The sequence below is a fragment of the Fodinibius sp. GM108 genome (genome assembly GCF_058386985.1).
Window position 1 is genome coordinate 173,015 of the sequence record NZ_JBYEIR010000007.1, and the last position, 57,671, is coordinate 230,685.

A 57,671-nucleotide genomic window follows, 5' to 3' on the forward strand; every position below is an offset into this window, starting at 1 on the left:
GTATTTTTATATCGCAGCTGTGTTGGAAGAACCTCACTTGTGGGCTACGCTGAAAGAACGGGATGCCATTATTTTCCATGAAAATAACTTTGAGGTATTTATTGATCCCAACGGAGATACCCACAACTACTATGAGCTGGAGGTAAATGCGTTGGGGACATACTGGGATCTGATGCTTACAAAGCCCTATCGTGATGACGGTAGAGCAATTGATGCCTGGGATATCAGAGGTCTTAAGGTGGGGATTGATCTCAAGGGTACCTTGAACAATCCATCTGACAGAGACACGGGCTGGTCTGTGGAGCTGGCCATCCCCTGGGATGTCCTGGAGGAAGCGGCACCAGAAGGACGTCCGCCGAAAGATGGAGAAATATGGAGAGTCAACTTCTCCAGGGTACAGTGGCAGATAGAATCCGAAAATGGAGAATATGTAAAACAGAGTGATACTGAAGACAACTGGTCGTGGTCGCCACAGGGGCTTATAAATATGCACTATCCTGAAATGTGGGGCTATGTACTATTTTCAGATGATAGAAAGCAGATCGAAAAGTCCCCGTCAATGCAGCCTGATGAGCAGATAAAATGGTATTTGAGGGAATTATACTATCGGCAGCATGAGCACCGGGATAAGAATGGACAGTATGCATCTGAGATTACAACGCTGGATGGAGTAAAAATTCGGGAAGAATTGAGATCACTGATCAATTTTGAGAAGTGGATGGGACCAGAAATATGTGCTACCGACCATACCTTTGAAATTAGTATTGAGCATTCTGAGACGGGATCCAAGTGGTATATACGAGAGGATGGAAGAGTTTGGCAGGAATAACTCGTCCTATCATGATCTGAATTCTCTTTTTAGAAATTTTTGCAAAGGCCTGTTTTATGCAACTTGAAACAATACGCTTCTAATTAATCATAAAACTGATGAATAGCAGCTATGGACAGAAAAAGCTTTCTTCAAAAAACGGGATTGGGAATGGCGGGTTTTCTGGGAGGAATAACACTAGCGAATCCATTTCAATCTGGTGAGGTAACAGGTCACTGGGAGTCCAAAAATTGGGCCTGGATAACGGAACCGGAGGGGTCGGTCGACGAATGGAAAAGTCGCCTTGAGCAATTAAAAAAAGCAGGTTTCGATGCGATACTGCCGCAAGAAAATTTTGATAATATTATTCCCGCAGCCGAAGCCTTCGATATCGAAGTACATGCCTGGCTGGTAAGCTTGCAGCGCGGCAGCGATACGAAAGCCCAGGAAGAACATCCGGAATGGTTTGTGATTAATCGCAATGGAGAATCATCACTCGAAAAGCCTGCTTACGTTGACTATTACAAATGGCTATGTCCTTCTCGTGAGCCGGTTCACAAGTATTTAAAACAGCAGGCCCGGCAGATTCTTCAATATTCCGAAATTCAAAGTGTGCATCTGGATTATATTCGGTATCCCGATGTGATCCTGCCTATCGACCTGCAGCCCAAGTATGGTATTGTACAGGATAAGGAGTATCCGGAATATGATTACTGCTACTGTTCGGTATGCCGCGAGAAGTTTAAAGAAAAGCATGGCATAGATCCGCTGGAGCTGGAAGACCCTGCCCATACTGAGGAGTGGCTACAATTCCGGTATGATAGGGTTACTACGCTTGTAAATAAATTGGCTCTGTTGGTTCATGAAGAGAACCGGGAGTTAACAGCTGCCGTATTCCCAACTCCTGATATAGCCCGCACTCTGGTCCGCCAAAACTGGCCGGATTGGGATCTGGATGCTGTGTTGCCGATGATGTATCACAATTTTTATGATAAAGAGGTTAGATGGATTGCCGAGGCGGTTAAGCAATGCCGACGTGAACTACCGAAAACAACGCCTCTTTATAGTGGCTTGTTTGTACAGGAGTTGAATGAGGAGGAAATTGCTCAGGCGTTTGAATACGCCATGGAGGCAGGTGCAGAGGGTATTTGTCTGTTTACCGATACGGCTATGAGCGAAGAGCACTGGAAGAACCTCCGGAGAATTATACGGAAAGGTTGAGTTGGTAGTGAGATATAACTCACTCTCTACTGCATTTGTCGTTAGCTATTTTGCAGGACTCTGATAAAGATAGGGGATGGGAGCATTGTCGTTTCGAGCCAGCATGATAATGTAACCCAGGGGCGAAGAAATTACTTCCATACTTCTGACTTCACCAGTGGCTTTAAAACCCGTTTCATGTGCAGGTTTGGCCTTGTAATCTTCTCCTTGGCCATTGCCGATAAGCAGGGCACCCATGGCAGCGATGGGCCCAGTTTTGGGTGTGGTACCGAAATTGTTACCGGCAACGAGGATGTCCATATTTTGATCACTGTTAAAGTCAGCGACGATAATATCATGAATTGGGAATGTTTGGGCTTGAGGGGGAAGCTGGACAGTCCGGAAGTTACCGTCGCCCTCGTTCATAAAGATTGTGTTGGCAAATGTGTGAGCTTCAAATCGGGAGGCTTGCTTCTGCTGTTTTGCTGAGAGAATATCATCGATCGTAGCGGATGCATATAAAGCATAATCGGTAAATTTTTCTTTAAGTTCAGGAAGTTGTTCCAGTAGTTTATCCCGGCCGGAAACGGGGTATCGTTTGCCATTGATCACTTTCGTCATAACCGGATCGATTGTTCCGTTGTTATCGAAATCACTGGCATACAGGATGACGGGATCATCCGGTGAGGTCTCCAGGTCGGTATTAAGCCCACGGTTTCCGGCAACCAGATCAATATTTCCGTCGCCATCCAGATCTGTCGCCTTTAAAGCATTCCACCAGCCCGCCTTTCCATCCATTCCGGCCTCATTGGTTATTTCCGTAAGTGTTTTATCCCGGTTATTCGTGAAAATACGGATAGGCATCCACTCACCGGCCAGAACCAGATCCGGATAACGGTCATTGTTAATGTCTGTCCATTCGGCATCTGTAACCATACCGGGGCTGGAAAGAGCAGGGGCGACTTCCGTGGTGATATCGGTGAAGGTCCCATTTTCATTTTCCAGTAGATAGCTACGTGGTGCATAGGGATATTTGCCTGTCAGAACCCTTCCGCCAACAAAAAGATCGGAATCTCCATCACGGTCAAAGTCGGCTGTCGCAACTGTCCCTCCGCTAATATTCATCGCAGGCAGAGCGTCAGGCATATGGGCAAACCGTCCAAAACCGTCGTTGATATAAAGTCGGTCTTGGTAAGTGGGGCCATTGGATGGATCAAAGTTTCCCCCGCTTACAACATACAGGTCCGGACTACCATCACCGTTAGCATCAAAAAACAGAGCATCGATATCTTCATATTCTCTATGCTGATCAAAAAACGGAGCTTCACCCCGTTTAAAAGTACCGTCTTTTTGCTGGAGCAGTAATCGGCCCGGTTGATCATTGCCACCTCCCAGGTACAGGTCAGAAAGCCCATCACCGTTAACATCTGCCTGTGCAAGAGCGGGACCAAGGTTCGACAGGGAATGAGGGAGAAGGGGAGAGCGATTTAGGTTCTGGATATCACCGCCCGAATGGGTGATATCCAGTCCCATCTTCTGTTTATCCAGCGGTAGAAACATTTTATTGCCGCGACGTGTATCGTTTGTGGAATTGTTGTTCTGTGAATTTGTCTTGTGAACAGTAATCGTCTGGTTAACTTCCACATCGTGGATGGTTTGCTGGGTTTGATCGTTCCACGTAACCTGCAGATCAACTTTATTTTGATTCCCCAAGCCGAATAAAAGAATAGGTTCTACTGAAGATTGATATCCTCTGACAGGATAGGCTTCCTGGAAATAGCGTCCTTCTTTGTTATCGGTCACTGTTATTTTTGTACCTATGCCAAATGTATTGTTTTCTGGTCCTTTCAGTCGGACTTTCAGATAGTTATTGGAATTTAGTTCTCGTGCCCTGTTTTTGTACGCGAAAACATGCTCATTGAGATTGTTGACAACCAAGTCCAGATCGCCGTCATTATCCAGATCGGCGTAAGCGGCGCCGGTCGAAACAGCATATTGATCTAATCCCCAAGATGATCCGGAATTGCTAAAAGATAAATTGCCCTTGTTTTTAAATGAATGATTGCGAAGCCGAACCTCGGGCATTTTTTGAACAAGATTAAATAACACGTCGGGATCATCCCCCAGCTTCCCGTCCGGAAACTTGTTCCATAATATGTTATTAAGGTAATCGCGGTTGGTATAGTCGCGGGGGAATCCGTTGGTTACGTACAGATCTTTGAGTCCGTCATTGTCGTAATCAGCCAGTAAGGCGGCCCAACTCCAGTCGGTTTTATCGACACCTGCCATTTGTCCTATTTCGGTAAAAGATCCATCACCATTGTTCATTTGCAGCATATTCCTCATGTTCTGCCTGTGATAGCCGTTGGCTGCCAGGTGATGGTATTTGTCGTAATCGGGCTCTTTAAAATTACGTCTTCGTTCATAATCGACGGGCAGCATGTCCGCGGTGAATATATCCGGGAACGTATCGTTATTAATATCTGCGATATCCGTGCCCATGGAAAAGTAGGGTATATGAGTAGTGTGGGTGGTAACTTCTTCCCGGAAAGTACCATCCTGCTGGTTTATATATAGGTAATCTTTTTCCATGAAATCGTTGGCTACATACAGATCCGGCCATCCATCCATATTAATATCTGAGGCTGTCGCACTTAACCCGAAGCCGATCGGATTTTGGATGATACCGGCATCCTTGCTGACATCTGTAAATTGCCCATTATCATTTCGAAGTAATTTGTCACCGGCATACTGATCCGTTTGTTGCCGAATATTGATGATGTCAAAACTGGTGTAGCGTTTAACAGAATAGTTTACCAGGTAAACATCGAGGTCACCGTCCCGATCATAATCAAAGAAAACGGCCTGTGTTGTATATCCCGGGTCATCGAGGCCATATTCTGAAGCCCGCTCGGTAAAGGTGAGGTCTCCGTTATTGATATATAATTTATTTCTGCGGTCATTCTCCTTGCCCTTGCCCGATTTGCAAACATAAATATCCAGTAGTCCGTCGCCGTTGATATCGACCATAGTAACTCCTGATGACCATCCCTTGCTGTCTGTTACTCCGGCTTGAGAAGTGATATCCCGGAATTTGAAATTACCTTCATTTATATAGAGTGCGTTACTGCCCTCATTGGCCGTCAGGTAGATATCCGGGAGTCCATCATTGTTTATATCACCAATGGCTACACCACCTCCGTTAAAGAAAAACTCTGACTCGAGCACATTGTGGCCGGGTCGTTCGACAACGGTATTTGAAAATGTAAGGCCTGTTTTGTCAGGATCAGTTAATTCGAAAAGGGTAGTCTGAGTTTGGTTATCATCTTTTGGTCCAAAATAGAAGATAGTTACTACAGTAAGGGCAAATAATACAATAGAAATTGCTGAAAAACGGATCATACATCAGAAATAGATTAAATATCAGATCAACCAATATATCATATGAAGATTTTTGTACAAATCAACGTTTGGCTTTCGGAAAAGTCTGAGACTTGTGGGATTGAATAAGGTGATCACTGATCTATCTTTCTTAATTATATTTGATTAGATGGTTTCGTTGGTGATGGATCAATTAAGCAAAAAGATCTAAGCAATGGATTTTTACCCACAGGTTTTGGGAAGAAAATAGATTCCTGATGATAGTTTAATCTCCTGTAAACCCGCCTAAATTGGAATAAGTCCGGAGAATAATCCCTTTTTAAAAACAGTGGAAGCGGTTCCAAAGTCATGGTGTTTCCTTGCTATAGGAGGAAACCCTAGTTTACTTAGAAAAGAAGTTGGTAGAGTAGAATCTTATAAAGAATAATACTCCACATTAATAAAGATTCAGTACACCGGAATATTATAGTAAACTGAAAAAAGTGGAATAATAATGGGAAAGGATGAGATATAATAGGATTGACATACTAAGTCCTGTTGCAACTTTATAATTTAATTAATCTAACTCAAAAGTGGACAGAAATTATGGATGATCGATTCAACATTTGGGCTGCATTTCTCTCGGAAAAAAGCAAGTCGCTTAGATTTATATTAACGGGGATTTGTTTCGCACTAATTTTAGGAGCAGGTATAGTTCCTGCACAGGCACAAGATTTTACGGTTTCCGGAACTGTATTATCTGCCGATGATAATGAACCGCTGCCGGGAGTCAATATCCTTGAGGTCGGTACTCAACGAGGAGCTACAACTAATTCAGACGGGGAGTTTACCTTAGAGGTTACAAGTTCTGAGGCCAGTCTTCGTTTTACATTTGTGGGTTTTACAGCACGGACAATTGAGCTTAATGGTCGTTCAGAGCTTACCGTTGAGTTATCTCCACGGACTGAAGCACTGGATGATGTGGTTGTTACAGCATTAGGACTTGAACGGCAGTCAAAGTCACTTGGATATTCTGTAAGCAATGTTAGTTCAGAAGAGTTGGTTTCGGCAACGGAAACGAATACTGCTAACTTACTGCAAGGTAAAGTAGCTGGTGTCAACGTGAGTCCGACATCAGGTGGTCCGGGTTCTTCAAGTCGTGTAACTATTCGAGGAAACTCTTCATTGGCCGGTAACAATCAGCCGCTCTATGTAGTTGACGGAGTACCTATTGACAATACAAATATTGGCTCAGCCGGTATGTGGGGCGGCTTTGACGGAGGTGACGGTATCTCCCAGATTAATTCCGAAGACATTGAAAGCATCAGCGTATTAAAAGGTGCCAGTGCGGCCGCCCTGTATGGTACCCGCGCCCGTGACGGCGTTGTGCAAATCACTACGAAGTCTGGTCAGGCGGGCCAGGCGCCGACCGTGAATTTTAGCAGTACAGTCACTATGGAAGATGCACTGGTTAATTTTAGAGATTATCAAACGGAGTATGGTCAGGGTGAATTGGGTCAAGCCCCTCAGAATCAACAGGATGCTTTAGCAACAGGGCTTAACGCATGGGGCGCACCTCTTGATGGATCATCCGTGGTGCAGTTTGACGGACAGGAACGTCCGTACGAATATCAAGGGAATCAGCTTGAAAATTTCTATCGCACAGGCATTTCCAGCAAGAATACGCTTAGCCTGTCCGGAGGGAACGAGAGTTCTACCTATTATTTTTCCGCGACGCGACAGGATGAAGAAAGCATCGTTCCCAGTTCAGGTCTGGATCGTACTTCACTTACACTTCGTGGCTCGCACTCCTTTGGAGATTTATCGGCCGATGTAAAAGCAAACTATGTCAATGAAAATGCGCAAAATCGCCCGAGGGTCTCCGATAGTCCCGGGAACCCCAATTTTGTAGTAGCCGTGTTGCCACCCAATCTTAATTTGAGTACGATCGAGGATAATCATGTGGCACCGGATGGTACCGAAGGTGTATATCAGAATGCTAATTCTTTTGTAACTAATCCGTATTGGGCTGTCAATCAGTTTAGTACTGATGACACAAAGGACAGAATAATCGGGCACGTAAATCTGAATTACCAAATAGCTGATTGGATTGACGTCACTGCCCGTACAGGAAGAGATCAATATACCCTTCGCCGCACTGATGTCAGCGTTCCTTGGGGGACGGCCTACAATCCAAGTGGTGCAATGAGTGAGAACGAGTATCGTGTAATGGAAAATACCACTGACGTTCTCCTGAATATCAACCAACAGTTTACGCCCTCATTTACTGTGGATGCTACTCTGGGTGGAAGCAGAAGTTATTCAAAGAATGAAACAGTGGGTATAACAGGTAGTACGTTCAAGGTACCCAAGCTTAGAACGATATCTAACATGGCTAATTCTTCACCTAGCTATGACTTTTCTGAGAGACAGATTAATTCTCTCTTCGGATCTGCCGATTTTGCCTACGAAGACTTATGGTTTATTACAGTTACTGCACGAAATGACTGGTCGTCGACTCTTCCTGAAGATGAAAACGCATTTTTCTATCCCTCGATCAGTTCAAGTTTTGTATTTACTGAGGCGTTTTCTTTGCCTTCATGGATGAGTTTTGGAAAAGTCCGGGCTTCCTGGGCTGAGGTAGGAAATGACACAGATCCCTATCAACTAAATCTGACGTATAATATTCTGAACTTTAGTCATCAGGGCCAGTCATTGTCCGCAGTTGCTCAGGATGCTATACCACTTGCTGATCTGAAACCTACATCGACTGTAGAAGTTGAGCTGGGATTTGATCTGCGCTTCTTTGATGATCGTCTTTCAGCCGATTTTACCTGGTATGACAGACAGACGACCAATCAAATTCTGTCAACTACTGTTTCACACACTACAGGATATGGCAGCCGGGTTATCAACGCCGGCCGTCTCGATAATTCAGGGATAGAGCTTTTGCTGAAAGGGATACCATTCAGCACAAACGATATGTTCTGGGAGACCAGCATCAATTATGGCCGAAATGCGAGCGAAGTTGTAGAACTGGCCGGAGACCAACAGACACTCCTTCTGGAAGAAAGCCGAACACAGAACGCCTTTATTACGGCTACAGTAGGTGAAGAGTATGGTACTATTGAAGGATTCAAGTATGAACGCGATGAAAATGGAAATATCGTTCATGAAAATGGACTACCGGTACAATCAGAACGTACCCAGCTTGGAAAGGGAACACCCGACTGGACGGCAGGATGGAGTAATACCTTCTCCTATAAAAATCTAAGTTTAAATGTCCTGATCGACGCACAGTGGGGTGCTCAAATCTTTTCTGGTACCAATGCTTATGCATATCAATTCGGATTCCACAAAAATACGCTGGAAGGTCGGGCTGAATGTGATCAGGGAGGAACACCCTATCCTACTTCTGGATGCTTTGTAGCCGAGGGAGTTGATGTTGACGGTGGAGCTAATAACACACCTGTCACACCAAATGGATATTACAGTGAGATAGGGACTGACATTACGGAAGAGTTTGTTTACGATGCCAATTTTATCAAGCTTCGCCAGCTCCAGTTGAACTACCAGTTACCACAATCTTTGGTGACAAACATTCCAATTCGATCTGCGTCTGTTTCGTTGGTAGGACGAAATCTGTTTTATCTGCATGATCCGGTTCCGAATATTGATCCGGAAGCAGCCATTAACAGAGGCAATGGACAGGGACTGGAGCTGGCCGGCGTGCCCGGAGCACGTAGCTTTGGACTCAGTATTGACCTTGCGTTTTAAGGATCAAAACAACTGAATATCCGAGCTTTTAACTCTTAAATGTCAAACTGGGTCTATTATGAATTCAGAAAAAACAAATTTTAAAAGAAGCCTTAAGACAATGAATACACAATATATGATCTGCATAAAACGAGTAGTGATTATACTACTTGCTGTGGGACTATTCGCTGCCTGTGATTCATTAAGTGATTTCGGCGATATGAATGAAAATCCGACGCAAGTTACCGAGAGTGAACCTAACATGCAGTTTTCTACCATTCAGCTTTCAGCTGCCGGCACCCGTTACGAAATGTGGCGGACCCAGTTGTTGTATGGTTCAAATGTGACGCAGCATTTGGTTAATGCCTTCTTTGGAGGAGGTAACAATTACACCGAAAATGTTGACTGGATGACTGCTTTCTGGACCACAAATTATTCCGGAAACGGACTTCCGAACCGGGCATCGGTAAAAAATGTGGAAGATCTGATTGCCAGCCTCGAAGCAAGCAAGGAAGAAGGTGAAGCAGTTGACAATATGCTGGGGGCTGCACGTATTATGCGTGCATTTATTTATCATCGAATTACTGATCTGTATGGTGATGCTCCTTACTCTGAAGCCGGAAGAGGTGCCCTCGAACAGGAGTTTACCCCGGCTTATGACACGCAGCAGGATATCTATAACAGTCTTTTTATTGAGCTGGAGGAGGCAGTGAACCAGTTTGATTCTTCTCAACCTACGTTTGGCGGTAGTGATCTTATGTATGGTGGTGACATAACTCAATGGCAAAAATTTGCTAATTCTCTGAGGTTAAGATTGGCTCTTCGATTGGTTAAGGTGGATGCGAACAAAGCTGAAACTGAGGCGCTGGCCGCCATTAATGCTCCCGGGGGAGTGATGGAAAGCAACGAAGATATTGCTATGGTTCAACATCAAGAGGGACCGAGTGTAGGGCCGGCAGGGCTCAATACAAATGCTATCAGTGAAGCTATGAATGATGGTGGTGATCATGAGTATGTTGCTCAAACACTCGTAGACTGGTTAGATAACCGCGATGATCCTCGTCTTGAGGTTTATGCACAAACTGATAGCTCAGCTTACGCTGGATTTCCCAGTGGGTATACGGGTGCTTCTGTTTCGGAGCATTCCAGTTATACCGGTAATTTGGATAATTATGCAAGGGTCAATGAGATGCTCATAGATCTGAATGATCCTACATTCTTCCAAACGTATGCCGAAGTTGAATTCATGTTGGCTGAACTTGCTGTTCGCGGTTGGATACCTGATGCTGCTTCAGCGCACTATGAAGAAGGAGTTCGTGCGGCAATGGAATATCTCTCGTTATATGATGAAGATGGTGGGGCGGATATAGCTGAAGCAGATATTAATGACTATCTGGCTGATAATCCGCTGAGTGGATCAGCTGAAGAGCAACTCGAACAGGTCAATGAACAATATTGGGCGGCTGTGTTCCTGAATGGAATTGAGGCGTGGAGCAACTGGCGCAGAAGCGGTTATCCAGACCTGGAGCCGGCACTTGTTGACAGCAATGATCCACCTGCAGGTAATCATACAAATGGTGAAATCCCACGTCGTTTAACTTATCCGGAAGGAACAGAAGGTGTTCTTAATGCGGATAATTATGATGATGTTATTGATCGCCAGGGAGAAAATAACCTGGTCACACGCGTCTGGTGGGATGTAGAAGAATAAACAATTTTGTAAAGCAACCACCAGGTCTTCTTAGTTCCCCGAGGAGCCCTGGTGGATTTTTACTTTAGGTCTATCACTAATCTGATAAAGTAGCACAGTATTTTGGTTTATCAAGTATCTCTTAACATGTTGATCTGCGATAGATTTTAGGCCGAGAACAAATAACTTATTATGCACCTGAAATCGATTGCTATAACGGTTATTCTATGTTTTTCCATTTTTTGTAATGGATTCTCACAGGAGAGTTCCTCTGCAGAGTCAAAGGTAATCATCCCGCAAAAAATGGGAATTACCTGGGGAGTACAAACAAATTATTTGGATGACGGCTCTCGTTATCGATCAATACTTACATTGATTAATAAGGATAATATCCCCCTGCGCGGAAATGAGTGGACTCTCTATTTCAATTTTATGGGAGCGGTTGATCCGGAAAGCGTACCATCCCAGGTTAAACTGACCCATATTAATGGTGATTTTTATAAGATTGAGCCCACAGAACAGTTTGAGTCGATTAAACCGGGCCAGCAGCTGGATATAATTTTAGAAGCACCCGGCTCATCTATAAAAGAAGTGGACGCCCCGTCAGGAATCTATTTTGTTCATGACGAAAAGGAATTAACTGAACTTATATCCGATGTTCAGGTAAAACCTTTCACAGAAGAGCGACAAAAAAATCGGGGGCCAAATGACAGATTTCCACATCCAGTTCCCGAGTTGAAATATGAGGAAAATTCTTTGCTTCACAGTTTACCTGCTGATAGTATTGGACCCATTATTCCAACTCCAAAGTCGATAACACAAAAACAGGGAATGTTTGAACTAAGTAGTTCTGTAACAATTGGATATCAGGAGGGACTGGAAAGTGAGGCACAATTTCTGGCAGCTTCGCTAACAGAACTATTGGATGGGGAGATAACTGTTGAAGAAGGCCAAACAGGAAGCGATATTTTATTAGCGCTGAATTCCTCGGATGAGGATAAATCCGAGACTTATGAGCTGAAGATAGATCCTCAACAGATTGAAATTTCCGGAGCAGGAGCAGCAGGGGTGTTTTATGGAATTCAAAGTTTGCAATCGCTGATTTCTCCTGAAGCATACAAAAAGCCTCAGTCTTCAGTGAAGATTGCTGCTCAGGAAATTAAAGATGCACCACGGTTTGGTTATCGTGGCCTCCACCTGGATGTTGCCAGAAACTTTCACTCTGCTTCGGCTGTCAAAAAGTTGATTGATGTGATGGCTTTTTATAAGCTGAATAAATTTCATTTTCATTTGACGGATGATGAGGGCTGGCGCCTGGCGGTAGAGGAGCTGCCGGAACTGACAGAGGTGGGCGGTCGCCGCGGACATACGCGCACAGAAAGGGAATATCTAATTCCTTCTTATGGATCGGGACCGGACCCTGATACTGCACCGGGAAGTGGATGGTATGATCGGAATACATTTATTGAGATTCTTAGATATGCCAAGGAACGTCATATTGATATTATTCCCGAAATTGATGTGCCCGGGCATGCACGTGCGGCTATTGTTGCGATGAAATCACGATACGATAAGCTAAAAACCGAGGGAGATATTGAAGCGGCCAATCAATTCCGACTGCATGAGCCTGAAGACGAGTCGCAGTATCGCTCAGTTCAGAATTGGGATGACAATGTCATCAACGTCTGCCAATCCTCCACATACCGATTTATGGAGGCGATTGTTGATGAGATTTCAGAAATGTATGATGAGGCTGGTGCTTCGTTGAAAACTATTCATATGGGCGGTGACGAGGTGCCACATGGGGCCTGGGAAAAATCACCGGCCTGTCAGGATTTGATCCGAAATACTAAGGGATTGGACAGCGTGGATGATCTACCGGATTATTTTTTCAAACGGATGGAAAAGATGCTGGCCGAACGTAATTTGGAGATGGCTGGGTGGGAAGAAATTGCGTTGGATGAAGAAGAAGAGGGATCAAAGCCGGATCCCGATTTTGCAGGTTCCGTCACCCCTTACGTATGGGCTAGTGTGTGGGGAAGCGGTTCCGAAGATCATGCTTACAAACTGGCCAACGCTGGTTTTGAAGTAGTTATGTCCCATGCTTCAAATTTCTATTTTGATTTGTCCTATAACAAAGATCCGGAGGAGCCGGGACTTTACTGGGCCGGTTTCGTTGATACGCAGGATCCGTACGCTTTCATTCCCTTTGATCTGTTCAAAAATGCAGAGAAAAATTTATTGGGAAACCCTATTGCAGGAAATGCTTTTGAGAATGCCACACGTCTCTCTGAAAACGGGAAGGAAAATATTTTAGGTTTACAAGGACAACTCTGGAGTGAAAAGCTGATCAGCCAGGAGCGTCTGGAATATATGATGATTCCCCGGATATTTGGACTTGCCGAGCGGGCGTGGGCACAGCAACCAGGCTGGGCAACGATTGAAGATCGGGATGAGCGAAAGAAGCGAATGCACAAGGATTGGAATGAATTTGTCAACCGTTTGGGACAGCGTGAATTGCCGCGGATGGATTACTTCCACGGCGGTGTTGGTTATCGGATTCCACCGCCGGGTGCTACCATTGAAGATGGTGTTTTCAAGACCAATATAGAACATCCGGGGCTGACCATTCGCTACACGTTGGATGGGGGTGAGCCATCTGCAAATTCAAAAGAATATACCGAACCGGTGGTTATGGAAGGCAATCGCGTTATTAAACTGCGTGCATTTAGCTCTGATGGACGGGCCAGCCGAACAGTGACAATCGGTGGTGGTAAAGAATAACTTATTATTTATTCTGGTTCCGAAGCTTCAGCTTCGGAACGGTCCTAGAAGCTGTGAATGAGTTGGGAGGGAGTTGTACTCCCGACCTGCAAAGTATAAAGGAAACAGTTACAGTGATTAAATAAAAAATGATGCACTTATAGGGCAGAAGGGAATAATAACACACCCCTAATTCCCTCTCGAGAGGGGGCTTTTTCTCCTTGTTCCGAAACTCAATCATCGGGACAGTCTGTAAGAAACTTCGCTTCCCCCAGGCAGGAGCCTGGGAATAAGAAATAACAATCTCCCTTCGAAGGGAGTACAGCTTTAGTCGGGAGGAATGTAAAAGATCCTACCTAGATAACTTGAGGTTATATCAATCTCCTTTTATTACGCTAAATTTTGCGTGCGATTGGAGGAAGACAGGAGGATTACCAAACATATCTTTTAGCATCATCTGTCATTCCCAAACAGGAGCCCTACTTCGCTAAAACTACTCAAGCTACGGATGGGTTGGGAGGGAGTTGTACTCCCGACCTGCAAATGTATCATCGTTCGAACGTTCGCTCGGACGATAGCACAAGCGGACGCTTGCGCTATTGTTTATACGTCTTCTTGCCCTTAGTGACTGGTGGTGAGATTAATTATTATTCAACTGGTGCACCAAACTTCGCCATCAGATAGATCGCGCCCGCCGTACCGTCCATCGTAGGCTCATTTGTCGAATAGTCTCCGATATCATCATGATAAACCACATATGGCGTTTGAAAGGGAGCAAACTCATCAGGTTCATTCAGGGTTAGTCCTTTCAGGCTGTTGTAGATTGTGGCATAAACGGGTCCATCTACTAGTCCGCCTGGTACTTCACGCCCGGTCAGTGCCCAGACGCTGGTGTGTGCATCCTCGGGATATTCGCCGTCTCTGGGAATGCCGGTAAACATTGAGGTGCCCCATGGATTGCGTCCGAATAGCCAATCACGCTGGGCAATAATAAAATCGTGATACTTTGTATCACCAGTCATCTTTTCGTAGAGTAATCCCTGGGTAATGAGGGCGCTTAACAGGTTGTTCGAGCACCAGATGAAAGGCACACCAATTTGGTAGGGATTGGCGTTACCGCGTTCCATGGCAGCATCCAGTCCATCCCGATAATAAGAAGCCAGTGTATCCTGGAAAGCGTCATCCACATGAGGGTAGAGCGCAAAATGTCCCACATTAACGAATGGGTAATACTCGTAATGTTCAGTGGTGTCGCGGGGCATCCAGGAAGTGGAACCTATTTTTCGGGCGTATTTTTTAGCGTCGGCAAGATAGTCTTTATTCCCCGTTGCTTTGTAGAGTTCGGCGGCGCCCCATTCCATATCGTCGGCCCAGGTGCGTTCGTTATAGCGATAGGGAGCTCCGTAGGAGTTACCCTGTTGATAACCCTCATTTTGCCTGCCCATTTCATACACTTCTTTGGCAGCTTTCAGATTTTTGGCAGCAAAAACAGTGTCGCCTTTTTCTTTCCAGATGCGATAGCCCATCGCCATTGCTGCCGCATATCGTCCTGCTAAGTTGCCAATGCCGGTGGCTTCACTCTTGTATTCCTGCAATCCCTGTGGATTGCCGTCGGCAAAATATACCGGGCGGTAGCTGTTTTCGCCCCAACCGTAATCCGAGCTGTCCTGATTGGGCCACTTCCAGCCGATATGGTCGCGGTCGTCGGCAACCTGGTGGAAGAGCTGATCAGATTTCGGATGAAGCTTGTGCAGCCATTTGAGACCCCATTTTGCCTCATCAAGCACGTCAGCCAAGCCATTCGGCCTAGGCTGACCCCAGTGGTCGACCTGATCTCCGAATTTGTCAGATTCCAGCTCATACGCCAGCAGCATGCGAGCTGTCGCGTTGCTGGAAGTGATCAGGTACTTTAGCTGGTCACCGGCATCGTGCCAGCCACCACTGGCATCGATAAATGTAGAGTCGGGCATGGGACCATAAAACGAGCGCCCATCCTGCTGGTGGCACACCACATCCAAAAAAGGATTATAGCCACAACGCTGTTGTTGCATAAAGATCAGCAGATCTTCTACGTAGTTTTTGTAAGCCGAGGGATTTATGTCAAAGTTCGTCGACCTGTTATTCGTTTCAGATATCTGAAGATAATATCGCCCGGTTTGGGAGACAGGGCTAAAATCCAGTTCATAATAATAGGAAAACCTGCCCCAGCCTTCTGTCTCTGAAGGCTCAAGATTTCCCTCATAAACGGCACGATTTGTTTCGGCATCAATAAGTTCGAAACTCTTTTCGGCCGGCCTGTGAGAAAAGGCGATGGCTATTTTCGGATCATCAGGCTGATAACCTATCTGATTTATACGAATATGTACTTCCGTAGAATCAACAGGTGGAACTTCCGGTTGTTCTGGTTCATCGGTACATCCATATGTGATGATTAATAAGAATAGAATCAGACAAAGTCTACGACAGGGAGACAGAAATGACATTATGGAAAAACTATGGTTGAAAATAAGAATTAAGAACATTCAAGAGTTTTCGGTCCGGATCCTGGCTGTGCTCCCAATACATCAGCCCACCAAGATTTTTCTCCCTGACATAATCAACTTTAAACTTAAGCGACTGCTCATCTTCGTAGGTGATGAAAATTGAGGAATCAGGGTGCCACAAGTAGGGCGTTTTTGTAATATCATCCCAGTGTCGAGAATATCCATTTTGATCAACGAGATGATTGGCAAGTGAATCATAGGAAAAGCCTTCAAGAGGTTTGGAATAGGCTTGATACAAGCCGTTGTCATTTTCATCCACACCGCTCCACCCTCGTCCATAGAAGGGAACGCCCAGCACAATTTTATGAGACGGCAGCCCAGCATTCATAAAGCGTTTTACACTGGCATCGGCTGATGATTCATTCTGCATTTCACTGGGCGTGTAAAGGTTTGCGTGATGACCAGTGTGATCGGTCCAGCTCCCATGGAAATCGTATGTCATAAGATTTACGAAATCGAGGTACTGCTGCGCCTTTTCCATATCTATGTGGCTCAGATATTCATCATCGGAACCCGCTGCAATCGTGAGTAGATAATGATCTTTGGAGGGATTCTGAGCACTTTGTTTGTCAAGATGTTCACGCACGGTTTTAAGTAAAAGTGTGAAATTTTCCTTGTCTTCGGGACGATAAACATTATCCTGGCCTGGCTGTCCGGGATATTCCCAGTCGATATCCAGTCCGTCGAGCTGGTATTTTGTCATTAATTCTACGGCAGTACGGGCAAATTTCTCGCGGGATTCTTCGGTAAGAGCAGCGTCAGAGAAGTAATCAGACCACGCCCAGCCACCGATGGAAAGTAGGATTTTAAGATCCGGATTGTTTTCTTTTAAGGATGTCAACCGAGCCAGATTTGTTGAGTCATGCTCTTGTTCGAGAATCACGTTTCCATCGGCTGAAAGATTAGCGAATGCATAGTTGATATGGGTCAGTATTTGAGCATCTGTGGATTCTACAGTCACTTTTTTATTTCCATGAACATATCCGATCAGCCGGTTTGGGGAGTTGTCTGAATTTTCAGTTGTTTTGGAGGTATCACAGTAGGTAATCGTGGTTGCTGTTGCCGCGACGAAGATAAAAGTTAACCAAAAGCACAAGCCGATGAAATTTCGATCGCCATCCATTTTTATCCGATTTGTTTTAATTGACACACCATTAATGATGTATCTCAATTTACTTTTTCTGTTTTGTTAACCTATTAGAAAATTAATCTAATCAGGGTTGTTTATTAGCACAAATCCATTATCAATTATGAAACCGCTTCCATAATCAACTTTCCCCCTCAGGCTTGGATAACAAGCAGAATATATGTACAATTATTTTACCAGTCTGTTTTCTATTGAGGATGTAGGATAAATTGAAATATCGTAGCTGCGTTAATGGAAGGGGGAATAGGTTATGGGAAAATTAAGTATCGATGAGGTTGCCAAACTTGCTTATGTATCAAGGTCGGTGGTTTCTCGTGTTTTAAATGACCATAAGAACGTTAGTGATGAAGCCAGGGAAAGGGTACTCGAGGTTGTAGAAAAATATAATTATAAACCGAGTTCTGTAGCACGGGGATTGGCAACTAACCGAAGTTATGAGATTGGAATTTTAGCTCCCCGCCGTTGCGATGAGGCACTGGCCAATGGCTTCTGGTCGCTGTTACACCTAGGTATCTTCGAAGAATGTATTCAGCAGGGATATTTCGTTTCAATGTCCCCGATTTCTCCTGATCTTGGTGCTGATGTTAAAGAGCATATATTGGATAACAAACGACTTGATGGATTTATCCTTCTTACCCAGGAAGTGACTGATGCAGTTGCAAATGAGCTTGTCGAGCGCGATACTCCTTTGGTCCTTGTAGGACACGGTCCGGATAACAACAACCTTAATTCGGTTGATGTTGACAATTTTGCCGGTGCTTATATGGCTACAAATCATCTGATTGAATTGGGGCATGAGTGTATTGGAATTATGCTGGGCAAGTTTAGTATGCAAGAGTCAGTTGATCGTCTTGCCGGATATAAAAAAGCAATCAAGGATGCAGGTCTTTCAATCCACGACGATTTGATAGCGGTCGGCGATTATTCTCAAAAACATGGTTCTGACAGTATTAAGCAGTTGATGAATGATAATCCGGATATGACAGCAGCCTTTTGTACCAGTGATACGCTGGCGATGGGAGCATTATCAGCACTGCATAAAGAAGGTATTTCAGTACCGGATGATATGGCACTGGTAGGATTCGATGATCTTCCATTCGCTCAATATACTATTCCAGCCCTCACCACTATCAGACAGCCTATTTGTGAAAAAGGAAAACGGGCAGCTAACCTGCTGATAGATAAGATCGAGAATAAAGAAAGTGATGTCGTTCATGAAAATCTGGAGCCAGAGCTCATCGTTCGCGGAAGCTGTGGTGGAAATTAAGGGGAATTACCACTAAGACACTTAGATCACGTAGTTATTTTTTGTGTTCTTAGTGCCTTAGTGATAAGAATATATTCTTACAGATCTAGCGATTCGTAGCGTACAAAAGCTTCAATAGCCTCATATTCTGCAAACCCAAGCTTATCGTAAAGCTGTGCCGTTCCCCGATTTCGTTGCTCGGACCGCTGCCAGAACTCCCGCTCGTCGGGACCCGGAAACAGCGGTCGGTCTTTTTGCGACTGGTGTTTAAAGATGGCTCTTCGCTTTTTTTCCAACTCTTGCGGACTCAGAGGTACAGCCATCTCAATTTGATTGATATCCCATTCCTGCCATGCACCACGGTATAACCAAACATAACAGTCATCCATCCAGTCATCATTTTTACATTCTTTCAAAGCTTCAAGAATCGCTTTCAAACATACACGGTGGGTGCCATGTGGATCAGAGAGATCGCCGGCTGCGTATACCTGGTGTGGCTTAACATCACGAAGAAGATCTACAATAATATCTATATCCTCCTGTGAAAGCGGCTTTTTCTTTACACGTCCGGTCTCATAAAAGGGCATGTCCAGAAAGTGCATGTTTTTTTCCGGTACACCGCAGTAGCGGGCTGCCGCTTTTGCTTCACCGCGGCGAATCAGTCCTTTGATGTGTTTGATTTCATCCGTGTCAACCTCGGCAGGTTCCTTCTTATTCAGAAACTGCTTGATATCATCAAGCATCGTTTCCGCTTCTTCATGGTCCAGATTGAACATTTGATTATATTCCGAAACGAAATCAACAAAACGAATTACGTCATCGTCAAAAACCGCAATATTGCCGGATGTCTGGTAAGCGACATGTACTTCATGGTCATGTTCTACCAGTCGGCTTAAGGTACCTCCCATTGAAATGACGTCATCATCTGGGTGGGGACTGAAGACAATGGCACGTTTTGGAAAAGGTTCAGCGCGTTCAGGACGATTGATATCTTCGGCATTGGGTTTGCCGCCGGGCCATCCTGTAATAGTATGCTGCAGTTCGTTAAATACTTTCAGGTTTATATCATAAGCCGGACCCTTTTGGGTAAGCAGATCGCCCATACCATGCTCGTTGTAATCTTCATCTGTTAACTTTAGAACGGGCTTGTCAACAGTTTGGCAAAGCCAGACAACTCCTTTTCGAATCAGGTCGTCATCCCAATCGCAGGTACTTAATAGCCATGGTGTTTTTTTTCGCGTGAGATTTTCGGCCGAGGTTTCATCCAGAATCACTTTTGCATTATCGTGTTCCTGCAGATAAGTTGCCGGAATCCGCTCCCGAACAGGACCTTCAACAGCTTCTTTGATAACAGGAGCTTTACCTTCTCCCCATGCCATCATGATGATACGATCGGCATCAAGAATAGTACCAACACCCATTGTTATAGCGCGGCGGGGAACATGTTCTTCACCAAAAAAGTCACTGGCGGCATCTTTGCGGGTGATGCGGTCGAGGGTAATAAGTCGTGTTCGGGAATCGGGCCGCGAACCCGGCTCGTTAAAGCCGATATGCCCCGTGCGTCCGATACCTAGCAGTTGAATGTCTATTCCACCGACATCTTTAATTTTTTGTTCATAATTACGGCAGTACTCTCCTACCTCATCTTCCTCAATTGTTCCGTCTGGAATATGGACCTGGTCTTCGGGGATATCGATATGGTTGAAGAGATGTTCATCCATAAACCGCACATAACTTTGCAGTGAATGCGGCTGCATGGGATAATATTCATCCAGGTTGAATGTAATGACATTTTTGAATGAAAGACCCTCTTCTTTATGCAGACGTATTAGTTCATCATAAACCTGTGTAGGCGTGGAGCCTGTTGCAAGTCCCAACACAGTGCTTTCATTATTTTCATTGCGGCTTCGAATAAGAGCAGCAATTTCTTCAGCTACACTTTTTGATGCATCTGATGCATGATCAAATACTTCGGTGGGAATATTTTCGTAATATGTAAGGCGGTGCTCCGAATCAAAATAATCCATTAATTTCTAATACTTTAGCTTGGTTGAAATATTTTTAACTCTTCTACCCTGTAAAGTTCCGGTAACGATGTTGTCTAATCAGTGAGAGGCAATATACAGTATTACGAATAACCATAAACTTTGGAAGGGGTTCCAAAAACAAATAAATGCTGTTACAGTAGGTTTTGTCTGGTTCTTTCAAGTGTTCACGCTTAAAATGCAGGCATAACTGTTAAATTAGAGATAAGCGTGGACGCTTATCTCAGCCAAGTAGTTTAGTCGGGGAAAGATATTTTGCCAAAATTAATTGTATTTTTACCGGCAGCAACTTCATCCATAAAAAAACCGTCGCCCGATAACACTTCGTTAGCCAGCACCGCAAATAGTACGGCCTCTTTTGCATCGGGATTGAACCCAATCGATTCAAAACTTCGGATCGGGCAATCCGGCAGGAGTTCTTGCAGCCACTCCATCAGAACTGGGTTATGAAATCCTCCTCCACTTGCATAAATCACAGGACGGTGATCATCAGAAAGAATACTTTTGATCGAATCGGCTATTGTTTCAGCCGAAAGCCGGGTAAGGGTTGCTATCATATTTTTCGGTGGCAAGTCATCGATATTTGACGCCGAAAGCTGATTATTTACCCACTCCAGGTTAAATACTTCGGGACCGGTTGTTTTGGGCAGTGGTTTTTGGAAGTAAGAATCCGATTTTAGTGCTTGCAATGCCTTCTGGTGAATATTTCCCTGTCGTGCAGTTTTTCCATCCTTATCAAATTCTTTTGAGTAATATGCTTGCATAGCAGCATCGATCAGGGTATTGCCGGGACCGGTATCCGTCGTGACTGATTCTTCAGGATTACCTGCCGGTAAAAAAGTAAAATTGGCAATTCCGCCGATATTCAACAGTATGCGCTCTTCGCTGTCGTCGGTATAGACATTACGGTCTACAAATGAAACCATCGGTGCACCCTCTCCGCCGGCAGCTGTATGTTTTTGGCGAAAATCGCTGATCGTAAGAATGCCCGTTTTTCGCGCAATGTGGTCTCCATCCCCAATCTGCAGGGTGGCATTTGGCATGGAATCTTGCTGATGTTGAATTTTCGGCGCGTGGTAAATTGTCTGCCCGTGACTGGCAATACAGTCAACTTCAGCGGGATTAATATTCCATTTTTCAAGGACATTCAGGATACATTCTCCGTGATAATCGCCCAGCCATGAATGCATCAGGCAAACCTCTTCAAGCACGACTTCCCGAACAGAGCTAATTGCTTTCAGACGTTTTTTTAAGTCTGAACTATAGGGATAAGTTTCAAACTTTTTTAGTTCTGCCTTGGTTTTTGCGCCGGAGCCGGAAATTTTGCTCAATGCAATATCGAGCCCGTCCAGCGAAGTACCCGACATTAATCCAATAATAAGTTTGGTGTTTTTGGAAGCGGTATCAGCTAGCTTTTTAATAGAAGGATTCATATTTGGTTTTCTTGGATCACGGGATTTACAGAAACAGTCAATCAACAATTTATGACGGACTTGAGCAAATAAATAGATGTCGTTAATCTCAGCTTTGTTGCTTTTGCTCTGTAATCCTAAAAATAATTCACTATAATAGGCTTCGTTGGATTCAGAAAAGAAATAAGATTAATTACAAAACGGGATTTTTTTGGGATTTTCAACGTTAGATTATGTTGTCATAGTCGTCTATCTTATCGGTGTGGCAGGATTGGGAATTTATGCTGCCGGACGTCAGTCATCAACTTCTGACTACTTTATGGGCGGTGACGGTCTGCCGTGGTGGGCAGTCATGTTTTCCGTGGTGGCAACTGAAACCAGTACGCTTACCTTTATAAGTATCCCAGCCGTGGCATACGGTGGAAATCTGACCTTTTTACAAATTACCTTCGGCTACATTATCGGACGCATTTTGGTAGCTAAATTGTTGTTGCCAGCATATTTCAAAGGAAAGATGACGACAGCTTATCAGTTTTTGGAACAGCGTTTTGGAGATTCCATGCGTAATGCCACCAGCAGTACGTTTATGATTACCCGTTTACTGGCTGATGGTGTGCGTCTTTTTGCAACGGCGATCCCGCTGGCAATTATTCTGCGTCTCGGTGGAGCGTTTTCCGGTTGGGCCGATTTCGAGATTTATCTGCTTGCCATCGCGGCTATTTCGGTTATTACACTTATCTATACACTTATCGGCGGTATAAAAGCGGTAGTTTGGATGGACGTGATGCAGATGGCTGTCTATGTTGGCGGAGCAGTGTTGGCGATTGGTATCATGTTGTTTGATATGCCAAATGGGTTAACTGGAGCAATGTCGGTTGCTGCTGACGGCGGAAAGTTGCAGATTATAGATTTTGGTTTCAATCAGCCGTTTTCGGATTTCATAGCCCAGCCTTACACCTTTTTTACGGCTCTCATTGGTGGTGCGATTTTCTCGATTGCTTCTCACGGCACCGATCAGCTGATTGTCCAGCGCCTGCTCACCACCCGTAACGTGGACAATAGTCAGCGTGCACTCGTTTGGAGCGGGGTTGTAGTAGCTCTGCAGTTCGGATTGTTTTTGTTTATCGGATTATTACTTTACGCCTTTTATGACGCCCAGTCGGCGCAAGAGCTGGGGCTTGCCACCACTGATGAAATCTTTGCCAAATTTATTGTCGAGCAGCTGCCGGTAGGCCTGTCCGGATTGATCATCGCTTCGCTTTTTGCGGCGGCCATGAGTAGTCTCAGCTCATCGCTCAATTCACTGGCCTCGGCAACAACACTGGATTTATACAAGCCTTATTTTGGCAAGAATAATACGCAGGCCGAGGATCTGAAAGTATCTCGGATCATCACAATGGTTTGGGCGGCTATTCTGACGGGATCTGCATTCTTTTTCGCTTTCTTGCAGCTCCAGGAGGGTGAACGTCCGGCTGTGGTTGAGCTGGGACTCGGTATTGCTTCGTACACCTATGGGGGACTTTTGGGAGCCTTCTTGCTCGGGCGATTTTTCTCATTGCCGGATAAAACGGATGCTATGATCGGCTTTTTTGTGGGATTGATCTCGCTGCTGTTTATGGTAGAAGGACCGATTCACAACATGCTGCCTGGTGAACCGCTGGCCATTGCCTGGCCGCTTTATACCGTGGTTGGAAGTGCGATTGTTATGATTGTTGGTAAAATTTCTCAACTTATCAGGAGCAGTGAGTAAATTTAGAACAAACACAGAGCGTTTTACTCCTGTCCCAACGCAGAGCATTGGGACGAGATATATTTTATCTTGTTCAGTTGCTTCTGCGGCTGAACAAATAACCTGACGCTCCGCGTCCCTTGTTAATTAAGAAAGCTTCACATGGGTAAAATTATAGGATACGTTGTTAGCCTGTTGCTGATATTCTTCATCAGCTGTTCTGGTGAAACAGATAAGCAGAAAGTCGGAAATATTTCCTCCATCGACAGTCTCATCAAGAAAGAAATTGATGCAGGCAATATTCCCGGGGCGGTGATCCAGGTCAAGCAAGGTGATTCAATTCTGCACCGTGCAGCTTATGGATATGCCCAGAAGTATAACTACAATCTTGAGCTACTCGACGATCCTGAACCAATGACCACCGACCATCTTTTTGATCTGGCTTCTCTGACCAAAGTATGTGCTACCACCTTTGGGATTATGAAACTTGTGGATAAAGGGGCCGTGGCACTGGATGATCCTATCTATGAGTATTTACCGGAATTCAAGGATGGAGAAAAATCACGAATTACAATTCGACATCTTCTTACACACTCATCGGGACTGGCACAGTGGGTGCCGACCTATTACCACGCCTCAAACCCCCAGGAGCGTTACCAGTATATCGCAGATCTGCCGCTGAAATGGGAGGTAGGGGAAAGCCGCCATTACAGTGATTTGGGTTTTATGCTGCTGGGAGATATTATCGAGCACGTTTCGGGGCAGCCCCTAGATGAATTTTTGCAGCATAACCTCTACCAACCTCTGAACCTTCAGCGTACGGTATTTAATCCTCTGGATAAGGAAATTGAGCCTATTGCCGCGACCTCGCATGGAAATCCCTTTGAAAAAAAGATGGTCTATGACGATGACTTTGGTTACCAGATAGATGTGGACCCTGAGTCGTGGGATGGCTGGCGGGAATACACGTTGGTAGGAGAAGTTAACGACGGCAACGCGTGGTATGCCAACGGCGGCGTGGCGGGGCATGCCGGGCTTTTTTCCACAATTGATGAGCTGCAGGTTTTGGTGGATCTATTAATAACCGGGGGGCGTTTCAAAGACGAACAGGTTATTTCCAATTCGATAATCGATACCTTTCTCACAAGAGACGAGTATGGCAACGCCTTAGGTTGGGCGATGGATAAAAAGGTAATTTCTGCCGAAGGAAGTCCTGATGGTACATTCGGGCACACCGGTTTTACCGGAACGAATATAGTAATTGTACCGCAGGATTCCCTCTCTGTTATTCTATTGACCAACCGACAGAATGTTGGTCAGCAGAAGGATGGCTACTATTTTAATCTTGATTCACTAAGACAGTCGATATTTGATGAGGTGACGGAACGGTAATAAAAATTTATTGGGGGGACAGTGGTTTCCGATTGTCTTAAAAGGTAAAAGCGCACTAAAAAGCTAACTTTTCTGCTTTAGTTATTAAAATTGACTATCCTTTCGACTGGGGCAGAAAGATCCTGCGGTATGAAATTGACCAGATGTTAGAAACTATAAAAAATAATAATTTAAACTTCTCCAATTGATAAATTGGGGAAAAATAAGAGGATAATTTATGGAAAAGTGGATACTACCGTTTGCTTGTCTGTTATTGCTTCCGCTTGTGCTACAGGCACAGGAAGTAGAGTACACCATTTCGGGTACTCTTATAGATCAGCGAACAGAAGAACCGTTACCGGGTGCGAATATAAGCATTGAAAACACTACTATTGGGACCTCCGCCGGTGCCGATGGGAATTTTAAGCTTACGGCAGAGCTCGAGCCGGGAGAGTATAATCTGCGAATTACTTTTATAGGATATCGGACGGTAGAACGTCAGCTTGAACTCGGAAACGAGCAAGATATTGGTTTGGGCACTGTTACACTTGCTCAGGATATTATTGGAGCGGATGAAATTGTTGTTACAGGTGCTTCTGCATTAACAGAAAAGCGTCAGTTGGGGAATTCTATTTCCACTGTGAATGCTGATGAGCTTCAAGGAACGGGAGTTACACAAATTGATGCCGGACTTTCGGGAAAGATTGCTGGAGCCCTTGTCCAACAAAATTCGGGTGATCCTGCTGGCGGTGTCAGTGTGCGTTTAAGAGGAACAGGTACCTTTCTTGGTGATGCTAGTCCATTGTATATAGTGGATGGTGTTATTGTGAATAACGATTCTCCCGAGCTGATTGACACAGGAGGGAATTCTACCAATCGTTTAGCAGATCTTAATCCAGAAGATATTGAACGAATTGAGGTTGTTAAAGGAGCAGCAGCGGCCGCACTTTACGGATCACGAGCAAACAATGGAGTTGTTCAGATTTTTACAAAGCAAGGTCAATCGGGTGAACCTTCTGTAACAATTAAATCCAGCGTTAATATCGATCAAATACGCAAAAAGCTGGATGTTAATATGGCTACCAATGACCAGGGAGAATTTCTGGATAACAGTGGCAATGTGATGTCAGGCCAAAGGTATGATTTCCAAGACTTTATTTTCCGAACAGCGGTAGGTACTAATCAGTTTCTTTCCATTTCGGGAGGATCCGGAGAAACCCGGTATTATATTTCAGGTTCTCATCGCAGTAATGAAGGTATTGTAAAAGGAGCTAACCATGACCGATCAACGGCCCGGCTTAATTTGGATCAAGTGTTGACAGACTGGGCAAATATTTCGACAAACTTAAGTTATACCCATAGTCAGAGTCAGGAGATACCAAATGGAGGATTAAATGCTTCCTATGGAGCACTTACAGGTTTTATCTTCGGACCAAATACCTTCGATCCCCGACCAGATCCCGAAAGTGGAGAATATCCCCAAGAGGGTTTTTTGGCTAATCCAATAGAAGTTATTAACAAATATGATTTTCAAAATGAGGTAAATCGTGTTATAGGAAGTGCTAAACTATCTTTAACTCCAACTGAAGAATTATCAATTGATCATAGTTTAGGAATTGATACCTATTCGCAAATTGGAACAGCCTTTATCCCGACTGGTACGTCTGCTCCTGGTCTTTCAACAGGATTTGGCCGTCGTTCCGAACGGGAGTTTCTACAACTTAACAATGATCTACGCATCCGTTATCAAACGGATATTAGTTCTAATATTAACTCCAGTACATTAGCAGGCGGTACTCTTCAATATGAAAATGCTGAGACTATTGGCATGCAAGCAGAGAGGTTCAGCCTTGGATCAGAAGTTGTTTCTGGTGGTGCTGAATTTGACCAGCCTGGTGAGTTCCGAAGTGAAACAGTGATCTATGGAATTTTTGGCCAGCAAACTTTTGGATTTGATGATCGGATTTTTCTAACAGGTGCCGGACGATTTGATGCTTCTTCGGTGTTTGGCCAGGAAGAACGTTGGCAGTTTTTTCCAAAAGTGAGTGGGTCTTACTTAATTTCTGAGGAAGATTTTTGGACCAGTGCTGGTTTAGCAGATCTGATAACAAGTTTTAAATTAAGAGCTTCATTGGGTGTTTCCGGTGGTCAAACCGCAATTGGAGCATATGACAGATTCAATCTATTTAATCCGCTATCTGTGAATGGTCGAAGTGCACTGCTGCCTTCAACTCAGCGTGGAGCTACTGATGTAAAACCGGAGCGACAGCAAGAACTCGAACTTGGTGTTGATGCAAATTTTTTCTCAGATCAGCTAACAGTAGAGTTCACATGGTATCAACAGAAGACAAAAGATCTGCTATTATTCCGTACTACTGCACCATCAACGGGTTTTCAATCAAAGTTGGGTAATTTTGGAGAGTTGGATAATAAGGGCATTGAGTTAATGGTAAAAGGTGTTCCTGTCAACAATCAAAACGTGCAATGGACCTCTTCTTTGACTTTTTCTGCCAATGAAAACGAGATCCGTGGTGTCGAAGGAGGTACTCTGATTATCCCGGAATCATTTGGTCAGGTAGCGGCTATTAACGGTGAGCCGCTGGGTGTGTTTTACAGTGATGCTTTTAAAAGGGATGAAGAAGGAAATATTGTAACCGACAGTAATGGTCTTCCTGAAGAAGCAGAAGGCAACCACATTATTGGCAATCCAAATCCCGATTGGCTTGCTTCATTAATCAATGATTTTAGTATAGGATCGAACTGGAATATTCACACCCAGTTTGATGCCTCTTATGGTAATGATGTGTTCAATTTTACCCGTCGATTAGGAGCTTTAGGTACTTTTGGAACTATGGATATTTATGAGCAAGAATTGGAAGGAGAACTCCCCTCCGGTTACAATGGGCGGGTTTTCGGCATATTTGAAAAATGGGTGGAGGATGGATCCTATCTGAAGCTCCGTGAGCTGTCGGTTTCTCATACTTCAACTCCCAATATCTTAGGACTACAGAGTCTAGAGTTGAGTCTTACCGGCCGTAATCTTTTCTCTATTGATAATTATACAGGGTATGATCCTGAAACAAATGTAGCTGGTCAGCGGACAGCAGTAAGAGGATTTGACTTTGTACAGGTGCCGATACCCAGAAGTATCATTTTTGGTATAACTGCAAAATTTTAATTTGAGGGAAAATGGAACTAACCATGAATATTTATAAGAGTAAATGTATTGTGATAAAAATTTCTCTGCTCGCACTTATGTTAACCATGGTCGGATGTGAGCTGGATATCTCCAATCCGAACTCGGCAACTGAAGAAGACGTACTGTCATCAGCTGATGGTGTCCGCTCTTATGCTATAGGTGTGCAGGGAAATTATGCTGAAAATGTTTATCCGGATGTAGTATTGAATACGGGTGTAACAACTCGTGAGCTGGCGATTAATACAACATTTGCCAGCCTCATTGAATTAGAGAATGGAGGAACTGCATTACCACCTGCAAACAGCCGTGTGACTAATATATGGACGGGGTTAACCCGGACGGTAAGTATGACGGGACAAATTATTGATAATGCTCCTGATTTAATTACTGATGAAGCTGAACTTAGTGGAATTATGGCATTGGCTGAGGTATATAGAGCTATGTCTCTGGGGTATCTTATTCAGTGTTTCGAACAAGCACCTATTGAGTCGGGTGAAGATGTGGAATTCCACTCCCGACAAGATGTATTAGCTGAAGCATTACGGTTACTAGATAGTGCCCGTCAGCGGATTAACCAGACTCCACCGTCAGCCGATTTCTATGATAATATTCTTCTTTCCGGTTTTGACTTGGAAAATACTATTTATGCAATGCGGGCTCGATATAATCTACTTGCAGGTAATTATCAAGATGCCATTGACGCATCGAACGAAGTAGATATGTCAGCAACCTCCGTATTCAATTACGATGGCTCTACTACTCGCAATCCAATTTTTGATGGTGTGGCGCAGGGAGATGAAGGCCAGGAATATGCACCCCGGGATAATTTTGGTATGCCACTTACAGAATCCGGCGATCAGCGGCTGAATTTTTATTTAAATTCAGCAGATCGCCAAAGTGAGCCCAATGGGCTTCCTATTGAAAGGCTGAGCGGTTTCTTTACCAGTGCGAGCGCATCTATTCCAGTTTACTTACCTGGAGAGATGAACTTAATTCGGGCCGAAGCATATGTAATGCAGGGGGCTAGTCAGTTTGATAATGCAATTGAGGAAATAGATGCTGTGAGAACAAAAGAAGCTGATGAGGATCCTTTTGGTGTAGGAGCTGATCTCCCGGCCTATTCCGGCTCGGTTGACGAGTCTTCATTACTGGAAGAGATCTACTATCAGCGCAGTGCAGAGCTCTATTTGACCGGTATGCGTTTCGAGGATGCCCGTCGTTTGGGACGACCAGTTCCACCTAACGATCCGCCATTGACAGCTGAGAGAAACCGGGTGTATTACCCTTATCCTTCTCAGGAAAGTGAAAACAACCCAAACACGCCTGATAATCCTGACATTTAAGGATTTCAGCTCAATCTCATTGTCTCAAGAGCCCGCAGGTGAAAAGTTTGCGGGCTTTTTTATTGATGATAGGATATGTTTTTCCAATAACATGATTATGTGAATGTTTAGTTCTGTTGGGATCTTAAATTGAAGTATTGATGTAATAAGTGATAAGAGTAAAAAATCATAAAACAGAAAAGACTATGAAAAAGCTTACTGCAGTTGTGTTGATATTATTTTTGATTTCATGTCAGGGAGAGCGCGGTCCGGCCGGACCAGAAGGGCCGCAGGGACCTCCGGGACCAGTGGGGCAGGCATACGAAGTACAGGCCAGTTTTGATGAATCCAACGGCTACAGTATTATCTCTGAATTTCCCAGTAATATTGAAGTTTTGGAGAGCGATATCGTGGTTGTTTACCTGTTGTGGGAAGTCGATGATGAGACCGGAAACGACGTGTGGCAGCAGCTACCTGTATCTGTATTTTTTGATAGCGGTGAAATGATCTATGGATTTGATCACACCGTGGCTGATGTACAGCTGTTTTTGTACGGTGATGTTGATTTTAATGATGTCGGAAATGAGTATACACAGGATCAGATTTTTCGGGTTGCCATTCTGCCAGTAGATTATGTGGAGTCGAATAAAATGAACCTGAGTAACATGGATGAGGTGATGAGGGTTGTGGAAATGGAATCAAAGATCAGGTAAGTGATAGAACTCTTGAAATTACTCTACTCACACTTGTACTCTACCTGTAGAAGCAGTAGCCTTCTTCTAATTAAACGTTAAAAAGGGAAAAGAAACCTGCTCACCAAATTTCGCTTGGAACCTAGATTTGGTAACGCTGTTAACATTATCTGTACAACCTTTCTCGTCAGCTTTTCAGTTCAATATTCATTAAGAGATGGAGTTATACAAAGAACTCAATATTCTGGGGCAATATGATCTGTGGTTAGTTGTCATCGGCTTGGCAATTTTGGGGGACAGCAGTACTGCCGCGTATCCTCTCTGAATACCCGCTTTCATCACCTATTGCATTATTTGTATTGGGATATGCTGCCATTGCTTTGCCGTTCGGCCTTAAGCCCCCGACCCGCATTATCCGCGTTCTTCACTCAGGCTCATAATTCAGATTCGGCCCCAGCCACTTTTCAACCTCTTTCACGCTCATATCTTTTCGACAGGCGTAATCTTCTATTTGATCTTTACCGATATTCCCCACGTTAAAATAGTCAGATTCTGGATGTGCAAAATACAAACCACTTACAGAGGCCGCCGGATGCATTGCAAACGATTCAGTTAGTGTAATACCGGCATTTTTTTCTACATTCAACAAGTCAAACAAGATGCGTTTTTCAGTGTGATCGGGCTGTGCCGGATAACCGGCAGCAGGGCGAATACCATCGTATTTTTCTTTGATGAGCTCCTCATTCGACAGATCTTCATCCGGAGCATAACCCCAGAGTTCTTTTCGTACCTTTTCGTGGAGCAGCTCAGTAAACGCCTCCGCCAGACGATCAGCCAGTGCTTTAGTAAGAATAGCATTGTAATCATCGTGATCGTCTTCAAATTGCTTGACGAGCTCTGGTGCCCCAATGCCACATGTAGTTGCAAAGCCACCCATATAGTCCTTAATCCCCGATGATTTCGGTGCCACAAAATCAGAAAGTGCTTTATTTGGCTGGCCTCGCCGTTTTTTTGCCTGTTGACGAAGCATATGAAAGCTTGTCAATACTTCGTTGCGACTGTCATTAGTATAAAGCTCTACATCATCGCCTACGGCATTGGCGGGATATAATCCGAGCACAGCGCGAGCCTTCAGCAGTTTCTGATCCACAATCTTGTCAAGCAGGCGGTTAGCATCATCGTATAACTTCTGGGCCTCTTCGCCATATTTCTCATCTTCCAGCACCTCTGGGAATCGCCCCTTCATCTGCCAGGCTATGAAAAAAGGTCCCCAATCGATATAGTTTCGGATATCTTCCAGTGGATAATTGTCGAAAACCTGCGTGCCCAGTTCATTGGGTTTCACGATATCTGAAGATTCCCAGTCGATCTGCTTAGCATTTTCGCGTGCCTCTTCAATCGGCAGATATGTTTTTCGGTTCGATCGTCCCTCGTGACGCTCTCGAACTTTTACGTATTCATTTTTAATCTTTTTAACGAATTCATCGCGCAGGGTTTTGGATACGAGATTGCTGGTCACGGAAACGCTGCGGGATGCATCCAGCACATGAATCACCGGTCGATCATAGTTAGGCTCAATTTTTACGGCTGTATGCGTGCGCGATGTTGTAGCTCCGCCAATAAGCAGCGGTTGATCAAAGTCTTCGCGTTTAAGTTCCTTAGCAACGTGCACCATCTCATCCAGAGAGGGTGTAATAAGTCCGCTAAGGCCAATAATATCCACTTTGTTCTTTCGGGCTTCCTCCAGGATTTTATCCGCGGGAACCATCACCCCGAGATCGATCACATCAAAATTGTTGCAGCGTAGTACCACCGACACGATATTTTTGCCAATATCGTGAACATCTCCTTTCACCGTAGCCAGCAGTACTTTTGCCTTGGGCTCGCTGTTTTTATTTTTCTTTTTTTCTTCTTCAATATATGGAATAAGATGCGCCACCCCCTTCTTCATTACGCGAGCACTTTTCACAACCTGGGGCAAAAACATCTTGCCCGAGCCAAACAGATCACCTACCACATCCATACCGTCCATCATGGGACCTTCAATGACATCGATCGGATGATCGTACTTTTGTCGCGCTTCCTCGACATCGTCTACAATATGATCCACAATGCCTTTAACCAGTGCGTGTTCAATGCGTTTTTCTACGGATTTGGTTCGCCATTCCTGTGTTTTCTGCTCTGTTTCGGTCTCGTCATCCTTAATCTCTTCGGCATAATCAACAAGACGTTCGGTAGCATCATCGCGGCGGTTGAAAAGTACGTCCTCAACCAGCTCACGCAGCTTTTCGGGAATCTGTTCATAAACCTCAAGCTGTCCCGCATTAACGATCGCCATATCGAGTCCCGCCTGGATGGCATGATACAGAAAAGCCGAATGCATCGCTTCGCGCACTTTGTTATTACCGCGGAATGAGAACGAGATGTTACTAACTCCACCGCTTACTTTGGCCAGCGGCAGGTTTTCTTTAATCCATTCGGTAGCTTTAAGGAAATCCACCGCATAATTTCTGTGCTCTTCAATGCCGGTAGCTACAGTAAGAATATTCGGATCGAGAATGATATCCTGCGGAGCAAAACCAATCTCTTCAGTAAGAATATTGTAAGCCCGTTCAGCTATTTCAATACGGCGTTCGTAGCTGTCGGCTTGTCCTTTTTCATCGAAGCCCATCACGACTACGGCTGCTCCATAATTCAGAATTTCGCGTGCCTGTTTTTTAAAGGCATCTTCGCCATCTTTAAGGCTGATAGAGTTGACAACCGATTTGCCCTGTGTAGCCTTAAGTCCGGCCTCAAGAACCGACCATTTTGACGAATCGATCATAATTGGCACACGCGAAATATCCGGTTCTGCTGCTACCAGCTGCAGGAAATCAACCATCACTTCTTGGGATTCGAGCATACCCTCATCCATATTGATATCAATGATCTGAGCTCCGTTTTCTACCTGCTGACGTGCAACGGAAAGCGCCTCTTCATACTCTTCGTTTTTGATGAGGCGTTTAAATTTCCGTGATCCCATCACATTGGTGCGTTCGCCGATGTTGACAAAGTTGGTATCAGGACGGACAACCAGTGGTTCAAGTCCGCTGAGTTGCAGATATGGCTTTTGCTCCGGAATTTTTCTTGGCTCACATTCTTCAGCGGCTTCGGCAATAGCCTCGATATGTTCTGGTGTAGTCCCGCAACAGCCGCCTACCATGTTTACAAAATCAGCTTCTGCATATTCCCGAAGCTGATCGGCCATGAATTCCGGCGTTTCGTTATAGTCGCCCATCTCGTCAGGCAAACCGGCATTGGGATAGAGACTAGTGTGACAATCAGCAATATTAGCCAGTTCTTCGATGTAAGGACGCATCTGTTTTGATCCCAAGGAACAGTTTAGCCCCACACTTAACAAATTTTTGGTATGGGAGACTGAAATCCAGAATGCTTCTGTGGTTTGTCCCGAGAGGGTGCGCCCGCTCTGATCTACAATCGTACCTGAGATCATGACCGGAAGTTCTTGGCCGGTGTCTTGGGCATGCGTATGAATCGCATGAATGGCGGCTTTGGCATTCAGCGTATCAAAAATGGTCTCGACCAGCAGTATGTCGACCCCGCCATCAACCAAACCGCGGATCTGCTCGGAATAAGCATTGTGCAATTGATCGAATGTAATTTCGCGATAGCCGGGATCTTCTACATCCGGTGAAAGGGAAAGGGTTTTATTGGTGGGACCAATGGCACCCGCTACCAGGCGGGGCTTGTCGGGATTTTTATCCGTAAACTCATCGGCCACGTCACGGGCGTTTTCAGCGGCTGCTACATTCAGCTCATAGGCCAGATCCTGCATGTGATAGTCGGCCTGTGAAATGGAAGTGCTGTTAAATGTGTTAGTTTCAATGATATCTGAGCCCGCAGCGAGGAACTGTCGATGAATTTTTTTGATAATATCGGGCTGTGTAAGGCTGAGAAGATCGTTGTTTCCTTGCAGTTCAGCTTTATCAAAGTCTTTAAATCGTTCGCTGCGATAATCGTTTTCGGTGAGCTTATGTTCCTGGATCATGGTGCCCATGGCGCCATCCAGGATTAAAATTCGATCTTTCAGCAGATCTTGAATCTCTTTAAATGTCATGTAGTATACGTTCAGGTAATAAGGTTATAAGGTACTTGTGGTTGCACAAAAACTTTTTAACTAAGCTACGAAGTGATTACCTTTGACACTATTAGATTTTTTCTGGAAAAATCCTGTAACTTATAAAAGTTTTTGGATTCTAAAGGTACAAAGAATACTCGACTAAATGAAAGTAATAGAGCATTACGCTAGAGCAAAAGAACCATTAATATCTTTTGAGATTATTCCGCCCAAGAGAGGGGGGTCGGTTGATAAGGTGTTTGAATCACTGGACCAGGTTATGGAATATAATCCGCCGTTTATTGATGTGACGTACCATGCAGCGGAATCACATTACGAAGAGTTATCTGACGGAACGATCAAACGCCACATTAAACGGAAGCGGCCCGGCACGATTGGTTTATGTGCAGCCATCATGCATAAATATGGCGTGGATCCGGTTCCGCACCTGATTTGTGAAGGATTTACAAAGGAGGAGACCGAAGATGCGCTTATCGAGCTAAACTATCTGGGGATTGATAACGTGCTGGCTATTCGCGGTGATTCACCGGATGATTCCATCCCGCGATACAAAAACGGCACGTTCAATAAATATGCTTTGGATCTGGTCAAACAGATCAAAGATATGAATCGGGGCAAATATTTGGAGGATATTGTCAATGCCCATGAAACCGATTTTTGTGTAGGCGTAGCAGGCTATCCCGAGAAACACTTTGAGGCTCCCAACCTTGATTTTGACATCAAGCAGTTGAAAAAGAAAGTGGATGCCGGCGGTGACTATATCGTTACGCAGATGTTTTTTGATAACGAAGCCTATTTTGAGTTTGTGGATAAGTGTCGTGCTGAAGGTATAGAATGTCCTATTGTACCGGGACTAAAAGTACTTACCCGTGAGCGTCATCTTAATTTTCTGCCCAAATACTTTCACTTGAATATTCCCGAATCACTTTCACATGAAGTAGAAGCTGATCCGGAGAACGCAGAGCAAATTGGCATTGAATGGGCAGCACAGCAGTGCACCGAACTGCTTGAAGGAGGGGCGCCCGGAATCCATTTCTATATTATGGGTGATCCCAGTCCGGCCCTGAGAGCCATCGATAAGCTTCCAATGGGGCACAGTATAGGAAAAAAAGTAGTGGAAGCACGTCCGGAGGAATAACCAGAAAAGCACACGATTGTGAGTTCCGAGTTAGGAAAATGGTTGATTGGCATAGGGCTTATAATCGTGTTTGGTGGAGTAATTCTTTACCTGTTTGGCGATAAGATGGGATGGCTGGGCAATCTGCCTGGTGATATCCGCGTCGAGAAAGAGAATTTCAGTTTTTACTTCCCCATTACCACGATGATTATTATCAGCATTGTGCTGAGTATTCTGCTTACGCTTTTTGCTCGTTTTTTTCGTGGTTGAAAGCTGAATATGAGATTTCGCTTATCACTAGCGCGGGATTTAAATCCCGCGCTGTATGGATGCATTCTCGTTGAACGACTGCTTTGTCGTTGACGAGTAGTGAGATCTAGCTGTCGACTGATAACAAGCAAGACTTCGTTCCAAGGACCTTTTCTCTCACTCACTTGAGATTCCTCATCATTCAGAAAACCACTGAATTCTTCGGAATGACTTGACAGGGGCTGGAGAGCGGGATAAAGATTATGCTTTTGATTAAAGGTAATTTCTTTCCTTACCACTTCAATGTCATTCCGATCACGAAGACTTTCGGGAGAGATCTCAAGCCTGGCCACCGGCTGTATTACTGTTACAAATGTGAGCTCTCCTGCTCATTTGCAAGCCAGCACTGTTTAGTATACACCGGATTTTTGTTACAGAGTAAATAACCGTTTTTACTTCGGGAGCAGAACTCCCTGCAACCAGAGAGGAGGTTTCTGGATTAGTCGTCGTCGAACGACTGCTTTAGCCGTCCGATGAGTGGTTTGAGCTAAAGCCGATCTCCTACCGAACAAAAACCGGTTCTGTTTCCTTTTCAGTATGCTCTTCGCTGTAGCTGTAATCATTTCCGTTAAAGCCCAGCAATCCCTCATAGCTGTTGACCTCATTTTCTATGAGATAACGTGCCATCGTCCCGCGGTTCTTTTTAGCGTAGAACCCAACAGTTCTCAAATTACCGTTCTTAAAATCTTTGAATTTTGGTTCGATGACATCAACCTTTAGCTTGTTTGGATTCAGAGCTTTAAAATACTCTTTGCTGGCAAGATTGACGAAAAGCTCGTCATCTTCCAGTTCATCATTCAGAGCTTCGGTTAGACTGTCGCCCCAAAAATCATACAATCGGTCATGTCCGTCAATTGACAGTTTGGTACCCATTTCCAGGCGATAGGGTTGCATCAAGTCTAATGGACGCAGAATGCCATACATTCCGGACAATATGCGCAGGCTGTTTTGGAGCGTATCGATGTGGGATTCATCAATAGAATAAGCATCCAGTTCCCGGTAAGCCGATCCGTCAAAAGCATAAATACAGGGACGAGCATTTTCTTTATTAAACGGAGTTGAGAACTTTTGATAACGCTCGTAATTGAGATCAGCTAAATCCTGACTGATGTCCATAAGCTCTTTCAGTTCATCTTTGGACATTTCAGCCAGTCTGTTGTTTAGCTTTTCAGCTTCTTCTAAAAAATGGGGCTGTGTAGCTTTATCAGTTGGCAGTTCGCTTTCGTAATCCAATGATTTTGCCGGTGAAAGTACAATTTTCATAATAAATACTGTGAGTTTAATATTTTTATGCTGAATATCAGGATGTAGTAACTCGTATTTGCTGGTTCATCATTCCATCTGAATTAGTTTGTCACTTTCCCATCGGTTTGATATCGCCGCGCAGTTCTCCTTTTCTGTTTTCTGAAGAAGTAATATTGATATACAGTTCCCCTTCCTTCAGCAGTTTTAGTTCGGCGGGAGAAAGAGCAAATTTATTTTTGCTGGGATTAAAAATGCCACCGGTCCTTTCTTCATTCAAATCGGTCTTCAAACGATATAATTGATTTCCAGGCTGTCCTCTAAGCTTCACCATTAGATACGCCCCTGAGAAAGAGCTCGTGAGATTATCAAAATCACCTTTCACAGTAAGGGTATCTTCTTTAAGCGTTATAGTTGCCATACCAGATCCAGGAGTAGAAACTGGTGGCGAATGATTATAACCTGCCAAAACAATCGTTTGCGCCTGCTGTGCCTGGAGCTCTGGTGAATGAAATATTAAGCCTGCGAAGAGTAGTGGTAGAATGATGAGTACTTTTTTCATAATGAACTCCTCAATTGTCATTAATCATCAATAAAATAACAAAAATTATTATCTGATTATTATCAGGGAGCTTTGAAAAACCGAGTGTCATCCTGAATTTATTTCAGGATCTATATGAAACTTGATTTAAAGGCTTTAAACAAAACTTAGCAACAGATGCTGAAACAAGTTCAGTATGACATAGTCGTTATCAGCTATTCATTATCCAACTGTACCTCTTCGTCGGATAAATAAACAGTACCGTTACGACTTTCGATCGAATCAGGAAGCGACGAATGAGATATGCGATTCCAGTTTTCTACATTATATGTTGTGTAACGGATACGCTGTTGTTTGGGATAAATTTCCAGCATTGTAAAAGCTATTATAGCCGGTTTATCGCTTTGCAGCAATTCTCGCGGTCCCGAACCGATAGCGCCCGAATGTAAAAATTGAATCCCATCCTTATACGCGGGGTAAAAAGCGTGATGATGTCCGCTTACATATAGATCGACATCTAATTCTTTCATCAGCGAATGTATTTGCTTTGGATTCTCGAGCACATTGCCTTTGGTATCGCGTTCGTGAGCTACGCCATACAGCGGCAGGTGTCCTACAAGTATTCCAAAATCAGAGGGTTTTTGATTAAACTCCTTTTTCAGCCAGGACAAGTTGGAATCAGGAATACTGGCCGTGGACGCATCCCAGATGGCAATATGTGCATCATTCAGGTTAAAACTGTAGTAAAACGGGAAACCTGCTTTGTCACTCCAGTTCAGATTCGGTTGATGAGCAGGGGATTTCCAATACTCCTCGGCAAGATCACGATCCCGTTGGTGCGGAGGATGTCCCGAACCATCATGATTGCCAATGGTAAAAGCGAAGGGAATTTCGGCTTTTTGAAACCGGCTGGCAATATGTTTATCAAAAGCCTGCCACATGGCACGTACCCGTTCATTTGAAAGAGCGGGCTTTTGACCGGCAATCATATCTCCGCCGGAAAGTACGAGGTCTGGCTTTACTTCAGTGATGATATAATCGATTGTGGCATGTACTGTAGAATCATATTTGGTAGACCCATATGCACTATTCATGTCACTGATCACAGCAATACGAATCGGCTCACTGTTATGCTCTGTCGGTTGAGTCCACCCACATACAGTGAAAGTGAATGCTAACCATAAAAACCCGCAAAAAGCTGCTACAGTATTTTTTGGCATTTCAAGATTAATTCTTGATTAAAAAGAGTGCATTTGAAACGGGCCGTGGGCCTGTTGGATCAGAGGGGCTGTTCACAATTTTGCCGTCGACCACCATGGTTGTGGATCCGCCTCCGTCCAAATTCAGAGCTTCCGTGATTCCATAGGTCGACATAAATTCAGCCAGCTCGTAGAGCGACATGCCTGCGCTTGCTTCCTGGCGTCCGTCAACGACAAGCATGTATAAATATCCATCAGCTATTCCTATGGCCGTGCGCGGATGGCGATCGGAAGCGAATGAAGCACTTACTCCTTCAATATCCAGCTGTCGGTCCACGACTTGTTTACCATTTTCGATAAGCTGGACAGCCCCGCCCACAAGTTCCTCTATAGAACTTTCATGGGAATTTGATTGGAATTGGAATTTGGTATTCAAGGTATCTCCGGTTTGTTGGAGGATTTGCAGTGAGTCTTTCATATTCCCTGAAGCAACGAGCAGAGGCGGGTTAAGTTTAGGGATGTGGGAAAAAGTGTATTGGGACAAGTTTGCTGAATCATCTTCGGCCAGAAACTGTAAAGGTGCAACAAGCATGGAATCAGTGGGTAAAATGTCCAGCGGTTTCTTAATGAGTGTCAGTCCATCTTCAGGAGGTAAAATATTAACCCCTTGAATTGTTGTTTGGTGACTATTTACCGAAACGGCTCCATCGAAATCCAAGATATCAATAAAAGGAGCCCCATCGACCGATACGCCAAACTGCGAGCGATTGGGTACGTTATGCGGTATAAAAACAGGCTGGTGATTTGAAATCTGTATGTTAATAGGTTGGCCCGTTTCGAGATTGAAAAAATCCGCATTAATCCCTGCGATGGGATTGAGTCCGTCGGATTCCAGCTGTTTCCACATTTCAGTAAGAGTCTGACGTGTGGGGGTTTCGGGATCACCATCCGGTAATGCTTTATGGCTGTGCAGCTCCGCGGATGCCTGCTGTAAATCAATTTGCAACAGGTGTATGCGCCAGGGTTCCGTGGAATCAACAAGCGAAACATAGGTAATACTGTCTGCAGGCCGCTCAACTTTCAGGGTGTCGACTTGACCTTGTACTGAAAGGGTGAGGCAGAAAATAAATCCGCAAAAAAAGAATAATTTTATTTTAATAGCGTAGGTCACAGTGATAGATTATTACAAAATAGGTGTTTGGAGTTTGGTTTCTGCTATTCTGATTTGGTTGTTGAATCCACCCTGTCCCCTCCCGGGAAGGGGAACTCTATATTTTAAATAAGAGGGTTGAACAAGAAGTCTCTCCCGAAAGCTTTCGGGAGGGATTTAGGAGTTTGTGAATACACTTTTCTCTTTATTTAACTGCTAAACGTGATAAATTATAACTATAATGATTCCGTATAAGGTTGCTTTTTTGCTGTATCAAGTCCCGTAGAAGCAGCCAGCATTCAGCTATTATCAGAAATGATCCGATATTAAGCTGATGGCTGATTGCGGACGGCTTCTAATAAAGTATTCTTTATCCTTAGTTTGTCAAATTGGAACCGGTATCATGTGAATATTTGTAATTAATATCTGGTATATCGATTGGTTTGTCAGATTTTACTCTTATTTTGGATCAGATTTTAACGTTGTATAAAGCCAAATTTATTTAAAGACGATGCCTGAAAAAGCAACCATATATGAAGTGGCCAAACAAGTAGGAGTAAGTACGGCAACGGTATCTCGGGTGCTTAATGATTCCCCTCGTGTTTCCGAGGAGACCAAACGCCGCGTTTTAGAAGTTATCGAAGAACTGAATTTTACTCCACAATTAACTGCACGAAAATTAGCTACCGGTGAACCGCAGATGATGGCTGTGGTGGTACCTTCTTTTACTACGCCTTATTACAATGAGGTTTTAAAGGGTATTAAGGATGAAATAGCCCACATCGATCTTGACATGATGATGTACAATACGGGCTCAAAAAACCCGGAAGAGCGGATGAAGCTCTTTTTTGACCGGGGCATGGCCGATGCGGTTATCATACTTTCAATTGATCTGCCTGATGAAATTCACAAACAGCTAAAGGCAAATGCCATACCTACGGTATTGGTCAACACTAAGCATGAGGATTACAATTATTATCATGTGGATGATTATAAGGGAAGCTACCTGGCCGGCAGTTATTTGGCCGAACAGGGCTTTAAAAATATCGGGTTAATCTCTTCAGCTTCTGAAACAAAGTCTTCGGCCGAGCGAAATCGCGGATTTATGGATGCGCTTAAAGAGCATGACATTTCCATTTCAGAACAGCATATTGCTAAAGGTGAAAGTGAAAAACATGCAGGTTTTTCGGAGGAGGCAGGTTACGAGGCTATCGAAGAAATGAAAAAGCACGGCAGCTTTCCGGAAGCCATTTTTTGCCTGAATGATACGTTGGCTATTGGTGCTATGTATGCATTATCCCGGTTGAATATACAGGTGCCGGAGGATATAGCCATTATGGGTTACGATAACATAAAGTTGAGTAAATACTATGATCTGACTACAATCGATCAACAGATGTATACAACAGGCACGAAAGCTATACGGCAGTTAGCCCGGATCGTCCGGGGAGATCAAAAGCTCCACCAAGAAGATATTAAACCTAAACTTGTGGAACGCGGCTCCACGCAACGATAGCGATAAATTTCTTCTGCTCCGAGAAGCTCTGTGGCTTCTCTGCGCCCTCTGCGGTAAAATAACTCAACGGTCTCCGACTCAGGAAATAAAAATATCCTTGACTTTGGTTTTCATAGAAGAAATGGAGGTTAGAGGCAACAACCACAGAGTTACGCAGAGGGATTCACAGAGGTAATTCAGAAACAGTGACTGCTCAATTCAGAATTTTAACTGAACCAATCAGCCAGCTCGTTGGCACTTTTGGTATTCAGGATGCGTTCTTTGCCAAACTTCGCCTTGCGAGCGATACGTACACCATAAGCAATGTTGTCGATACCTTTTTTACTGTGTGCATCCGGGTTGACTGATGACATCAGCCCCATCTCTTTGGCCTTATTGCCATGACGCCAATCCATATCCAGCCGGTTCGGATTGGCATTAATCTCAATAGCCGTATTATGTTCAGCGGCCAACTCAATAAGCTCATTCATGTTGACATCGCTGCCATCACGCTGCAGAAGCAGACGTCCGCTGGGATGCCCGATAATATCCGTATGGGGATTGGTGATCGCATTACGGAATCGGGTCATCATCTTATCGCGATCCATATATAAGCCACTGTGGACGCTGGCAATTACAAAATCAAAGCCTTCCAGAATATCATCTTCGTAGTCAAGATCACCGTTGCTGAGGATATCTGATTCAATGCCTTTGAAGACCCGAAATTTGATATTATTATCCGCAAAATCTTTGTTCAGTTTATCGATCTCTTCCCACTGCTGCTTGATATCCTCCACCGTTAATCCGCCGGCATAGGCTGCTGTTTGAGAGTGATCGGTAATACCGAGATACGCATAGCCGCGTTCGATGCAGGCATCAGCCATCTCTTTAATCGAAAACTTTCCGTCGCTGTATGTGCTGTGAGCATGCAGCACGCCGCGGATATCGTTGATTTCGACGAGGTCCATCGTTTCATGTTCCTCGAAATACTCGATCTCTCCATGATCTTCCCGTAGCTCCGGGGGAATGAAATTCAGATCCAGCTTCCGGTAAATATCGGTTTCTGAGGAATAATCGATCGGTTTGTTAAAGTTGGTATTGCCTTCTTCATCCAGCTTAAAGAGTCCGTACTCATTGAGTGAAAGTCCGCGTTCGCGGGCTCGCTGACGCAGGACAACATTGTGTTCTTTACTGCCGGTGAAGTACATGAGCGCAGCGGGAAACTGTTCCGGTTTTACGATGCGGAGGTCAACCTGCCGCCCGTTATGGGTTCGGATCGAACTTTTAGTTTCTCCACGTCCCAAGACATCTACCACCAGCTTGTGATTGACAAATGCATCAAAAAGGTCGGTGATATACTGCTCTTTTGCACCGATCAGGATATCGACATCCCCAATGGTCTCTTTGGAACGGCGGAGCGATCCGGCTACATCAATAGCTTCAACACCTTCCTGTTCTTTCAGAAAATTGTAGAATGGTTCTGCTACTTCGGTTGCCTGATCCAGACGGCATCGTTCGTCAAATTGCTCCATCCACTCAATAGAATCCAGCATCTTCTGGGCCGACTTTTCACCCAGTCCGTCTAACTCAGCTACGCGTCCATCTTCGCAAGCGGCTTTTAATTCTTCTAATTCTGATATGCCGAGCTGTTTGTGAATTTTGGCAATACTTTTGGGACCAAGTCCCGAAATATCCAGCCACTTGATTAAACCTTTTGGAATGCGACTACGGAGATCTTCAAGTACTTCAATTTCGCCGGATTCGGCATAGGATTTTATATCCTCTGCAATAGAACTGCCAATTCCATCTATTTCTGTAAGCGTATCATTTTCAATATAGGCATTGATATCCTCGTTAAGTGCTTCGATCGTCTGGGCGGCGCGATCGAAAGCGATAGCGCGAAATCTGTTTTCTCCGGCTAGCTGCATTAGCTGATAAATTTCACGCAGCCGTTCGGCTATTTCTTGATTGGTTACAGGCATAAAAGGGCAGTGATAATTGTTGATATTTTGTGATGCGTAAAGGTAAGAAATACAGCTTTTTTAAACAGCAGAAGTTTGGTTTAGTATTCGAATGCAAGAGTGGATTTGTCTTTGCTGTTATGCCAGAAACTCTGTTACTTCGTGAATGAAATTTCTACAAAATTCAGGATTAAATATGAAGGTTCATATCTCAAGTTTATTAATGCCACTACTGATATTATTTGTTATTAGCTGTTCTGCTGATGAATATTCTGTAGAGATAAATAAGAAAGCGGTTAATGCTATATTAGATGATTGGCATCTGGCTGCTTCGGAGGCTAATTTTGACCGGTATTTTAGTCACTTTGCCGGCGACAGCGCCATCTTTATGGGTACTGATGCAACCGAACGATGGACGATATCAGAGTTTAAAGAATATGCAAAGCCACATTTTGATGAAGGGGATGCCTGGAATTTCACGCCCACAGAGCGGCATGTTTATATAGCTGATGATGGGCAAACTGCCTGGTTTGATGAGACTTTGGATACGCCAAACTTAGGTCCCACCCGGGGTACCGGAGTGTTAACTTTTGAAAAAGGGGATTGGAAAATTGCGCATTATAATTTATCTATTCCCATTCCTAATGCTATTGTGGATAGCGTGGTTAAGCAAGTGGATCGGGAACTGAATAATTCCACTGCTGAAAAATAATTTCGGAACTAACTATAAAGATGCGTGATCCGTGATGCGTAATGCGTGACGACTTATCACGCATCACGAATTACGTATCAGGGATATGAAGAAAAATCTTTATCAGACACTGGTTACAGTTCTGCTTTTAATAGCAGTAAGCTTTAATGCGCAAGCTCAGAAATCGCCCTCGGAGTTTTTGGGATACGAGCTGGGATCACAATGGACACCCCATCACAAAGTGATGGATTATTTTTGGCATGTGGCCGAAGAGTCGCCTTTGGTGGACGCCCGGCAGTACGGAACTACTAACGAAGGGCGTGAGCTTATTCTGGCCTATGTAAGTAGTAAATCTAATATGGGGCGCCTGGATGAGATACGTACCAATAATTTAAAGCGAACTGGGTTACAGGAAGGCGAGCCGACTGATGACAGCACTGCTATTGTCTGGCTCAGTTATAACGTACATGGTAATGAAACATCCAGCAGCGAAGCCGCCATGAAAACGATCTATGAGCTCGTTCGCCCCGATAATCCGGATACCAAAGAGTGGCTGCAGAATACGGTTGTTGTGATGGATCCGATGCTCAATCCCGACGGACGCGATCGTTATGTAAACTGGTATAAGCAGATGGTGGGCGAGGAGTTCAATGCCTACGGTGATGCCCGCGAGCATCACGAGCCGTGGCCCGGTGGACGTACGAATCACTATTATTTTGATCTGAATCGCGACTGGGCGTGGCTTACGCAGAAAGAAAGTCGTCACCGTATTGAACAATACCAGCAGTGGATGCCACATATCCATGTCGATTTTCACGAACAGAGTTATACGTCGCCCTATTATTTTGCTCCGGCGGCCGAGCCTTTTCATAAGGCGATTACTGACTGGCAGCGGAATTTCCAATACACGATCGGAAAAAATCACGCACGGTATTTTAACAAAAATAACTGGCTCTACTTTACCCGCGAAGTATTTGATCTTTTTTATCCCAGCTACGGTGATACGTATCCCATTTTTAACGGGGCTATCGGGATGACGTATGAACAGGCCGGTGGCGGCTATTCGGGGCTGGGAATCAAAAAACCGGAAGGAGATACGCTTACACTTACCGATCGTCTTACCCATCACCATACAACCGGACTTTCAACGGTGGAGATAAGCTCAGAAAATGCAAGCAGATTGGTGAGCGAGTTTGCGGATTACTATCAAACCGCCCGGAATAATCCTGAGGGTGAATATGAGACATTTGTGATTAAGAGCGATAATAATCCCGATAAGGTAAACGCTTTGCTGGATCTTCTGGATAAGCATCAGGTGGAATACGGGCAGGCAACCGAATCACAAAGTATAAAAGGATATGATTATCGCACCGGCGAAAATGGACGCGTGCAGGTTGATGAGGGCGATTATTTAGTGAGCGCATATCAGCCGAAGGGTGTTTTGGCGCGCGTGCTGTTTGAACCACGTCCGGAACTTGCTGATTCAGTTACGTATGACATAACCTCATGGGAACAGCATTATGCCTTTGGGGTTGATGGATATGCGATCCCGGAGCGATTGGAGATGGAATCTGTCTCGGCGCCGGAAAAAGAAGTTGATAATTCATCCGATGAAAGTCCCTATGCTTATCTTGCGGAGTGGAATGATTGGACAGACGTTCAGTTGTTGTCGTCTCTGCTCAAAGAGGATATCAACGTGCGATTTGCGGAAACTGCTTTTGAAATTGAGGGGCGGGATTATGACTCCGGCACGCTTATCATTACACGAAGTGATAATGAGCGACTGGGAGATAAATTTGACGCCAAAGTTCAGAAAATTGCTACAGAATACAATCAGCAAGTAGATCCGGTAGGCACAGGATTTGTGGATTCGGGAAGTGATTTTGGCTCTTCGTCGGTGCGATACCTGGAAAAGCCGCGGGTAGCCCTGCTGTCTGGCGAAGGAACCAGCTCGTATCGGGTCGGCGAAATTTGGCACTATTTTGATAAGCAGATTGACTATCCGGTGACGATGATTAACGTTGACTATTTTGATGATATTGATTTGCATGATTACGATGTGCTGGTTTTGCCGTCAAATTTTTATGGCAGCGATATCAGCAGCGATAAGCTTCGCGATTGGGTTTCGGACGGCGGAAAATTAATTGCAGTACAGGGAGGAAATAGTTTTTTAGCCGGGAAAGAGGGGTTTGACCTGCGCTCAAAAAATGAAGATGAAGAAGGTAAGGAAGAGGTTGAGGCAGGAACAGCTTCAAACGAGCAGTTGGAAGTTTATGGCGAGCGTCAGCGCGAAAGTATTTCGGATTTTAACTCCGGGTCCATTTTTAAGATCACCATGGATAATACTCATCCGTTAGCGTTCGGCTATGATCAGGATTATTTTTCCCTGAAGCTGAACTCCGACGCTTATGCCTATCTCAACAACGGCTGGAATGTGGGTGTTGCAGAAGAAGATGCCCATATGAGCGGTTTTGTTGGATATAAAGCCAAGGAACAGCTGGAAAATACACTTACTTTTGGCGTGCAGAATATTGGCAGTGGATCGGTGGTATACATGGTCGATAATCCGTTGTTTCGGGCGTTCTGGCATAATGGAAAATTGCTGTTTGGCAATGCGGTATTTATGGTAGGACAGTAGGCATGAAACGCGGATGAGGCGAGGATTTAGCGAATTTCCACAGGGTGTTATTTATCTGTTAATGGTTATTGGATTGATCGAGGCTCACTAGTGGTCAAGTTTCATCTCGTTCCGTACCTCTGGTGCGGAACGTATATATATTTTGTTTCAAATGACTCGAGTGTCTGTGTAGAGCATTTAATTTTTTTATTGATCACCTTTGGATAAACAGTAAATAAAGATTGTACTATTCCTTCGAGCCAATAAATGATCCGTTTAATTCTATTTATTACGTGCTGCAAATTCTTAGTTCTGTTCATTTTTTGTCAGCAAAAAATGAACCAAAAAACTGTCGGTGGGAATCGTAGATTTTGTTCTGACTATTCGTTTCATCTGTGTTCTATTTATGCAATCTTTTTTGAAGCTCACTTTTCTTCCCTTATCTTAAGGCGAACAAAAATCACCCAAAGGTTGGGGGTGCTTGCAATAGCAGGCTGAGATCATACCCTGAGAACCTGAACCGGATAACACTGGCGTAGGGAAACCAAGGCAGTATTATTAGAAAGTTATATCATGCTGCCGGATTGATCAGCATTTCTTGCAAGTTCATCTCCCGCTCTTATGAACCTAATAAGACGGAGGAACTTATGTTTTATAACCTATTACGAAGTACATCACTTCTGTGCTTTCTACTTGCGATGAGTACTACACTTATTGCTCAAACACAAACAGTTACCGGTACTGTCTATAATGCAGAAACCGAAGAACCGCTGGCTAATGCCAATGTTTATGCTTCTGATACAAAGGGAGCGGTAACCAGTTCTGACGGTACTTTTACACTGGAAATACCGTCAGATATTGAAACATTGACGATCAGCTATGTGGGCTTTGAGACAAAAGAAGTTGAGCCTGCGGAAAGTCTAACGGTGTATTTAAATCCCACATTGAACCTAGAGGGGATAATTATACAAGGTGTGCGCGCAGAAGAAGACGACCCTGTGGCACAAAGCAATGTTAGCAGAGCCAAACTGGAGCAGGTTTATAATGGAGAGCAACCCACCTTCTATTTGGAAGATCTGACACCGGCGATTTTTTCCTACTCAGAATCAGGAACTAAGCTGGCCAATTACGGTAGCATGCGTTTACGTGGAATCACGCAAGAACGGATTAACATGACATTGAATGGAGTGCCGCTCAATGATATGATCGATCATGGTGTATTCTTCTCAAACTTTACGGATATCAGTAATAGTTTCGAGTCCGTACAGGTGCAGCGTGGAGTTGGCACCAGCAGTAACGGTGTGGCATCCTATGCCGGGTCGATTAATTTTGAGTCAGTTAACATTGAAGATCGAGAACAGGGCGGACAGGTTGAGCTTGGCCTTGGCTCGTTTAACACTTATCGAATGAATACGAGCTTGTCATCTGGAATGATTAATGACAAATGGTCTTTCTACGGAAGCTACAGTCGTATTTTTTCGGATGGCTATCGCTATAACACACATACGAATGCCCGTTCGTTTTTCTTTTCCGGCGGATACTTTGGAGAAAATGATCTGATCAAGATTAATGCTTTTGATGCGGGATCAAAGAATGGTCTGGGATACGAGGCCGTTGCGGAGAGTGATATTGAAGATGATCCACGGACAAATTACCTGAATGAAAACGATAAGGATGATTTTGGTCAGCGGCTGGTGCAGCTACAGCACACGCACATTTTCAGCGATCAGTTTTCAACCAATGCTTCCTTGTATTATGGAGGAGCTGGTGGGGATTATCTGTACACCTATCTTGATGAGGACGAAAACCAGCAGCAAATCAACTTTCCGCTCTACAATGATCATTATGGAATAATGGTCAATGGTTTTTGGGAGTCGGACAATTGGGAGATAAGTTCAGGAATCCACGGATATATCTTTAACCGGGTCAATGAAGAGTCATTTGCTCCGGATTTTGAAAATCCCTACTACTATGAGACTTCCGATAAAAAAGAGTTCAGCTGGTTTGGTAAGGCAGAATGGATGTACAACGAGTGGAAGATCTATGGTGATCTTCAAATTCGCACCAACAGATTAACCATCCAGCCGGACTACGATTACATCGGTATTCCACCTGAAGGAGATCTTGTGAAAGAATGGACCTTCATTAATCCCAAAGTGGGTGTCAGCTATGAGGTAAATGAGAATATGACTGCCTATGCCTCGGCGGGTCGAATGGGAAGAGAACCTACCCGGATAGATATTTTTGGTGGATTTACTCTGGGGACGGCGAATTATGATCAGGCTCGTGCGGATAATTTTAATCCGGAATATGTAAATGATTATGAAGCAGGGTTGAAATATAATACCCAGAACCTGTCGATCAGCGCCAATTATTTTTATATGGACTTCAAGGATGAAATTGCCCCGATCGGTGAGGTAATAGGTTTTGGAGTTCAGGAACGAAGAAACATTCCTGACAGCTACAGAACAGGAGTAGAAGTTCAATGGAATTATCTTCCGGTTGATTTCCTTTCCTTCGGGGGAAATCTAACATATATGCAAAGTGAAATTGATTCATTTACAACCGGTGCGGGAGATACATACACCAATAATACACCTACTTTAAGTCCGGAGTGGATTGTAAACAACGATATCAAATTTTCTCTGTTGAATAATCTCACTGCTGGTCTTTCCGGTAAGTATGTTAGTGAATCATTTCTGGAGTTAACCAATGATCCGCAAATGATTTTACCTTCTTACTTTGTAATGGATGCTTCGGTGAGTTATGAGACAGAAAGTGTTTCGTTACGGCTGGAGATCAATAATTTGACGGATGATGTTTACTATTCCAGTGGCGCCCCGGTTGATACAGATTTGGATGGCGTTAACGATGCGCCGGGATATTTTGTAAATGCCGATCGTAATTTGTTTTTATCGATGACATACAAGTTCTAAATTCATTTACTCTAAGGGATACAATTTTTAATTGCAGCTTTCGTTGATTCCTTAGATAGATATGTTTGATTTAGTGGGGGACGGGCCTTCGGGCTCGTCCTTTTTTTATTTGTTTCATGCTTCAAGCATGGACGCTTGAAGCAGCTAAAAACACAAAGTAATTTAATACTGGGGAATCACATCTATTTTTGCTTTTCCAAGTATTTTATTGGGCTCTGTCAGGCAGAAAAAGGTTGTCTTACATATCGCTCTGCCAAGCGTCCACGCTTGGCAAGAACAAGACTGCAAATATCGAACTGAACAACCTTTGCGCATTATAGAAAGGCTTGCTTCAAAGCTCAGTCAACCCGAGCTAATACAAGGCTTTATTTCAATTCTCCTGCTTGGTGGTAGCGAAAAAAGAGAGTTCCTTTTCTTTTTGAAGCTTGTCTTCAGGGTGGATAGCTCCTGCTTTATCATCAATAATTTGGATAAGTATTGCACCGGCAATGATAAACACCGCAGAGATGATTTCCATGAGTGAGGGATTTTCTCCAATGCTGAGCCATGCTATAAGAAGAGCCGCAATAGGCACCATATTTCCGTATAAAATTACTTGAGTGGGACCGAGTGTTTTTAATGCTCGCACTTTTACCCATTGGCCCACGCCCACGCCAATAGCTCCACCCGCTAATATTGCGATCCATGTCCACAATCCCAGCGAAAGCCAGGTAACCTCTACCAGTGCCGGAGATGCTATGAGGAGGTACAGTGATCCGCCGATAGCCGTTCGTAAAGCAACTACTGGCACAGATCCATATTCACGAGCCAGAGGTTTTATAAGATGAAGTTCGATAACTGTCAAAACCAACGCCACAATAAGGATGAGATCGCCAAACCAGTATCCTTGTCCGGGCTGAATACCGTCCCAGGCCAGTATAACTGTTCCCATTCCAGCCAAAATAACGCCGATATATCCATATACACCCATACGTTCAGTACTAAAAAGATATCCGAAAGCAGTACTTACAGCCGGTCCCAATGCCAGCCAAAGCGAAGCGCGGGCCCCATGGGTAAGCCCCAGTCCTTCGATGCCGAGCCATGGAGCCAGCGTAGCTCCTATGACGGAAACAAGCAGTAATCGGGGCCAGTCCTTCTTTTTGACATTGGGAAGGAAAGAAGTATTTCCACTGCTGTTAACTTCTGCCCGGTATTGCATGTACATGACCAGAAGCATGGCAAATCCTCCCATTGCAAACCGGGATACACTGAATGAGATAGGCGACATTTCTTTTAAGGCAATTTCGGCCAGAATAAAGTTGGCGCCCCAAAAGAAAACGAATAACAGAAGAAGCCCATGATGGGGTAGCGTACCATCATGGGATTCATTTGTATTAGGTTGAGAATCTAAGATAATCTGTTATACGCTAATAGTGAATGGGACTTTGGTTTCATCCCAATGTATGACACATTCGGCAGAGTTTTCAGTGACATCTTCAAAATATATCATAAATTGTTCCATATGCTCAGCTGTAGTAGGCTCTACATTTACGCGAAGCACATCTTCGCTTTTATCGTACTGAGTGCCCCATGAAAGTTTTGAATTTAATATGATAGTCCACTCATCTTCACGGGGAATGGTATATAGCGAATATGTTCCTGCTTCTACTTCCTCACCTTCAATTTCTACATCATCTGAAAAGGTGATAGCTGTCGATTCGTTGGCGCCTGTCCTCCAAATTTCTCCAAAAGCTTCCAGCGCTCCAAAAATTTCCCGGTCTCTGACAGCTGGACGACCGTAAGTGATAGATACCTTAGTGGTTCCTATTGTTTGGCTAACGGAGGCATTGGGACTTACCCGCGGCTCATCATTTCCCCGCTCTTGAGCAAATGCCAACGTGCCGATACAACAAAATGCCAACGCAAACAACGAAATTTTACTAAATAGTAATGATAGTCTCTTCATGATTGGTGAGAGATTTTATTAACAATTGTTCAGTTTTTGTAACTATAAAAAAAGCTTATTCGTTTGTCTGCCCCAAATTTAATAATATTAGTGAATAGTTTTTCAATAAATTCCAGGCGCAAAAACTTTGTATAACCTTATTTTTTTAGCTTGATATTTGTAGCATTTATGATGTGTTAAGATTAGAATATCGATCCTGGATCAGCTTGATTCTTCATTACCGTTGGAGTTATGAATAGCAAGTTGGTTTTTGACTATCGGATATGTATGTTTTTGACTTATAAAAATTACTGATTGATAAAGTAACAGTTGAGCAAGGGTACCACTTAAGGGGTAAAAAAATGGGGACATTCTTTCCCAACAATGTGGAAGAGTTTTTTAGCAGTGGAACAGTTATTTTATTTAGTTGTGCTGCCACTGCTGAATATCCTTTACTGTCAGTCAGCGAGAATTGTACAGATATTCTTGGTTTTAACCCTTCCTATTTTTTGGAGAATAAAAATGGTTGGTCTACCCGAATTCACCCTGATGATATAGATTATGTGGATCAGAATTTTCAGCGGATCATCAGAGAAAGAGGAGATGCAATAAACGAGTATCGATTTAAAACCAGAGAAAATTCATATATCTGGTTGCGTGATGAAATAAAATTCATTGAAGATGCCAGAGATGGAGATCCCCTGATTTATGGGTCTGCTATTGATATAACAGAGCGTAAGAAAGCCGAAATTAAGTTGCAGGAAAATAAGACAGAAGAACTCAGGCAGGAGATTTCGCTGCGTAAAAAAACAGAAGAAAAGCTGCAAAAGAGACTAGATTATGAAAAGGTAATTTCCAGAATTTCTGAACTTTTACTCGAGAGCCATTCTTCTGAGGCCTTGCAGAAAAGCCTGAAGATCCTACAGAGAGTTACGGAGGCAGATCGCATCTTTTTATACAATAACAAAGAGATTGAGGAAGAGCTGTATTTAGCCCCCATGATGGAGGTGACAGCCGAAGGAGTTTCTACAGTAGTGGAGGATTTGGACGAGCGAGAATTTAAATATTCTGATATTCCATGGTTGTACGACAAATTATCTTCGTTGGAAAAAGTACAGGCAAAGATAGATGAACTGCCAGAGCCAGAGCAGTCAATGTTAAAAAAACAGCAGGTTAAATCTATTTTGCTCATCCCTGTTGTGATAGATGACGCATGGGAGGGCTATATTGGCTTTTCAGATACCAAGAATAAAAGAGTTTGGAAAGAGGAGGAAGTATCACTTCTCGAGACCACTTCGAGACTCATTGCCGCCTTCGAAAAACGGAAGTCTATAGAGCAATCGCTGGTAGAGCAGCGAAATTATACAAAAGCGATTTTGGATAGCTTGCCGAGTATCTATCTGTTGATGGATGAAGAGTTAAACTTTGTACAGTGGAATGAAAATGCAAAGCATTACACAGGTTATAATGCAGATGAATTAAAAGAAAAGGATGCTTTTGATTTGATTGTACCCAAAGATCATAAACGACTTGAAAAAGCTACGCAACAGGCCCTGGAAGAAGATGGACAAGGGGTTGAGCTGCTCCTTCGTACGAAAGAGGGTGACGAAATTCCTTATTTCTGGAATGGGTATAATATCGAGCTGGGACAAAAAGAATATTTTCTTTGCGTGGGTATAGATATCACGCAACAGAAAAAGATCCAAAAGGCCCTAAAGCAAGAAAAACAATTCAATGAAGGGTTAATCCAGAGTTTACCCGGTATCTTTTATACTGTGGATGAGAGCGGTAACTATATACAATGGAATAGCAATTTTGAGAAAGAACTGGGATACGAGGAGCATGAAATTAAGAACATGAAGCCGGAAGATTTTTATACCGGCAAAGAATTAAAGAAGATAAAAGAGGGTATCGAGGAAGCTTTTGAAAAAGGATATAACATGCTGGAGGCTAAAATTACAACAAAAACGGGAGAAGAGATCCCCTATTTGTTGACAGCCAGGTTGATTGAACATGACGGTAAAAGATACATTACCGGTGTGGGACATGATATTTCTGATCGAATTGAAGCCCGGGAAAAACTCAAGAAGAACGAAGAACTGTTCCGAAACCTATTTTTAAATGCACCGGCAGCCATTGCGATGATAAGCCCAGACAATAAAGTTCAAAACGTCAATAAAAGTTTTGAGGATCTTTTTGGATATACAGAGGAAGAAATCAAAGGAAAAGATATCGATGAGCTTATTGTTCCGGAAGAAGAATATGAAGAGGTGCCGAAAATGTCGGAGGATAAACAGTCGGCGATGGACAGCTTTCAGAAAGAGGCCCGAAGAATAACCAAAGGAGGCACGCTGATCGATGTTTTTGTTGCCGGTATACCCGTATTTGTGGATGGAGAACCGTTGGCCGGTTTTGGTATGTATATCGATATTACGGAACAGAAAAAGTATGAGGAAGAAATATACACTTCACTTAAAGAAAAGCATGTACTGTTGCAGGAGATTCACCATCGTGTTAAAAATAATCTGGCTGTAGTGTCAGGTCTTTTACAGCTACAGGTTTATGAAACCGATGATCCTGTAATTCAAGAAACACTGAAGGAGAGTGAAAATCGTATACAAACAATGGCGCTGATCCACGAAAAACTTTACAACTCACGGAATTTGGCGCGCATCTCTTGTCAATCATATATCAGTGAACTGGTAGAGACTATTCGTAATACCATAGGTTCAAATAAAGAAATCGATGTTCATATTGATATTGAGGATATAAAATTGAGTATCAACAAGGCTGTGCCTTTTGCTTTATTAGTTAATGAGGTGGTAACAAACTCGTTCAAGCACGCATTTACGAAAGGAGAAGAGGGAACTATTGAAATTTATCTGAAAGAAAATGATAACCTAATTCAGGCACACCTGAGAGATGACGGCCGGGGATTGCCCGAAGATTTTTCGTCGGATGAGATAGAAAGTCTGGGTATGACCCTTATCCAAAACTTTGCTCAGCAGCTTGATGCTGATTGGGAGATAGGTTCAGATAATGGAACGTACATTAATATCACTTTTGATATTAGCGATATGAGTAAAGGATCGGCTTCTAAATTTGCTGATTTCTAATCGAGCTCGCAGAGACAGGAGCAAAGCTTATCGTGATTCCACCTCATCTTTTAGCATGTGCGAGAAGTCTTTGCGGAACTTTTTCAGTTTCGGAGCGATCACTACGGTGCAGTAGCCGGCATTAGGATTATTTTCATAATAGTTTTGGTGGTAATCTTCAGCCTTTGAATAGTTGGATATCGGCTCAATTTCAGTAACAATAGGATCTTCCCAAAGATCCGAATCGTCTGTTTTAGCAAGCGATTGTTCCGCTATCTCTTTTTGTTTTTCATTGTGATAAAAAATTACTGACCGATACTGTGGCCCTACATCGGCTCCCTGTCGGTTTTTAGTAGTGGGATTATGTGTATGCCAGAAAACTTCCAGCAGCTGTTCATAAGAAACAACCGACGGATCAAAAGTAATGCGGGTGACTTCGGCGTGCTCGGTAGTTCCGGAAGCAACTTGCTTGTAGGTGGGGTTCTCAATTTCTCCGCCCGCATAACCGGCTACTACAGACTTAACACCTTTTACTTCTTCAAAAATGGCTTCTACACACCAAAAGCATCCGGCACCGAATGTCGCCTCTTCCAAGTTAGATGAGCTCATAGTATTAGTTTTATTAGGTTGTTGAGCATATAAGGATGAAAGAGATATAAAGCTTATAAATATAAAAGCTGATAAAGGTATTGTTAATCGCTTCATAACAACCATTAAGTGTATTTATGGTTCAATCTTATAACCCAAAAGTTAGCGGATAGATTCCTTTACCACCTGTCATTTCTACTCAAGATTCGAAATTCACCATTCATCACTTCCTCGTCTCCTCATAAGTCTCAATAAATTCGTCGGGCGTCTGATGGCTTACAATTTTTGCTATGGCATCCAGTGGTAGATCATTAACGTTGTGAAAACGCAGGCAAGATCGTCCCATATCCATTTTTTTGTTGGCTTTTTCGAACTGTTCTTCCAGCCAATCTTGTAACTCTTCATCCTGATAAACCGGCATCAGATACAGTGAGTTATGGTTTTCCTGGGCTGCAAGTCCCAAATAGCTAAGCGGTTGATTATTATACGTATCTGGATATTTTTCCAACGGAATTTCATAACTGATCATGCCCCAGTTGATTGTCTCTTCATAACCATCGGGCAGATTTTCAAGAATAAGATTCCTTATTTCCTCAATAGTTTCCCGGCGATATTCCGGTAGAGATTCCAAATATTCTTCTACGGTTTCGCTGTTTGCCATGATATCGACTGTTAATTGTTAATGATTGTTAGAATGATGTTGAAATGATTCAATCTTTTGCTTGCGAAATTTTAAACTGGCTATCAATAATAATGTTGGACTTTACCGAATTTGCAATAAAACACTGTTGATGAGCTTGTTCATGCACTTTTTCTATAACTTGTTGGTTGATATTATCATCATTATTGAAGGTGACAAGTGGCTGTAATATAACTTTTGTGATAGCCAAATTCCCCTCGCTGTTTTTCTCCATTAATCCTTGTGCAGTATCCTCATAATTTATGACTATAAAATTTCTTTTAGCCGCAAGAGATAAGAACCAAAGCATATGGCAACTGGCAAGAGAGGCTACAAAAGCCTCTTCGGGATCTATGGCGTCTGGATCAGAAAAAGGTTCATTAACGATTTGAGGGGAAGCTGAAGCCGGAATTCTCAAATTGCCGTCAAAAATCCATGTATGTTTTCTTGAATATTTGCCATCGACAAAATTACCCTCTGTTTGCCGCCATTGTATGGACGCTTGGTATTCATGCATATTTGAGAGTATAGAAATATGTTGATTCGGCCTTTAAAGCTTATAACCACAAACTCTGTTCGATGAAAATAAACGATTGTATTAGATCAAATGAAAATCTGATTTAAAGCTATTTGCATTCGTCTTGTTGGAATAAGCTTTAGAACATTAACATTTGTGAAGTCGAAAGAATCCATACTAAGTGTTTTGCAAGAAACGATGATGATCTGATTTTTATTAAACAGACAACATCAAACACTTTACTACTTGGCAAAGTTGATTAAGTCAATTTATGTGAAAAGGATTAACAAATTTATTTAAGTATTAACAATTCTCTAATTAAAAATAATTACTACAATGGAATATCGATTTTTAGGCAGGTCAGGACTCAAAGTATCAGCACTTTCGTTTGGTGCATGGGTAACTTTTGGTGATCAAGTTGATAAGGATGTAGCGTATGAAACAATGAAAGAGGCATATAATGTCGGAGTTAACTTTTTTGATAACGCCGAGGCCTATGCCGAAGGGAAAGCTGAAATTATGATGGGCGAAATTATAAAAGATGCCGGATGGAGACGTTCAGATCTGGTGCTTTCGACAAAAATATTCTGGGGCGGTTCAGGTCCCAACGACCAGGGATTGTCGTTTAAACATATCAAAGAAGGTACTGAGGGGGCTTTGAGGCGCTTACAAACCGATTATGTTGATTTAGTTTTTTGCCATCGTCCAGATAAATTTACCCCGACTGAGGAGACGGTTTGGGCTATGAATCAAATGATAAATGAGGGAAAAGCCTTGTATTGGGGCACCAGCGAATGGACAGCAAAGCAGATTCGGCAGGCATATGACTTTGCACGACAGAACAATTTGCGTCCTCCACTGATGGACCAGCCACAGTATAATATGTTTCGGCGGGAAAAAGTAGAAAGTGAATTTGCACGGCTTTATGATGAAATTGGCTTGGGTACAACAATTTGGAGCCCGCTTGCCAGTGGTTTGCTGACGGGTAAATACAATGAGGGCGTACCGGAAGGAAGCCGCCTATCAATGGAAAAATACGACTGGCTTCGGGAAAAGCTACTGGAATCCGAAAAGGGCAGACAGAAGCTGGAAAAAGTTCAGAAGCTGTCAGAGGTTGCCAATGATGCCGGCATACCGATGCCCCAGTTTGCTATTGCCTGGTGTCTCAAAAATGATAACGTAAGCACCG

35 protein-coding genes and 1 riboswitch (2 of these 36 running past the window's edge) are annotated in these 57,671 nt (G+C 43.7%); of the genes, 19 read left to right on the forward strand and 16 right to left on the reverse strand.

What is annotated here, in order from left to right:
• Both ACT3ID_RS14180 and ACT3ID_RS14185 read left to right on the forward strand, forming a co-directional pair.
• Positions 1–829, forward strand: partial view of a carbohydrate-binding family 9-like protein gene (locus ACT3ID_RS14180; protein ID WP_491542707.1) — the 3' portion only. 290 nt of this gene lie to the left of the window's left edge; only the last 829 of its 1,119 coding nucleotides appear in the window; the start codon falls outside the window, past its left edge; its stop codon occupies positions 827–829.
• A gap of 111 nt (positions 830–940) precedes the next feature.
• Complete coding sequence (locus ACT3ID_RS14185; protein ID WP_491542708.1) at positions 941–2,029, forward strand: family 10 glycosylhydrolase; 1,089 nt, start codon at positions 941–943, stop codon at positions 2,027–2,029.
• Positions 2,030–2,074: 45 nt separating this feature from the next.
• Here the strand turns inward: ACT3ID_RS14185 and ACT3ID_RS14190 are convergent, their stop codons facing one another.
• Complete coding sequence (locus ACT3ID_RS14190) at positions 2,075–5,410, reverse strand: VCBS repeat-containing protein (protein WP_491542709.1); 3,336 nt, start codon at positions 5,408–5,410, stop codon at positions 2,075–2,077.
• A 564-nt stretch (positions 5,411–5,974) separates the two neighbouring features.
• Between ACT3ID_RS14190 and ACT3ID_RS14195 the strand changes: the two genes are divergently transcribed.
• The 3 genes from ACT3ID_RS14195 to ACT3ID_RS14205 all read left to right on the forward strand — a co-directional run bounded on the left by ACT3ID_RS14195 (position 5,975) and on the right by ACT3ID_RS14205 (position 13,598).
• Positions 5,975–9,145, forward strand: a complete 3,171-nt coding sequence (locus tag ACT3ID_RS14195) for a SusC/RagA family TonB-linked outer membrane protein (protein WP_491542710.1) — start codon at positions 5,975–5,977, stop codon at positions 9,143–9,145.
• A 100-nt stretch (positions 9,146–9,245) separates the two neighbouring features.
• On the forward strand, positions 9,246–10,835 hold the full coding sequence (locus ACT3ID_RS14200; protein ID WP_491542711.1) for a SusD/RagB family nutrient-binding outer membrane lipoprotein: 1,590 nt from the start codon (positions 9,246–9,248) through the stop codon (positions 10,833–10,835).
• A gap of 282 nt (positions 10,836–11,117) precedes the next feature.
• Complete coding sequence (locus ACT3ID_RS14205; RefSeq protein WP_491542712.1) at positions 11,118–13,598, forward strand: beta-N-acetylhexosaminidase; 2,481 nt, start codon at positions 11,118–11,120, stop codon at positions 13,596–13,598.
• A gap of 626 nt (positions 13,599–14,224) precedes the next feature.
• Here the strand turns inward: ACT3ID_RS14205 and ACT3ID_RS14210 are convergent.
• The gene (locus ACT3ID_RS14210) at positions 14,225–16,060 is read right to left on the reverse strand and encodes a glycoside hydrolase family 9 protein (protein ID WP_491542713.1); all 1,836 of its coding nucleotides are present in this window, start codon (positions 16,058–16,060) and stop codon (positions 14,225–14,227) included.
• Positions 16,061–16,070: 10 nt separating this feature from the next.
• Complete coding sequence (locus tag ACT3ID_RS14215) at positions 16,071–17,291, reverse strand: glycoside hydrolase family 18 protein (RefSeq protein WP_491542714.1); 1,221 nt, start codon at positions 17,289–17,291, stop codon at positions 16,071–16,073.
• 226 nt (positions 17,292–17,517) lie between these two features.
• Between ACT3ID_RS14215 and ACT3ID_RS14220 the strand changes: the two genes are divergently transcribed.
• Positions 17,518–18,534 (forward strand): LacI family DNA-binding transcriptional regulator, encoded by a 1,017-nt coding sequence (locus tag ACT3ID_RS14220; RefSeq protein ID WP_491542715.1) that lies wholly within the window; start codon positions 17,518–17,520, stop codon positions 18,532–18,534.
• Positions 18,535–18,611: 77 nt separating this feature from the next.
• On the opposite strand, the gene nagB is transcribed toward ACT3ID_RS14220, so the two are convergent.
• Positions 18,612–20,540: a glucosamine-6-phosphate deaminase gene (gene nagB / locus ACT3ID_RS14225; RefSeq protein ID WP_491542716.1), complete on the reverse strand. Its 1,929-nt coding sequence runs from the start codon at positions 20,538–20,540 to the stop codon at positions 18,612–18,614.
• Between the two features lie 254 nt (positions 20,541–20,794).
• Positions 20,795–21,991, reverse strand: a complete 1,197-nt coding sequence (locus ACT3ID_RS14230) for an anhydro-N-acetylmuramic acid kinase (protein ID WP_491542717.1) — start codon at positions 21,989–21,991, stop codon at positions 20,795–20,797.
• Positions 21,992–22,181: 190 nt separating this feature from the next.
• Here ACT3ID_RS14230 and ACT3ID_RS14235 point away from each other — a divergent pair, with 190 nt between their 5' ends.
• The 5 genes from ACT3ID_RS14235 to ACT3ID_RS14255 all read left to right on the forward strand — a co-directional run bounded on the left by ACT3ID_RS14235 (position 22,182) and on the right by ACT3ID_RS14255 (position 30,304).
• On the forward strand, positions 22,182–23,720 hold the full coding sequence (locus tag ACT3ID_RS14235) for a sodium:solute symporter (protein ID WP_491542718.1): 1,539 nt from the start codon (positions 22,182–22,184) through the stop codon (positions 23,718–23,720).
• A gap of 141 nt (positions 23,721–23,861) precedes the next feature.
• Positions 23,862–25,091, forward strand: coding sequence for a serine hydrolase domain-containing protein (locus ACT3ID_RS14240; protein ID WP_491542719.1), 1,230 nt, complete (start codon positions 23,862–23,864; stop codon positions 25,089–25,091).
• A 217-nt stretch (positions 25,092–25,308) separates the two neighbouring features.
• Entirely contained in the window at positions 25,309–28,248 is a 2,940-nt protein-coding gene (locus ACT3ID_RS14245; protein ID WP_491542720.1) for a SusC/RagA family TonB-linked outer membrane protein, read from the forward strand.
• Positions 28,249–28,271: 23 nt separating this feature from the next.
• Positions 28,272–29,612: a RagB/SusD family nutrient uptake outer membrane protein gene (locus tag ACT3ID_RS14250; RefSeq protein WP_491542721.1), complete on the forward strand. Its 1,341-nt coding sequence runs from the start codon at positions 28,272–28,274 to the stop codon at positions 29,610–29,612.
• Positions 29,613–29,797: 185 nt separating this feature from the next.
• On the forward strand, positions 29,798–30,304 hold the full coding sequence (locus tag ACT3ID_RS14255) for a hypothetical protein (RefSeq protein WP_491542722.1): 507 nt from the start codon (positions 29,798–29,800) through the stop codon (positions 30,302–30,304).
• Positions 30,305–30,707: 403 nt separating this feature from the next.
• Here ACT3ID_RS14255 and metH read toward each other — a convergent pair whose 3' ends face one another.
• Positions 30,708–34,400 (reverse strand): methionine synthase, encoded by a 3,693-nt coding sequence (gene metH / locus ACT3ID_RS14260; RefSeq protein ID WP_491542723.1) that lies wholly within the window; start codon positions 34,398–34,400, stop codon positions 30,708–30,710.
• 166 nt (positions 34,401–34,566) lie between these two features.
• Here metH and ACT3ID_RS14265 point away from each other — a divergent pair, with 166 nt between their 5' ends.
• Positions 34,567–35,559, forward strand: a complete 993-nt coding sequence (locus ACT3ID_RS14265) for a methylenetetrahydrofolate reductase (RefSeq protein WP_491542724.1) — start codon at positions 34,567–34,569, stop codon at positions 35,557–35,559.
• Positions 35,560–35,577: 18 nt separating this feature from the next.
• On the forward strand, positions 35,578–35,808 hold the full coding sequence (locus tag ACT3ID_RS14270) for a DUF2905 domain-containing protein (protein WP_491542725.1): 231 nt from the start codon (positions 35,578–35,580) through the stop codon (positions 35,806–35,808).
• A gap of 540 nt (positions 35,809–36,348) precedes the next feature.
• Here ACT3ID_RS14270 and yaaA read toward each other — a convergent pair.
• The 4 genes from yaaA to ACT3ID_RS14290 form a co-directional block, all read right to left on the reverse strand.
• On the reverse strand, positions 36,349–37,110 hold the full coding sequence (gene yaaA / locus ACT3ID_RS14275; RefSeq protein WP_491542726.1) for a peroxide stress protein YaaA: 762 nt from the start codon (positions 37,108–37,110) through the stop codon (positions 36,349–36,351).
• Positions 37,111–37,201: 91 nt separating this feature from the next.
• Positions 37,202–37,651 carry a CHRD domain-containing protein gene (locus tag ACT3ID_RS14280; RefSeq protein WP_491542727.1) on the reverse strand — a complete coding sequence of 150 codons (450 nt, stop codon included), beginning with the start codon at positions 37,649–37,651 and terminating at the stop codon, positions 37,202–37,204.
• Between the two features lie 194 nt (positions 37,652–37,845).
• On the reverse strand, positions 37,846–38,850 hold the full coding sequence (locus ACT3ID_RS14285) for a metallophosphoesterase family protein (protein WP_491542728.1): 1,005 nt from the start codon (positions 38,848–38,850) through the stop codon (positions 37,846–37,848).
• Between the two features lie 7 nt (positions 38,851–38,857).
• Positions 38,858–40,000, reverse strand: coding sequence for a phosphodiester glycosidase family protein (locus ACT3ID_RS14290; RefSeq protein ID WP_491542729.1), 1,143 nt, complete (start codon positions 39,998–40,000; stop codon positions 38,858–38,860).
• 490 nt (positions 40,001–40,490) lie between these two features.
• Between ACT3ID_RS14290 and ACT3ID_RS14295 the strand changes: the two genes are divergently transcribed.
• Positions 40,491–41,495 carry a LacI family DNA-binding transcriptional regulator gene (locus tag ACT3ID_RS14295; protein WP_491542730.1) on the forward strand — a complete coding sequence of 335 codons (1,005 nt, stop codon included), beginning with the start codon at positions 40,491–40,493 and terminating at the stop codon, positions 41,493–41,495.
• A 206-nt stretch (positions 41,496–41,701) separates the two neighbouring features.
• Here ACT3ID_RS14295 and polX read toward each other — a convergent pair whose 3' ends face one another.
• Entirely contained in the window at positions 41,702–43,456 is a 1,755-nt protein-coding gene (gene polX, locus ACT3ID_RS14300; protein ID WP_491542731.1) for a DNA polymerase/3'-5' exonuclease PolX, read from the reverse strand.
• Positions 43,457–43,601: 145 nt separating this feature from the next.
• On the opposite strand from polX, the gene ACT3ID_RS14305 reads away from it, so the two are divergent.
• The 3 genes from ACT3ID_RS14305 (at position 43,602) to ACT3ID_RS14315 (ending at position 49,679) form a co-directional block, all read left to right on the forward strand.
• Entirely contained in the window at positions 43,602–44,147 is a 546-nt protein-coding gene (locus tag ACT3ID_RS14305; RefSeq protein ID WP_491542732.1) for a nuclear transport factor 2 family protein, read from the forward strand.
• Between the two features lie 85 nt (positions 44,148–44,232).
• A complete protein-coding gene (locus ACT3ID_RS14310) occupies positions 44,233–46,764 on the forward strand; it encodes a M14 family metallopeptidase (protein ID WP_491542733.1) in 2,532 nt (843 codons plus the stop codon).
• A gap of 442 nt (positions 46,765–47,206) precedes the next feature.
• Positions 47,207–47,302, forward strand: a riboswitch (TPP riboswitch).
• Positions 47,303–47,390: 88 nt separating this feature from the next.
• Positions 47,391–49,679, forward strand: a complete 2,289-nt coding sequence (locus ACT3ID_RS14315; protein ID WP_491542734.1) for a TonB-dependent receptor — start codon at positions 47,391–47,393, stop codon at positions 49,677–49,679.
• A gap of 370 nt (positions 49,680–50,049) precedes the next feature.
• Here the strand turns inward: ACT3ID_RS14315 and ACT3ID_RS14320 are convergent, their stop codons facing one another.
• Together ACT3ID_RS14320 and ACT3ID_RS14325 are read right to left on the reverse strand one after the other, a co-directional pair.
• Positions 50,050–51,075 (reverse strand): DMT family transporter, encoded by a 1,026-nt coding sequence (locus ACT3ID_RS14320; RefSeq protein WP_491542838.1) that lies wholly within the window; start codon positions 51,073–51,075, stop codon positions 50,050–50,052.
• A gap of 3 nt (positions 51,076–51,078) precedes the next feature.
• On the reverse strand, positions 51,079–51,624 hold the full coding sequence (locus ACT3ID_RS14325; protein WP_491542735.1) for a DUF2911 domain-containing protein: 546 nt from the start codon (positions 51,622–51,624) through the stop codon (positions 51,079–51,081).
• A 341-nt stretch (positions 51,625–51,965) separates the two neighbouring features.
• Between ACT3ID_RS14325 and ACT3ID_RS14330 the strand changes: the two genes are divergently transcribed.
• Positions 51,966–54,719, forward strand: a complete 2,754-nt coding sequence (locus tag ACT3ID_RS14330) for a PAS domain S-box protein (protein ID WP_491542736.1) — start codon at positions 51,966–51,968, stop codon at positions 54,717–54,719.
• 27 nt (positions 54,720–54,746) lie between these two features.
• On the opposite strand, the gene msrA is transcribed toward ACT3ID_RS14330, so the two are convergent.
• The 3 genes from msrA to ACT3ID_RS14345 form a co-directional block, all read right to left on the reverse strand.
• Positions 54,747–55,307, reverse strand: a complete 561-nt coding sequence (gene msrA, locus ACT3ID_RS14335) for a peptide-methionine (S)-S-oxide reductase MsrA (protein ID WP_491542737.1) — start codon at positions 55,305–55,307, stop codon at positions 54,747–54,749.
• 202 nt (positions 55,308–55,509) lie between these two features.
• The gene (locus ACT3ID_RS14340; protein ID WP_491542738.1) at positions 55,510–55,947 is read right to left on the reverse strand and encodes a DUF1801 domain-containing protein; all 438 of its coding nucleotides are present in this window, start codon (positions 55,945–55,947) and stop codon (positions 55,510–55,512) included.
• A 49-nt stretch (positions 55,948–55,996) separates the two neighbouring features.
• Positions 55,997–56,482: an OsmC family protein gene (locus tag ACT3ID_RS14345; RefSeq protein ID WP_491542739.1), complete on the reverse strand. Its 486-nt coding sequence runs from the start codon at positions 56,480–56,482 to the stop codon at positions 55,997–55,999.
• 336 nt (positions 56,483–56,818) lie between these two features.
• Between ACT3ID_RS14345 and ACT3ID_RS14350 the strand changes: the two genes are divergently transcribed.
• Positions 56,819–57,671 carry the 5' portion of a potassium channel beta subunit family protein gene (locus ACT3ID_RS14350; protein ID WP_491542740.1) on the forward strand. Its footprint extends 149 nt past the window's final position, so 853 of the gene's 1,002 nt are visible here — the first part of the coding sequence; the start codon lies at positions 56,819–56,821; the stop codon falls past the right edge of the window.

What these genes read in the sequence shown, in the direction of transcription:
- ACT3ID_RS14185 (WP_491542708.1), top strand. Translation starts at nt 941, where the DNA reads ATGGACAGAAAAAGCTTTCTTCAAAAAACGGGATTGGGAATGGCGGGT.
- ACT3ID_RS14190 (WP_491542709.1), bottom strand. Translation starts at nt 5,410, where the DNA reads ATGATCCGTTTTTCAGCAATTTCTATTGTATTATTTGCCCTTACTGTA.
- ACT3ID_RS14195 (WP_491542710.1), top strand. Translation starts at nt 5,975, where the DNA reads ATGGATGATCGATTCAACATTTGGGCTGCATTTCTCTCGGAAAAAAGC.
- ACT3ID_RS14200 (WP_491542711.1), top strand. Translation starts at nt 9,246, where the DNA reads ATGAATACACAATATATGATCTGCATAAAACGAGTAGTGATTATACTA.
- ACT3ID_RS14205 (WP_491542712.1), top strand. Translation starts at nt 11,118, where the DNA reads ATGGGAATTACCTGGGGAGTACAAACAAATTATTTGGATGACGGCTCT.
- ACT3ID_RS14210 (WP_491542713.1), bottom strand. Translation starts at nt 16,060, where the DNA reads ATGTCATTTCTGTCTCCCTGTCGTAGACTTTGTCTGATTCTATTCTTA.
- ACT3ID_RS14220 (WP_491542715.1), top strand. Translation starts at nt 17,518, where the DNA reads ATGGGAAAATTAAGTATCGATGAGGTTGCCAAACTTGCTTATGTATCA.
- nagB (WP_491542716.1), bottom strand. Translation starts at nt 20,540, where the DNA reads ATGGATTATTTTGATTCGGAGCACCGCCTTACATATTACGAAAATATT.
- ACT3ID_RS14230 (WP_491542717.1), bottom strand. Translation starts at nt 21,991, where the DNA reads ATGAATCCTTCTATTAAAAAGCTAGCTGATACCGCTTCCAAAAACACC.
- ACT3ID_RS14240 (WP_491542719.1), top strand. Translation starts at nt 23,862, where the DNA reads ATGGGTAAAATTATAGGATACGTTGTTAGCCTGTTGCTGATATTCTTC.
- ACT3ID_RS14245 (WP_491542720.1), top strand. Translation starts at nt 25,309, where the DNA reads ATGGAAAAGTGGATACTACCGTTTGCTTGTCTGTTATTGCTTCCGCTT.
- ACT3ID_RS14250 (WP_491542721.1), top strand. Translation starts at nt 28,272, where the DNA reads ATGAATATTTATAAGAGTAAATGTATTGTGATAAAAATTTCTCTGCTC.
- ACT3ID_RS14255 (WP_491542722.1), top strand. Translation starts at nt 29,798, where the DNA reads ATGAAAAAGCTTACTGCAGTTGTGTTGATATTATTTTTGATTTCATGT.
- metH (WP_491542723.1), bottom strand. Translation starts at nt 34,400, where the DNA reads ATGACATTTAAAGAGATTCAAGATCTGCTGAAAGATCGAATTTTAATC.
- ACT3ID_RS14265 (WP_491542724.1), top strand. Translation starts at nt 34,567, where the DNA reads ATGAAAGTAATAGAGCATTACGCTAGAGCAAAAGAACCATTAATATCT.
- yaaA (WP_491542726.1), bottom strand. Translation starts at nt 37,110, where the DNA reads ATGAAAATTGTACTTTCACCGGCAAAATCATTGGATTACGAAAGCGAA.
- ACT3ID_RS14280 (WP_491542727.1), bottom strand. Translation starts at nt 37,651, where the DNA reads ATGAAAAAAGTACTCATCATTCTACCACTACTCTTCGCAGGCTTAATA.
- ACT3ID_RS14285 (WP_491542728.1), bottom strand. Translation starts at nt 38,850, where the DNA reads ATGCCAAAAAATACTGTAGCAGCTTTTTGCGGGTTTTTATGGTTAGCA.
- ACT3ID_RS14295 (WP_491542730.1), top strand. Translation starts at nt 40,491, where the DNA reads ATGCCTGAAAAAGCAACCATATATGAAGTGGCCAAACAAGTAGGAGTA.
- polX (WP_491542731.1), bottom strand. Translation starts at nt 43,456, where the DNA reads ATGCCTGTAACCAATCAAGAAATAGCCGAACGGCTGCGTGAAATTTAT.
- ACT3ID_RS14305 (WP_491542732.1), top strand. Translation starts at nt 43,602, where the DNA reads ATGAAATTTCTACAAAATTCAGGATTAAATATGAAGGTTCATATCTCA.
- ACT3ID_RS14310 (WP_491542733.1), top strand. Translation starts at nt 44,233, where the DNA reads ATGAAGAAAAATCTTTATCAGACACTGGTTACAGTTCTGCTTTTAATA.
- ACT3ID_RS14315 (WP_491542734.1), top strand. Translation starts at nt 47,391, where the DNA reads ATGTTTTATAACCTATTACGAAGTACATCACTTCTGTGCTTTCTACTT.
- ACT3ID_RS14325 (WP_491542735.1), bottom strand. Translation starts at nt 51,624, where the DNA reads ATGAAGAGACTATCATTACTATTTAGTAAAATTTCGTTGTTTGCGTTG.
- ACT3ID_RS14330 (WP_491542736.1), top strand. Translation starts at nt 51,966, where the DNA reads ATGGGGACATTCTTTCCCAACAATGTGGAAGAGTTTTTTAGCAGTGGA.
- msrA (WP_491542737.1), bottom strand. Translation starts at nt 55,307, where the DNA reads ATGAGCTCATCTAACTTGGAAGAGGCGACATTCGGTGCCGGATGCTTT.
- ACT3ID_RS14340 (WP_491542738.1), bottom strand. Translation starts at nt 55,947, where the DNA reads ATGGCAAACAGCGAAACCGTAGAAGAATATTTGGAATCTCTACCGGAA.
- ACT3ID_RS14345 (WP_491542739.1), bottom strand. Translation starts at nt 56,482, where the DNA reads ATGCATGAATACCAAGCGTCCATACAATGGCGGCAAACAGAGGGTAAT.